This window comes from Actinoplanes sp. GCM10030250, assembly GCF_042666575.1.
Lineage (GTDB): Bacteria > Actinomycetota > Actinomycetes > Mycobacteriales > Micromonosporaceae > Actinoplanes.
The window spans coordinates 226,265-283,421 of record NZ_JBHTDO010000001.1 but is presented as its reverse complement, the minus strand read 5'-3'; the positions used below and the strand labels follow the sequence as shown (position 1 = coordinate 283,421).

At 69.9% G+C, this 57,157-nt stretch carries 48 protein-coding genes (2 of these 48 cut by a window edge); 16 read left to right on the top strand and 32 right to left on the bottom strand.

Annotated features, from left to right (window positions below):
- The 7 genes from ACFQV6_RS01315 to ACFQV6_RS01285 all read right to left on the bottom strand — a co-directional run.
- Window positions 1-738: the 5' portion of a lysine N(6)-hydroxylase/L-ornithine N(5)-oxygenase family protein gene (locus tag ACFQV6_RS01315; protein WP_378025402.1), read on the bottom strand. It extends 549 nt beyond the left edge of the window; only the first 738 of its 1,287 coding nucleotides appear in the window; its start codon is at window positions 736-738; the stop codon falls past the left edge of the window.
- A complete protein-coding gene (locus ACFQV6_RS01310) occupies window positions 738-2,207 on the bottom strand; it encodes a pyridoxal phosphate-dependent decarboxylase family protein (RefSeq protein WP_378025401.1) in 1,470 nt (489 codons plus the stop codon). Before ACFQV6_RS01310 ends, ACFQV6_RS01315 begins: the two co-directional genes overlap by 1 nt.
- Window positions 2,208-2,453: 246 nt before the next feature.
- Complete coding sequence (locus tag ACFQV6_RS01305; RefSeq protein ID WP_378025400.1) at window positions 2,454-4,145, bottom strand: beta-1,3-glucanase family protein; 1,692 nt, start codon at window positions 4,143-4,145, stop codon at window positions 2,454-2,456.
- A gap of 286 nt (window positions 4,146-4,431) precedes the next feature.
- The gene (locus ACFQV6_RS01300) at window positions 4,432-5,958 is read right to left on the bottom strand and encodes an alpha-N-arabinofuranosidase (RefSeq protein ID WP_378025399.1); all 1,527 of its coding nucleotides are present in this window, start codon (window positions 5,956-5,958) and stop codon (window positions 4,432-4,434) included.
- A gap of 16 nt (window positions 5,959-5,974) precedes the next feature.
- Window positions 5,975-6,835: a carbohydrate ABC transporter permease gene (locus ACFQV6_RS01295; RefSeq protein WP_378025398.1), complete on the bottom strand. Its 861-nt coding sequence runs from the start codon at window positions 6,833-6,835 to the stop codon at window positions 5,975-5,977.
- Complete coding sequence (locus tag ACFQV6_RS01290) at window positions 6,832-7,782, bottom strand: carbohydrate ABC transporter permease (RefSeq protein ID WP_378025397.1); 951 nt, start codon at window positions 7,780-7,782, stop codon at window positions 6,832-6,834. Before ACFQV6_RS01290 ends, ACFQV6_RS01295 begins: the two co-directional genes overlap by 4 nt.
- Window positions 7,782-9,083 carry an ABC transporter substrate-binding protein gene (locus tag ACFQV6_RS01285; RefSeq protein ID WP_378025396.1) on the bottom strand — a complete coding sequence of 434 codons (1,302 nt, stop codon included), beginning with the start codon at window positions 9,081-9,083 and terminating at the stop codon, window positions 7,782-7,784. Before ACFQV6_RS01285 ends, ACFQV6_RS01290 begins: the two co-directional genes overlap by 1 nt.
- 299 nt (window positions 9,084-9,382) lie before the next feature.
- Between ACFQV6_RS01285 and ACFQV6_RS01280 the strand changes: the two genes are divergently transcribed.
- Window positions 9,383-10,414: a LacI family DNA-binding transcriptional regulator gene (locus ACFQV6_RS01280; RefSeq protein ID WP_378025395.1), complete on the top strand. Its 1,032-nt coding sequence runs from the start codon at window positions 9,383-9,385 to the stop codon at window positions 10,412-10,414.
- 66 nt (window positions 10,415-10,480) lie between these two features.
- On the opposite strand, the gene ACFQV6_RS01275 is transcribed toward ACFQV6_RS01280, so the two are convergent.
- From ACFQV6_RS01275 to ACFQV6_RS01260, 4 genes are read right to left on the bottom strand one after another with little or no spacing between them, the layout of a single operon-like run.
- The gene (locus tag ACFQV6_RS01275; protein WP_378025394.1) at window positions 10,481-11,872 is read right to left on the bottom strand and encodes an OFA family MFS transporter; all 1,392 of its coding nucleotides are present in this window, start codon (window positions 11,870-11,872) and stop codon (window positions 10,481-10,483) included.
- Window positions 11,873-11,907: 35 nt separating this feature from the next.
- On the bottom strand, window positions 11,908-12,855 hold the full coding sequence (ligD, locus tag ACFQV6_RS01270; RefSeq protein ID WP_378025393.1) for a non-homologous end-joining DNA ligase: 948 nt from the start codon (window positions 12,853-12,855) through the stop codon (window positions 11,908-11,910).
- A 9-nt stretch (window positions 12,856-12,864) separates the two neighbouring features.
- Entirely contained in the window at window positions 12,865-14,598 is a 1,734-nt protein-coding gene (locus ACFQV6_RS01265) for an acyl-CoA dehydrogenase (protein WP_378025392.1), read from the bottom strand.
- A 47-nt stretch (window positions 14,599-14,645) separates the two neighbouring features.
- The gene (locus ACFQV6_RS01260) at window positions 14,646-16,436 is read right to left on the bottom strand and encodes a diguanylate cyclase domain-containing protein (RefSeq protein ID WP_378025391.1); all 1,791 of its coding nucleotides are present in this window, start codon (window positions 16,434-16,436) and stop codon (window positions 14,646-14,648) included.
- Between the two features lie 193 nt (window positions 16,437-16,629).
- Here ACFQV6_RS01260 and ACFQV6_RS01255 point away from each other — a divergent pair, with 193 nt between their 5' ends.
- Complete coding sequence (locus tag ACFQV6_RS01255) at window positions 16,630-18,399, top strand: alpha/beta hydrolase (protein ID WP_378025390.1); 1,770 nt, start codon at window positions 16,630-16,632, stop codon at window positions 18,397-18,399.
- Here ACFQV6_RS01255 and ACFQV6_RS01250 read toward each other — a convergent pair whose 3' ends face one another.
- Entirely contained in the window at window positions 18,400-19,896 is a 1,497-nt protein-coding gene (locus tag ACFQV6_RS01250; RefSeq protein WP_378025389.1) for a protein kinase, read from the bottom strand.
- Window positions 19,897-20,052: 156 nt separating this feature from the next.
- On the opposite strand from ACFQV6_RS01250, the gene ACFQV6_RS01245 reads away from it, so the two are divergent.
- A complete protein-coding gene (locus ACFQV6_RS01245) occupies window positions 20,053-20,610 on the top strand; it encodes a sigma-70 family RNA polymerase sigma factor (protein ID WP_378025388.1) in 558 nt (185 codons plus the stop codon).
- Window positions 20,607-21,302: an anti-sigma factor family protein gene (locus ACFQV6_RS01240; RefSeq protein ID WP_378025387.1), complete on the top strand. Its 696-nt coding sequence runs from the start codon at window positions 20,607-20,609 to the stop codon at window positions 21,300-21,302. The genes ACFQV6_RS01245 and ACFQV6_RS01240 overlap by 4 nt, the downstream gene beginning before the upstream one ends.
- Here the strand turns inward: ACFQV6_RS01240 and ACFQV6_RS01235 are convergent.
- Window positions 21,299-21,892, bottom strand: a complete 594-nt coding sequence (locus ACFQV6_RS01235; protein WP_378025386.1) for an antibiotic biosynthesis monooxygenase — start codon at window positions 21,890-21,892, stop codon at window positions 21,299-21,301. The two genes, ACFQV6_RS01240 and ACFQV6_RS01235, sit on opposite strands and share 4 nt — an antisense overlap.
- Before the next feature lie 86 nt (window positions 21,893-21,978).
- Here ACFQV6_RS01235 and ACFQV6_RS01230 point away from each other — a divergent pair, with 86 nt between their 5' ends.
- The gene (locus ACFQV6_RS01230) at window positions 21,979-23,019 is read left to right on the top strand and encodes a WD40/YVTN/BNR-like repeat-containing protein (RefSeq protein ID WP_378025385.1); all 1,041 of its coding nucleotides are present in this window, start codon (window positions 21,979-21,981) and stop codon (window positions 23,017-23,019) included.
- Between the two features lie 293 nt (window positions 23,020-23,312).
- Here the strand turns inward: ACFQV6_RS01230 and ACFQV6_RS01225 are convergent, their stop codons facing one another.
- A complete protein-coding gene (locus tag ACFQV6_RS01225) occupies window positions 23,313-23,951 on the bottom strand; it encodes a response regulator (protein WP_378025384.1) in 639 nt (212 codons plus the stop codon).
- The gene (locus ACFQV6_RS01220) at window positions 23,903-25,183 is read right to left on the bottom strand and encodes a sensor histidine kinase (protein WP_378025383.1); all 1,281 of its coding nucleotides are present in this window, start codon (window positions 25,181-25,183) and stop codon (window positions 23,903-23,905) included. The genes ACFQV6_RS01225 and ACFQV6_RS01220 overlap by 49 nt, the downstream gene beginning before the upstream one ends.
- A gap of 109 nt (window positions 25,184-25,292) precedes the next feature.
- Between ACFQV6_RS01220 and ACFQV6_RS01215 the strand changes: the two genes are divergently transcribed.
- From ACFQV6_RS01215 to ACFQV6_RS01190, 6 genes are all read left to right on the top strand, one after another.
- Window positions 25,293-26,294, top strand: a complete 1,002-nt coding sequence (locus tag ACFQV6_RS01215; RefSeq protein WP_378025382.1) for a fatty acid desaturase family protein — start codon at window positions 25,293-25,295, stop codon at window positions 26,292-26,294.
- Window positions 26,295-26,590: 296 nt separating this feature from the next.
- Window positions 26,591-27,490 (top strand): CDP-alcohol phosphatidyltransferase family protein, encoded by a 900-nt coding sequence (locus ACFQV6_RS01210; RefSeq protein WP_378025381.1) that lies wholly within the window; start codon window positions 26,591-26,593, stop codon window positions 27,488-27,490.
- Window positions 27,491-27,665: 175 nt separating this feature from the next.
- Entirely contained in the window at window positions 27,666-29,282 is a 1,617-nt protein-coding gene (locus tag ACFQV6_RS01205; protein ID WP_378025380.1) for an ArnT family glycosyltransferase, read from the top strand.
- Between the two features lie 40 nt (window positions 29,283-29,322).
- Window positions 29,323-30,957, top strand: coding sequence for a GMC oxidoreductase (locus ACFQV6_RS01200; protein ID WP_378025379.1), 1,635 nt, complete (start codon window positions 29,323-29,325; stop codon window positions 30,955-30,957).
- Window positions 30,954-31,781 (top strand): helix-turn-helix domain-containing protein, encoded by an 828-nt coding sequence (locus ACFQV6_RS01195; protein WP_378025378.1) that lies wholly within the window; start codon window positions 30,954-30,956, stop codon window positions 31,779-31,781. The genes ACFQV6_RS01200 and ACFQV6_RS01195 overlap by 4 nt, the downstream gene beginning before the upstream one ends.
- Before the next feature lie 9 nt (window positions 31,782-31,790).
- On the top strand, window positions 31,791-32,516 hold the full coding sequence (locus ACFQV6_RS01190; RefSeq protein ID WP_378025377.1) for an SDR family NAD(P)-dependent oxidoreductase: 726 nt from the start codon (window positions 31,791-31,793) through the stop codon (window positions 32,514-32,516).
- 71 nt (window positions 32,517-32,587) lie between these two features.
- Here the strand turns inward: ACFQV6_RS01190 and ACFQV6_RS01185 are convergent, their stop codons facing one another.
- Window positions 32,588-34,054 (bottom strand): deoxyguanosinetriphosphate triphosphohydrolase family protein, encoded by a 1,467-nt coding sequence (locus ACFQV6_RS01185; RefSeq protein WP_378025376.1) that lies wholly within the window; start codon window positions 34,052-34,054, stop codon window positions 32,588-32,590.
- Window positions 34,055-34,064: 10 nt separating this feature from the next.
- Window positions 34,065-34,583 carry a hypothetical protein gene (locus ACFQV6_RS01180; protein WP_378025762.1) on the bottom strand — a complete coding sequence of 173 codons (519 nt, stop codon included), beginning with the start codon at window positions 34,581-34,583 and terminating at the stop codon, window positions 34,065-34,067.
- 149 nt (window positions 34,584-34,732) lie between these two features.
- On the opposite strand from ACFQV6_RS01180, the gene ACFQV6_RS01175 reads away from it, so the two are divergent.
- Complete coding sequence (locus ACFQV6_RS01175; RefSeq protein ID WP_378025375.1) at window positions 34,733-35,836, top strand: MBL fold metallo-hydrolase; 1,104 nt, start codon at window positions 34,733-34,735, stop codon at window positions 35,834-35,836.
- Between the two features lies 1 nt (window position 35,837).
- Here the strand turns inward: ACFQV6_RS01175 and ACFQV6_RS01170 are convergent, their stop codons facing one another.
- The 14 genes from ACFQV6_RS01170 to ACFQV6_RS01105 form a co-directional block, all read right to left on the bottom strand.
- Complete coding sequence (locus ACFQV6_RS01170; protein WP_378025374.1) at window positions 35,838-36,749, bottom strand: diacylglycerol/lipid kinase family protein; 912 nt, start codon at window positions 36,747-36,749, stop codon at window positions 35,838-35,840.
- Between the two features lie 139 nt (window positions 36,750-36,888).
- Window positions 36,889-37,086, bottom strand: a complete 198-nt coding sequence (locus tag ACFQV6_RS01165; RefSeq protein ID WP_378025373.1) for a hypothetical protein — start codon at window positions 37,084-37,086, stop codon at window positions 36,889-36,891.
- Between the two features lie 27 nt (window positions 37,087-37,113).
- A complete protein-coding gene (locus ACFQV6_RS01160) occupies window positions 37,114-37,680 on the bottom strand; it encodes a GAF domain-containing protein (protein ID WP_378025372.1) in 567 nt (188 codons plus the stop codon).
- A gap of 97 nt (window positions 37,681-37,777) precedes the next feature.
- On the bottom strand, window positions 37,778-39,052 hold the full coding sequence (locus ACFQV6_RS01155) for a hemolysin family protein (RefSeq protein ID WP_378025371.1): 1,275 nt from the start codon (window positions 39,050-39,052) through the stop codon (window positions 37,778-37,780).
- A gap of 80 nt (window positions 39,053-39,132) precedes the next feature.
- Window positions 39,133-40,041 (bottom strand): DNA-3-methyladenine glycosylase family protein, encoded by a 909-nt coding sequence (locus tag ACFQV6_RS01150; protein ID WP_378025370.1) that lies wholly within the window; start codon window positions 40,039-40,041, stop codon window positions 39,133-39,135.
- Window positions 40,042-40,382: 341 nt separating this feature from the next.
- Window positions 40,383-41,708: a Pecanex-like protein 1 gene (locus tag ACFQV6_RS01145; protein WP_378025369.1), complete on the bottom strand. Its 1,326-nt coding sequence runs from the start codon at window positions 41,706-41,708 to the stop codon at window positions 40,383-40,385.
- Between the two features lie 37 nt (window positions 41,709-41,745).
- Window positions 41,746-42,522, bottom strand: a complete 777-nt coding sequence (locus ACFQV6_RS01140) for a DUF4142 domain-containing protein (RefSeq protein WP_378025368.1) — start codon at window positions 42,520-42,522, stop codon at window positions 41,746-41,748.
- A gap of 56 nt (window positions 42,523-42,578) precedes the next feature.
- Window positions 42,579-43,313 (bottom strand): hypothetical protein, encoded by a 735-nt coding sequence (locus ACFQV6_RS01135; RefSeq protein WP_378025367.1) that lies wholly within the window; start codon window positions 43,311-43,313, stop codon window positions 42,579-42,581.
- A 193-nt stretch (window positions 43,314-43,506) separates the two neighbouring features.
- Window positions 43,507-44,289 (bottom strand): anti-sigma factor family protein, encoded by a 783-nt coding sequence (locus ACFQV6_RS01130; protein ID WP_378025366.1) that lies wholly within the window; start codon window positions 44,287-44,289, stop codon window positions 43,507-43,509.
- Window positions 44,286-44,966: a sigma-70 family RNA polymerase sigma factor gene (locus tag ACFQV6_RS01125; RefSeq protein WP_378025365.1), complete on the bottom strand. Its 681-nt coding sequence runs from the start codon at window positions 44,964-44,966 to the stop codon at window positions 44,286-44,288. Before ACFQV6_RS01125 ends, ACFQV6_RS01130 begins: the two co-directional genes overlap by 4 nt.
- A 556-nt stretch (window positions 44,967-45,522) precedes the next feature.
- Window positions 45,523-46,491: a hypothetical protein gene (locus tag ACFQV6_RS01120; RefSeq protein ID WP_378025364.1), complete on the bottom strand. Its 969-nt coding sequence runs from the start codon at window positions 46,489-46,491 to the stop codon at window positions 45,523-45,525.
- The gene (locus ACFQV6_RS01115; RefSeq protein ID WP_378025363.1) at window positions 46,488-49,046 is read right to left on the bottom strand and encodes an AAA family ATPase; all 2,559 of its coding nucleotides are present in this window, start codon (window positions 49,044-49,046) and stop codon (window positions 46,488-46,490) included. Before ACFQV6_RS01115 ends, ACFQV6_RS01120 begins: the two co-directional genes overlap by 4 nt.
- Window positions 49,043-50,194 (bottom strand): exonuclease SbcCD subunit D, encoded by a 1,152-nt coding sequence (locus tag ACFQV6_RS01110; protein WP_378025362.1) that lies wholly within the window; start codon window positions 50,192-50,194, stop codon window positions 49,043-49,045. The genes ACFQV6_RS01115 and ACFQV6_RS01110 overlap by 4 nt, the downstream gene beginning before the upstream one ends.
- 28 nt (window positions 50,195-50,222) lie before the next feature.
- Window positions 50,223-52,007 (bottom strand): ATP-binding protein, encoded by a 1,785-nt coding sequence (locus tag ACFQV6_RS01105; RefSeq protein ID WP_378025361.1) that lies wholly within the window; start codon window positions 52,005-52,007, stop codon window positions 50,223-50,225.
- Between the two features lie 305 nt (window positions 52,008-52,312).
- Between ACFQV6_RS01105 and ACFQV6_RS01100 the strand changes: the two genes are divergently transcribed.
- The 3 genes from ACFQV6_RS01100 (at window position 52,313) to ACFQV6_RS01090 (ending at window position 55,096) form a co-directional block, all read left to right on the top strand.
- Window positions 52,313-53,041: a pyrimidine reductase family protein gene (locus ACFQV6_RS01100; protein ID WP_378025761.1), complete on the top strand. Its 729-nt coding sequence runs from the start codon at window positions 52,313-52,315 to the stop codon at window positions 53,039-53,041.
- A 124-nt stretch (window positions 53,042-53,165) separates the two neighbouring features.
- Complete coding sequence (locus ACFQV6_RS01095; protein ID WP_378025360.1) at window positions 53,166-53,864, top strand: amino acid-binding protein; 699 nt, start codon at window positions 53,166-53,168, stop codon at window positions 53,862-53,864.
- A gap of 185 nt (window positions 53,865-54,049) precedes the next feature.
- The gene (locus ACFQV6_RS01090; protein ID WP_378025359.1) at window positions 54,050-55,096 is read left to right on the top strand and encodes a GNAT family N-acetyltransferase; all 1,047 of its coding nucleotides are present in this window, start codon (window positions 54,050-54,052) and stop codon (window positions 55,094-55,096) included.
- 350 nt (window positions 55,097-55,446) lie between these two features.
- Here ACFQV6_RS01090 and bioB read toward each other — a convergent pair whose 3' ends face one another.
- Window positions 55,447-56,442 (bottom strand): biotin synthase BioB, encoded by a 996-nt coding sequence (bioB, locus tag ACFQV6_RS01085; RefSeq protein ID WP_378025358.1) that lies wholly within the window; start codon window positions 56,440-56,442, stop codon window positions 55,447-55,449.
- A gap of 84 nt (window positions 56,443-56,526) precedes the next feature.
- Here bioB and ACFQV6_RS01080 point away from each other — a divergent pair, with 84 nt between their 5' ends.
- On the top strand, window positions 56,527-57,157 hold the 5' portion of the coding sequence (locus ACFQV6_RS01080) for an 8-amino-7-oxononanoate synthase (protein WP_378025357.1). It continues 503 nt past the right edge of the window; only the first 631 of its 1,134 coding nucleotides appear in the window; the start codon lies at window positions 56,527-56,529; its stop codon lies off the right edge, out of view.

Sequence of the window (57,157 nt, the reverse complement as noted above, 5' to 3'; positions counted from 1 at the left end):
GTCACGCACCTCCATCGGCAGCCCGTGGTGGTAGCGGATGTACTCCGGCGACGTCATCTCCAGGGTCAGCTTCGTGTACTCCATCGGGAAGTACCGCGGCGACCTGGTGATCCAGCTCAGGTGGTAGCCGTACGCGTCGATCTCGTTGAGCAGGTCGAGGTAGATCTCGGCGGCACTCTGGCCGCTGCCGATCACCGTGATCGAGTCGAGCCGCTGGAGTTTGCCCTTGGTGTGCAGGTAGTCCGCGCTGTGCACGAACTCGCCCTGGTCCACCACCGCCGGGACGCGCGGCGCGGTGCCGATGCCGAGCACCAGCTTGCGCGCCCGGTACGTCTCGTTCGCGGTGTGCACCAGATAGGCCTCACCGTCGTGCGTGACGGTGTCGACCCTGGTGTTCCAGCGGATCGACGACAGCTGACCGGCCACCCACTTGCAGTACTCGTTGTACTCGGCCCGCAGCGGGTAGAAGCTCTCCCGGATGTAGAACGGGTAGAGCCGGCCCACCTGCTTGAGGTAGTTGAGGAACGAGAACCGGTTCGTCGGGTCGGCCATCGTGACCAGGTCCGCCATGAAAGGGACCTGGATGGTCACGCCCTCGATCATCAGGCCGGGGTGCCAGTTGAACTCCGCGCGCTGCTCCAGGAAGACGCCGTCCACGTCGGGCAGGTCCGCGGTCAGGGCGGCCAGACCGAGGTTGAACGGTCCGACACCGATCGCTACGAAGTCGTGCGTACGCATCAGGCCATCACCGCCGCGGCCTCGTGCTCGCCCATCAGGTCTCGCCCCACCTCGCGGATCAGGTCGAGGACGTCCCGCACGTTGCCCATCGTGGTGTTGGGGTTGAGCAGCGTGAACTTCAGCCAGTAGTGGCCGCCGATCGTGGTGCCGGCGACGATCGCCTGGCCGCCGTAGAAGAGCCGCTGCCGCAGCTTCGGCATCAGGTCGTCGCACTCGGCGACGCTCATGCCGTCCGGGCGGAAGCGGAAGAGCACGGTGCTCAGCGTCGGTGCGGCCACCGCCTCGAAGTCCGTCTCACCGCCGATGTACTGGTACGCCTCCTGCGCCCGGTCCACCACGGCGTCGAACATCTCGCCGATCTGGTCCGAGCCGATCGTGCGCAGCGTCATCCAGAGTTTGAGCGCGTCGAACCGGCGGGTGGTCTGCAAACTCTTGTCGACCTGGTTCGGCACGGTCGCCGTACGCGGGTTCAGGTAGTCGGCGTGCACCGCGATCCGGCGCATCGTCTCGCCGCGGCGGACCACGATCGCGCTGCAGCTGACCGGCTGGAAGAAGCTCTTGTGGAAGTCGACGGTGACCGAGTCGGCCCGCTCGATGCCGTCCAGCAGGTGCCGGCGGCGCTGGGAGACGAGCAGACCACAGCCGTAGGCCGCGTCGACGTGGAACCAGACGCCCTGCTCGGCACAGATCGCGCCGATGGCGTCGACCGGGTCGATGCGGCCGAGGTCGGTGGTGCCGGCGGTGGCGACGACGGCCATCGGGATGCCGCCGTCACGGCGTACGCCCTCGATGGCGGCGGACAGGGCCACCGGATCCATCCGGCCGGTGCCGTCGGTGGCGACGCCGACCACGGCGTCCGCCGCCATGCCGAGGATTCCGGCCGACTTGCTGACGCTGAAGTGGCTGTCGGTGGTGGCGAGGATCCGCAGGCGGGGGATCGTGGTGTCGCGGTCTTCCACCCTGTCGGCCAGGGTTTCTTCGCGGGCCAGGAGTAGGCCGTGGAGGTTGGATTGGGTGCCGCCGCTGGTGAAGATGCCGTCCGCGCCGAGGCCGAACCCGATCCGGCCGGCGGTCCAGTCGATCAGCCGGCGCTCGATGAGCGTGCCGGTGGCGCTCTGGTCCCAGGTGTCGACGGAGGAGTTGACGGCGGAGATCAGGACCTCGGCGCTCAGGGCCGGGATGGCGACCGGGCAGTTCAGGTGCGCCACGTAGGTCGGCTCGTGGAACCAGACGGCGTTGTCCAGATAGAGCCGGGCGACCTCGTGCAACGCGGCACCGGTGTCACCGAGCGGGCGATCCAGGTCGACGGCGTCGACCTGGGCCTGCAACTCGGCGACTCCCGCGCCGGAGTACGGCTGCCGCACCGCTTTCACCCGGTCGGCCAGCAGCGCCGACGCGTGCCACACACCGGACGTGTAACTGTCCAGCGTGGACCCGGAGAACAGATGCGGGGACGCGAACCCCTCCAACGTGGCCTCCACTAATAAGGTAAACCTAACCTAACTGAGGGGAGGCTAACTGGCCGGACATGAGAAGGAAACTCGACCATGGGGTGTCGGCCGGGGATGAACTCGCCTTCACCTCCGGCGCACTGGCCACCACCAGCGCATCGGCGCTCGCAAGATTGTTCCGGGCGGCGGGCGTGATTCATCCCATAATGCGGAAATGGAGCCCACCGTCTAGAACAGTGGGCTCCATCGATTCCTGGCGGTGGATCAGAACGGGGTCAGAACGATCCCGGCGGCGCGCGGGTCGCCGTCGTGCACCAGCGACTCCTGGTTCTGCACGTCGTCGAAGGCGAACGCGTACGCCTTGCCGTCGATCATGTTCTTGTGGATCTCCCGGGCGTAGATGTTGGTGCGTTCGCCCTGGTAGAAGTCGTTTGCCGTACCGCTCGGCTGGGTGTCGAGGCGGCCCAGCGTGGTGCGCTGCAGTGCCGCGCACAGGGTCCTGGCGATCGGGCCGACCACCTGGTCGTTCGGAGCGCCGAGGGCACCGTCGCAACCCCAGACGTTCGCTGTCGAGGGCTTGGTGAACGAGGCCACCGTACGGCCAGAGGTGTCGGTGAAACTCATGACGTCGCCCGAGGTCCGGCCCAGGTATTTCACATTGGGCTGATCGGTGAAGGGGGTGACGGTCAAGGTCTTCGAGGCGTACGCGCCCCAGGCACTCGTGATGTACGGGTCCAGGTAGGTCGGGCTCATCAGGCCGGCGTCGGCGGCCTTGCCGGGCGCGAGCACCCGCAGGACCGTACCGTCGGCGGCGGTCACCACGCTCTTCGCGAAGTCCGGGCTCGCCTTGATCGCGTTGATCACCTTCTGGCGGCCGTTCGCCACCGGCTCACCGGTCCTGCTGGTGTTCCCGTTGCCGCCGGTGACGCTGACGATGTGCGGTACCGCGAACATGTCCACCTGCGAGCTGTTGAGCCAGAGGCCCGAGCCGTTGAGGGTGAACTCGCTCCAGTCGAAGAGGATGTCGTGGTTCGGGTCGCCGGATGCCCACGGTGCCGGCTGCACCAGGCCGTCGTTGGTGAGCCGGAAGTCGAGCTTGCGGCCGAACGAGAAGTAGATCCGGCCGGAGATGTTCTTGGGAACCTTGAAGGTGGTCGCCGAGCCGTTGGCCGGGCCGGAGATCGCGACGTCCGGGGCGGGCACCGGGACGGTCCCGCCACCCGACCAAGCGGTGAACCCGCCGGCCCCGTTCACGTACCCCAGCTTGCCGGTGTTGAGATTGACCCCCAGCACGTAGATGTGGACGGCCTCGTTGCGCCCGCTGCGGTTCGTGAGGGTGACCGGCAGCAGGTCGGAGGCCGGCGGGACGGTCGCGGCGGGCGTGGTGGCGGCCGGAGTGGTCGCGGCGGGCTTCGTGGTGGCCGGTGCCGTGGTGGGTGCGCCCGTCGACGGCGCCACGGTGACCGGGCGCGTCGTCGGCGGCACGGTCGTCGGCGCGGTGGTGGCCGGTACGGTCACACCGCCGTCACAGGGCGCGCCGTTCAGCTTGCAGTTGACCGGCTGTCCACCCGAACCGACGAAACCGAACGTCACCTTCCCGCCCACCGGAATCGCGCCGTTCCAGGCACGGTTCGTAAATGTCCGATGGCTTCCCGAGGCGGCCATGTCGGTATCCCAGAAACTGCCGATCGCCGCGCCGGCGGGCAGGTCGAACTCCACCTTCCACGAGGTGATCGCGGATGCTCCGGTGTTGCTGATCGTCACCTCGTCCTGCCAGCCGCTGCCCCAGTCGGAGACTGTACGCAGGGAGGCAGTGGGTGCGGCGGCCGAGGCGGGTAGGGCGATCCAGGCGGTGCCCAGTGCCGCGACAGTGGCCACGGACGCGAGTATCAGACTTCTTTTGCGGCGCATGGGGGTGCGACCCTTCGAACAAGATCGGACAGGGATGCACGCCATTATTCGCAGCCGATCGCCCGATCCGCCCCTTCTTTAAACCTCCTTTAAGGTCCAATTCCCGGCCCTCCCCCGATAACACTTTTCCCCTCCCAAACCCCAGCTGGCACTGAGCGGCCCCAAAACGCCCCCCGCACCCCCCTCACCGCCAGCTGGCACTGAGCGGCCCCAAAACGCCCCGCGCACCCCCCTCACAGCCAGCTGGCACTGAGCGGTGCCGAAACGCCCCGCGCACCCCCCTCAGTGCCAGCTGGCTGTGAGGGGTGGCGAAACGGGCCGGGAGGCCCGCTCAGGGGCGGGTTAGGCGGAGGGCGGTCCAGGAGATGCGGGGGAGGGTGAGGGTGGCGGTGTTGGCGGCGAGGGTGACGGCACCCGTCGGGACGTCGGCGGTGGGGCGCAGGGTGACCCGGTCGGGGTCGTCCCTGGTGTTGGCGGCGCGGACGTCGTCGTCGGTCAGCGTCCAGGACTCGGCGATCACCAGCGGGCCGGGGAAGCCGCTCAGGTCGACGCTGAACTCGACCGGCTGCTCCTGGTCCCGGTTGACGGCGAAGACGACGACCTCGCCGGTGGAGGCGTCGTGGGTGGCGACGGCGTCGACCAGGGCGGCGGCGCCGTACTTCGCTGTCTCGTAGGTGGGGCTGTCGATCCGCAGGTCCAGGACGTCGCCCTTGGCCAGCGCGGCGGTCCGGGCGAACGGGTGGAAGATGGTCTGCCGCCACGCCGGGCCGCCCGGTTCGGTCATGATCGGCGCGATCACGTTGACCAGCTGGGCCTGGCAGGCCGCCGTCACCCGGTCGCTGTGCCGGAGCAGGGAGATCAGCAGGCTGCCGACGACCACCGCGTCGGCGACGTTGTACTGGTCCTCGATGACGCGCGGGGCGACCGCCCACTCCTCGGGCAGCGGCTGCTTCTGGAAACGCGACAGGTACCAGACGTTCCACTCGTCGAACGACAGATTGATCTTCTTCTTGCTCTTCAGCCGGGCGCCGACCGCGTCCGCGGTGGCCACGATGCTGTTCACGAAGTGGTCCATGTCGACGGCACTGGCCAGGAACGAGCCGAGGTCACCGTCGAACTCCTCGTAGTACGCGTGACAGGAGACGTAGTCCACCTCCTCGTACGCGTGCTCGAGCACCGTCGACTCCCACGCTCCGAAGGTCGGCATCGTCGAGCTGGAGCTGCCGCAGGCGACCAGTTCGAGATCCGGTTCGGCCGAGCGCAGAGCTCGCGCTGTGGAAGCGGCCAGTAGCCCGTACTCCTCAGGTGTCTTGTGCCCGGTCTGCCAGGGCCCGTCCAGCTCGTTGCCGAGGCACCAGATCTTGATCCCGTAGGGTTTCTCGGCGCCGTTGGCGCGCCGCAGCTCGGAGAGATGCGTGCCCTCCGGATGGTTGACGTACTCGTGGACGTCGAGCGCTTCCTGCACTCCGCGGGTGCCGAGGTTGACCGCGTACATGATCTCGATGTCGGCCTTCTCCGCCCACCTGGCGAATTCGTCGATGCCGACCTCGTTCGTCTCGATGCTGCGCCAGGCCAGGTCACGCCGGCGGGGCCGCTGCCCGGCCGGGCCGATGCCGTCCTCCCAGCGGTAGCCGGAGACGAAGTTCCCGCCGGGGTAGCGCACCATCGTGACGCCCAGTTCCCGGGCGAGGGCCAGCACGTCGGTGCGGAATCCGTCCTCGTCGGCGAGCGGGTGGGACGGCTCGTAGATTCCGGTGTAGACGCAGCGGCCCATGTGCTCGACGAACGAGCCGAAGGTGCGGCGGCTCACCGGAGCCACGACGTGGGCAGGGTTGAGTGCGACACGTGCACGAAGCATGTTGTTCCTTAGGAAGTCACTTGACGGCGCCGATGGTCAGGCCACCGCGCCAGTACCGCTGCAACATCAGGAAGGCGATGATCAGGGGCACGATGGCCACCAGGGACCCGGCCACGATCACGTTGAACAGCGCCGCGCCGCCGTTGCCGATGGTCGCGGACATGTACCAGGTCCGCAGGCCGACGGTGAGCGGGAAGAGCTGGTTGTCGCTGAGCATCACCAGCGGCAGGAAGAAGTTGTTCCAGGACGCGACCATGGTGAACAGCAGCACCGTGACCAGGGCGGGGCGCATCGCGGGCAGCGCAACGCTGCGGAAGACCCGGAACTCGCCGGCACCGTCGATCCGGGCCGCCTCGAGCATCTCGTCGGGCACCGAGTCGTGCGTGTAGACCCGTAGCAGGTAGACGCCGAACGGGTTCAGCAGCGACGGCAGGATCACCGCCCAGATCGAGTCGACCAGGTCCAGCTGCGACATCAGCAGGTAGGTCGGCAGCACCAGGGCCGTGGCCGGCACCATGATCAGGCCGAGGAGCAGCCCGAAGAGCGCGGTCCGGCCGGGAAAGCGCAGCTTGGCGAACGCGTATCCGGCGAGCGCGGACACGAGCGTCGCACCGACACCGCTCACCACCGCGTACAGCGCGGAGTTGCGCAGCCAGGTGAGGTAGATGCCGTCCTCCTGGCTGAACACCAGCTTGAGGTTGTCGATCAGGTGGACGTCGGCGAACCACAGCGGGTTCGAGCCGAACAGGCCGTCGTTGTCCTTGGTCGCGGCGACGAGCAGCCACCAGAACGGCAGCAGAAAGTAGATGGCCATCAGGCCCATCAGCAGGTGGGCGGCGACGCTGCCGGTCCTGGATTCCCGTGTCGTGGAGGTCATCGCAGCGCGCTCCGCTTCCTGGTGGCGAAGAGGAAGATGTACGACCCGACGAAGACCACCGCGCCGAGCAGGAACGAGATCGCGGCCGAGTAGTTGTACTGCTGGAACGCGAAGGCCTGGTTGTAGGCGTACAGGTTCGGCGTGTAGTGGGCGGTGATCGCACCCGGGTTGAGCGGCTGCAGGATCAGCGGTTCGGTGAAGAACTGCAGGGTGCCCATGATGGTGAACAGCGTCGCCAGCACGAGCGCCGAGGCGATCATCGGCGTCTTGATCCGCAGGGCGATCTGCACACCACCGGCGCCGTCGATCTTCGCGGACTCGTAGACCTCCCGGGGCACGCCCTGCAGGGCGGCGTACAGGACGATCATGTTGTATCCGGCCCACTGCCAGGTGACGATGTTGCCGAGCGAGCTCAGCACCATGCTGCTGGAGAGGAAGTCGACGCCGAGGCCGCGGAACGGGCCGGTGTTCTCGCTGTAGAGGAAGCCCCACATCAGCGTGCCGATCACGACCGGCACCGCGTACGGGACGAAGGCGGCCAGCCGGAAGGCGCGGGAGAAGCGGGACGTCGCGTTGTCGATCAGCAGCGCCGCCAGCAGCGCGATCCCGATCATCACCGGCGTCTGTACCAGCCCGAACACCAGCACCCGGACGACACCCTCGCGGACCAGCGGGTCGTTGAACGCCTGCTGGTAGTTGTCCAGGAAGGCGAAGACCTCACCCTCGATGAGGGTGGACCGGTAGAGGCTGAGCTTGAACGAGTAGCCCAGCGGCAGCAGCAGGAACGCGACGAGCAGCACCACGAACGGCAGGACGAAGAGCCATCCGATCGCGGCCTGCCGGGCGTTCGCCAGCCGCCGGCCGCCGGCTGCGGGAGCCGGCGATGGGGGCGGGGGCCCCGCGGCCGCCGGAGCGGCGGCCGCGGAGGAGGAACGGACCTCGGTCATTACTGAACCTTGAAGCCCTGCTGCGTGGCGTACGTGGAGATGTTCTGCTGCATCGTGTCCAGCGCCGCCGTCCAGGAGGTCTTCTTCTCCACGGCCTGGCCGAGCACCGTGGTCAGCTGGTTGAAGTTGTAGTTGTTGAACGGGCTCCAGGCGAACTCGGTGATCCCGTTGTACGCCGGGACGAAGACCTCGTTGACCTTCTGGCCGCCGAAGAACTCGTATTCCTTCTTCGTGAACGCGTCCGACTCGAGGATCGGGGTGGCGGTCGGGAAGAGGTACGCCTTGTCGATGCCGATCTTCCAGGCCTCGGTGTTCTTCGCGCCGAAGATCTCCATGGCCACCTTGGCGGCGATGTCCGGGTACTTGGCCTGGTCGGTCACCGCGAACGACGAGCCGCCCCAGTCACCCTGCGCGTTGCCACCGGCGGTCCACTGCGGCAGCGGCGCGGCCTTCCACTTGCCGGCCGTCGCCTTGGCGATGCTCTGCAGGTAACCCGGGCCCCAGCCGGCGGCCAGGTAGGTCGCGTACTTGCCGGAGCCGAGACCGTTGTAGAAGTCGGTGGTGCCGTACGCCTTGGTGTCGACGAGACCGCCGTTGACCATGCCCTCCCAGTACGTCATGACCTGCTTGGCCTCGGCACTGTTGACGTTCACGCCGACGTTCGCCGGGTTGCTCACGTCGTACGTGTAGGGCTTGGCCCCGGCCTGCCACATCAGACCGGTCATGAACCCACCGTCGTTCGCACCGAAGTCGGTGATGAAGTTCTTGCCGCCGGAGGCCGCCTTCAGCTTCTCGGCCTGCTGCTTGTACTCGTCCCAGGTCTTCGGCACGGTCAGGCTGTACTGCTTGAAGATGTCCTCGCGGTAGAGCATCGCCATGGGACCGGCGTCGACCGGGATGGCGTAGACCGAGTCACCGGCGCTGACCTGCTTCCAGGCCCAGTCGACGTAGTCGCCCTTGACGTCGTTGGCACCGTGCTTGCCGAGGTCGACGAGATGCTTGGTGAGCTGGAAGGTGGGGATCTCCTGGAACTCGAGCATCGCCACGTCGGGCGCGCCCTTGCCGGCCTTGAGCGCGGTCTGGAGCTTGGTGTACTGGTCCTGGCCGGCGCCGGCGTTCGTCCACTCGATCTTGATGTCGGAGTGGGTCTTGTTGAACAGGTCGACGACACCCTGGAACTCCGGGTACCACGCCCAGAGCTTGATGGTGACCGGGCCGGTGGGCTTCTCGGCGGGCTCGTCGCCGGAGTCGCTGCTACAGGCCACCAGCGTCACCGCGGTGAAAGCAGCGACCGCCGTCACGACTGATCGCCGGAGGCCTCGCTTTAGACTAAAGTTCCTGACGTTCACTGGGTCCTCACAGGGTTAAGCGCTCGAGTATCCGGTTTATGTCGGGTATGGCCGGCCTGCGGTGCTGGCACACCAAGGGCCGGCCGTCACGCTCACAAAATCGTGTCCCACCTGCGTGTATAGCCGCACGCCGACGGGTGTTGCTACGATTTTGCAGCGCTGCAAAGACAGCATGCACGGACGTCCAATCGACGGCAAGGGGTAACCTGCCGGAAACTTGGCGCTCGCGGGAAGCCGCAAAGGGGGGCACATTGCGTCGGGAGGTCACTCTGCGTGACGTGGCGGAGCTGGCTGGAGTTTCCAGCCGTACCGTCTCCAACGTGGTGAACGGCTACGCCAACGTCACCGAGCGGACCAGGGTCCGCGTCCAGCGTGCGGTCGAGGAACTGGGCTACCGGCCCAACGTGCTCGCCCGCAACCTGGCACAGGGACGATCCGGGCAGATCGCGCTGGTGGTTCCGTACCTGGACACGCCCTATTTCTCGGAGCTGTTGCAGAGCGTCATCCGCGCCGCGCGCGTCAGCGGCTACAACGTGCTGATCGACCAGACCGACGGCGACCCGGAGCACGAGCGCGCTTTCATCGCGCACGGCTCACGCCGGCTGCTGTTCGACGGCGTCATCTTCAGCCCGCTCGGCCTCGACCAGCAGGCCCTCACCGACCGCGACACCTCGCTGCCGCTCGTCATCCTCGGCGAACGCGCCAGCGACGGCTCCTTCGACCACATCGGCATCGACGACGTGGCGGCCTCCCGCCTGGCCACCGAACACCTGCTCGACCTCGGCCGCCAGCGGGTGGCAGCGATCGGCGACCAGCCCTACGCCACCGGCGAGGCGGCACAGCGGCGCACCCGCGGCTTCCGGCAGGCACACGAGGCGCGCGGCCTGGCCGTCCGGGAAGACCTCATCATCGGTACGCCGCGGTTCAACCGCATCGACGGCGCTCAGGCGATGGCGCACCTGCTCGATCTGGAGAACCCGCCGGACGCCGTCTTCTGCTACAGCGACCTGGTCGCGCTCGGCGCCATCCACACGATCGTCTCCCGCGGCCTGCGGGTGCCGGAGGACGTCGCGGTGATCGGTTACGACGACATCGAGGACGGCCGGTTCTCCAACCCCACGGTCACGACCATCTCCCCGGACAAGGAGATGATCGCGACCACCGCCGTGGAGCGCCTGCTGCTGCGCATCCGCAGCTCGACGCCCCCACCCGGCCTGGAGCTGCGCGCCCCATATCAGCTGATTGCGCGGGAAAGCACTATTGGAAGAGCTTTGCCGCAGTGATCACCGTTTGGACGATGCCGTAGCCGAGCATCAGGGTGACCAGGGCCCAGGACAGAACCAACCGCATCATGCCGCCACCTCCTCCTCCTTCTCGGCGGGCTCGTGATAGCGCTCGGGCACGGCCCGGATCATCAGGTTCGCGACGAAACCGACGGCCAGGACGCCGACCATGGTGAACAGCGCCGGCCGGTAGGCGTCCGCGGTCAGCGTGCCCGGTTTGCCCTGCGCGTCGAGGAAACCGTTGATGATGAGCGGACCGGCCACCCCGGCGGCGGACCAGGCGGTCAGCAACCGGCCGTGGATCGCACCCACCTGATAGGTGCCGAACAGGTCACGCAGGTAGGCCGGCACGGTCGCGAAGCCGCCGCCGTAGAACGACAGGATCAGGCCGGCCAGCAGCACGAACAGGGCGGTTGCGGTCTGGCCGACGAGAGCCAGCAGCGCGTACAGGATCATGCCGCCACCGAGGTAGAGCATGTAGATCGGCTTGCGTCCGATCAGGTCGGAGGTGGACGACCAGGCGAACCGGCCGCCCATGTTGAACAGCGACAGTACGCCGACGAAGCCGGCCGCCGCGGCCACCGCGACGCTCGAGGTCCCGTTCTCCCGGAAGAAGTCCTGGATCATCGGGCTGGCCTGCTCGAGGATGCCGATCCCGGCGGTGACGTTGCAGAACAGCACGATCCAGAGCAGCCAGAACGCGCGCGTCCGGATGGCGCTGGAGGCTGACACGTTCGCCGTGGTCACCAGCGGCTTGGCCTTCACCGACGCGGGGTCCCAGCCGTCCGGCTGCCAGCCCTCACGCGGCACCCTGATGTTCACCACGCCGAACATCATGATGACGAAGTAGCTGACGCCCAGGGTCACGAACAGGAAGGTCAGCGCGCTTCCGCTCGCGACCGAGGTGGCCACGTTCGGGTCGTAGCCACTGTCGTAGAACGACATCAGCTGCCGGGACAGCGGGCCGGCGACCAGCGCTCCCCCGCCGAACCCCATGATGGCCAGGCCGGTGGCGAGGCCGGGCCGGTCCGGGAACCATTTGATCAGGGTGGAGACCGGTGAGATGTAGCCGATGCCCAGGCCGATCCCGCCGAGAACGCCGTACCCGAGGTAGAGCAGCCAGAGCTGGCTCGTCGCGATGCCGAGGGCGGCGACCAGGAAGCCGGACGCCCAGAAGCAGGCCGAGACGAACATGGCTTTGCGTGGCCCGTTCGCCTCCACCCAGGTGCCACCGACGGCGGCGGAGAGGCCGAGCATGACGATCGCGATGCTGAAGACCACTCCGATCGCGGTCTGGCTGGCGTCGAAGTGCTGGACCAGGGAGTTCTTGTAGACACTTGTGGCGTACGCCTGGCCGATGCACAGGTGCACAGATAGCGCGGCGGGCGGGATGAGCCATCGGCTGTATCCCGCCGGTGCGACCGTGTGTTCACGGTCGAGGGCGGAGAGCAGGGCCATTGTGCGGCCATACCCATCGGTTGATCTAGATAAACCTATTCCTCCGGCGCGGCCAGGCCGGCCTTCTCGTCGCGGTCCGCCCACTCCAGCAGGGTCTCCAGGGAGAACGCCCGGTCGTCGATGGTGGCGTGCAGGTCACCGAGTTCGGCGAAACGGGCCGGCACGGTCCGGATGGTGAAGTCGCGCGGGTCGACGTCGGGGATCTCGTCCCAGTTCACCGGGGTGGAGACGGTCGCCGTGGGCACGCCGCGCACCGAGTAGGCGCTGGCGATCGTGTGGTCGCGGGCGTTCTGGTTGTAGTCGATGAACAGCGAGCTCGGGTCGCGGTCCCGGCGCCACCAGGTGGTGGTGACGTCGTCGGGTGCGCGCCGCTCCACCTCGCGGGCGAAGGCGAGCGCGGCACGCCGTACGTCAGAAAAGCCCCACGCCGGCTCGATCCGCACGTAGATGTGCAGGCCCTTGCCGCCGGAGGTCTTCGGGAAGCCGGTCATGCCCAGCTCGCCGAGGACCTCGTGGGCGACGCCCGCCACTCGCCGGACGGTGTCGAACGGGCAGTCGGGCATCGGGTCCAGGTCGATCCGCCACTCGTCGGGTTTCTCGGTGTCGGCGCGGCGCGAGTTCCACGGGTGGAACTCCACCGTGGACATCTGCACCGCCCAGATCACGTCGGCGGGCTTGGTCACGCAGAGCTCGTCGGCGTGTCTGTTGTACCGCGGGAACGTGACCCGGACCGTCTCCAGCCAGGGCGGTGCGCCGTTCGGCACCCGTTTCTGGTGCACCTTCTCCCCGGCCAGGCCGTCCGGGAAGCGGTGCAGCATGCAGGGCCGTTCGCGCAGCGCACGGACGATCCCGTCGCTCACCGCCAAGTAGTACTCGACCAGGTCGAGCTTGGTGGCGCCGAGCTCCGGGAAGTAGATCCGGTCCGGGTTGGAGACCCGGACGTCGTGATCGCCGACTTCGATGACGGTGGCTTTACCGGCCATGGTCAGAACCTATCCCAGCCAGGCGTCGTCCATGTCCCTTAGCAGGGTGTCGCCCGAATCGAGCAGATCCAGCATCGGGCCGATCCGGGGCAGCTCGTGGGTGACGAAGTACCGGGCGGCGAGCCGCTTACCGTCGTAGAAGTCGCCCTCCTTGCCCGCCGCGGCGTTCAGCTGCTCCAGCCAGATCCAGGCGATCACCAGGTGGCCGGCGGCGTCCAGGTACGCGGTGGCGTTGGCCAGGGCGGCCGACGGGTCGCCGGAGGCCCAGAGCTTTCCCGTGGTGGCGGCCAGCCGGTCGCAGGCGGCCAGCACCGGACCGCCGAGGTCGGCCGGCGCCTCGGCGGCGGTGGCCCGGATCCGGTCGAGCAACAGGGCCAGACCGGCGCCACCCTTCATGGTGACCTTGCGGCCGAGCAGGTCGAGGGCCTGGATGCCGTCGGTGCCCTCGTGGATCGAGTTGAGCCGGTTGTCGCGGTAGAACTGCTCGACCGGGTACTCGCGGGTGTAGCCGTACCCGCCGTGCACCTGGATGGCGTGGTCGTCGGCGAGCCGGCACCACTGCGCCGGCCAGGCCTTGACGATCGGGGTGAGCACGTCCAGCAGCAGGTCGTTCTCCTCGGACCGCTCGTCGAGCAGCTTCGCAGCGAAGAGCACCAGGGCCAGACCACCTTCGACGTACGCCTTGGAGGCGAGCAGCATCCGGCGTACATCAGGGTGTTCGACGATGGCGACAGGCGGAGCCGACGGGTCCTTGTCAGCGAGGGGACGGCCCTGTGCCCGCTCGCGGGCGTAGGCGAGGGCGTGCAGGTAACCGGTGTAACCGAGGGCGACCGCGCCGGCGCCGACACCGATCCGCGCCTCGTTCATCATGTGGAACATGTACGCCAGCCCGCGCCCCTCCTCCCCGACCAGGTAACCGGTCGCGTCGTCGAACGCCAGCACCGCGTTGGTCGTACCCCGATAGCCCATCTTGTGGTTGAGACCGGCCAGGCTGACACCGTTGCGCTCGCCGACCGTCCCGTCCGGGTGCACGTGCCGCTTGGGGACGATGAACAGCGACAGCCCTTTGACCCCGGCCGGTGCGCCCGCCACCCGGGCCAGCACCAGGTGCACGATGTTCTCGCTCAGCTCGTGGTCGCCGCCGGAGATCCACATCTTGCTGCCGCTGACCCGGTAACTCCCGTCGCCCGCCGGGACGGCCCTGGTGAGCACGTCGCTCAGCGCGGAACCGGCCTGCGGCTCGGAGAGGCACATGGTGCCGGTGAACCGGCCCTCGATCATCGGCTCGACATACGTCCTGATCTGCTCCTCGGTGCCGTGCGCCAGCAGCAGGTGCGCGTTTCCCGAGGTGAGCATCGCGTACGCGGAGGTGGCGGTGTTGGCGGCCTGGAACCACAGGAAGCAGGCCCGGCCGACCACGAGCGGGAGCTGCGACCCGCCGTACTTCTCGTCCAGGGTCGCGGCGAGCAGCCCGGACTCGGCGAAGACCCGCAGCGCCCGGGACACCTCCGGGATGATCTCCACGCGCTCGCCGTCGAAGGTCGGCTCGTGGAGGTCGTTCTTGCGGTTGTGCGGGGCGAAATCACGTTCGGCGATCTGCTGGGAGACGTCGAGGAACGCGTCGAACGTCTCCCGGGAGTGCTCGGCGAACCGCTCGCGCCCGGTCAGCGACTCGACGTCGAGCCATTCGTAGAGCAGGAACGCGAGATCACGCCGGGAGAGCACCTTGGACACCGCGGTCACCACCGTTTCTGGGAGGACTAACTCACTGCACTCAGTGTGCACTAAGTTTAGGCCTCCGCGCGGTGCCTGCCGACCCAGCTCATGTCGATCCCGGTGCCACGGCTGCCGCCGGTGTGCTTTATCGCATACATGGCGTGGTCCGCGGCGCGCAGGGCGGCGTCCGGGTCCTCGGCCGCGGGGGCCACGTGCACGCCGATACTCGCGCCGATCAGAATTTCCTGCCCACCGATGCGGAACGGCAGCTCCAGAACGTACCGCAGGCGGCCGCTCATGCTCTCCGCGTCCTCGGGGGTCACGCCGGGCATCAGCATCACGAACTCGTCGCCGCCGACCCGGGACAGCACGTCGCCGGAGCGGACGCAGGCGCTGAGCCGGTCGGCCACCTGCCGGAGCAGCTCGTCACCCACCTCGTGGCCGAACGCGTCGTTCACCGGCTTGAACCCGTCCAGGTCGACGAAGAGCACCGCCACCGGGGCGTTGCGCAGCGTCGAGCCGAGCGCGTCCTGCATCCGCCGCCGGTTCGGCAGGCCGGTCAGCGGGTCGTGCTGGGCCTCGTGCTCCAGCCGCTCCTGGAAGGCCCGGTTCTCCGAGACGTCCCGGGCGTTGATCACCAGGCCGGCCAGTGCCGGGTTGTGCATCTGGTTGGAGGCGGTGAAATCGAACCACCGGTAGTCGCCATCGGCGGAGCGGACCCGGCACTGCAGCCGGATCACGCCGGACGGGTCGGAGAGCAGCACGGTGAAGCGTTCCCTCATCTCCGGCTGGTCCTCGGGGTGCACCACGTCGAAGACGCTGTGCCCGGCGAGCGCGCCGGTCTTGAAACCGAGCACACTGTGCGCACTCGGGCTGCTGAACACGATCCGGCCGCGGCCGTCGAGCACCGAGACCAGGTCCGGGGCGTGCTGGAAGAGGGCCTGGAAGCGCTCGTCGGCGCGGCGCCGGGTGACCTGGGTGCGGTAACCGAGCACCGAGATGCCTGCCACACCGATCAGCAGCATGGCGAGCAGCGTCAGGTTGAGGGTCTGGCTGCGGTCGTGCACCACACCGTCGAACGACGACTTGGTCTGCGTACGGACGTACGACCAGCCGCTTGGCAGCCCGCCGTACACGATCGCGATCATGGGGGTCTTGCCGGACGTGTACTCGACGAAGTGCACACCGCTCTGGCTCAGCGTGGGCTTGACCGCCGGGTCGACGTCCGTGCCGATCATCGCGGCCTCGCTGGCGGCGCCGACCGTACCGGTGCTGTCCACGACGGTGGTCCGGTGCGCCTCGGAGTAGAGCCGGGCGAGGTAGCTCTGCAACGACGTCTTGGCGACCTGGTTGAGGCCGATCAGAACACCGGCCGGCGACCCGTTCACCATGATCGGTACGGCCACCGCGGTCACGGCGACACCCTCCACGACCATCACGTCGGAGAAGCCCGGCTTGCCCGCGGCGAGCAGGGCCCGCATCGGTGCCCAGGCCGGGTCGTCCGCCTTCGGCAGTCCGGCCTGCCGGCTCGAGGTCAGGATCCTGCCGCTCATGTCAGCGGTCAGCATCCCGTACTGGAACGTGGCGCTCTTCGCGGCGGCTACCTCGAGCATGGCCCGATCCTTCTCGGAGCCGGCGGCGAGGTTCAGGGCGTGCTCGGCCAGGATCTCGGCGAGCTCAGCCGCCGAGTTCAACTGCAACTGCCCCGTCAGGGTGCCGTTGTTGGTGCCGAGCGCACTGCTGTCCGATCGGTGCACCGCATCCGCGGCACGTAGTGCCGACCGGTTCACCAGGAACCCGACGACCCCGGCGGCGGCCAGCAACAACACGCTGACCACCACGGCAATCCAGTTGCGCAACCGCATCGTAATCCTCCTCACCGCATGTCATCGGCAGCCGGAGGCCTCGCTGAAACAAAAGGACTTAGGGGACCGCACTGAGATGAACCGGGGGTTCGGCCGAGCAAAACCCCGGGAAAAGGGGGCGGCGCACCACGCCATCGAACCCCGATGATGGAGGAGCAGTTCGCGGGTCCGACGTCGATGAACGGAGAGCCGCATGCGCAGACAGGTGGTGGCGTCGCCGCCGGGATGGCTCGCGCCGCTCCGCGCCAGGGTTCCGGCGCCGCGGCGATCCCTCGAACAGTCCTCCCCCGCCGAGCAGTCCCCCGGTACCGAGACCCCACCGTCAGTGCTTCCCCCGGCGGTCATCGGCCGTCCGCGAATCATCAGGTCGCCGTTCAGCATCACCGGCGCGGCCTTCGCCGCGCTCTTCTACTGCCTCTCCTTCACCCCGTCGCTGCTGCCGCGCGCCTGGTTCCTCCAGGGCGTGGTCGCCGGCATCACCGCCGCGATGGGATATGCGCTGGGCACCGGGATCGGAGCGCTGATCCGGCTGCGCCGCCCGTTCGGCGACCGGACCGTCCGGGTCGCCTGGCGGATTCTGATCGCCGTCGTGCCCCTGCTGGTGGTGGTCTTCCTCTGGCTCGGCAGCCGGTGGCAGCGCGAGGTGCGCGTGCGCCTGAGCATGGAACCGGCCCAGGAGTACGACGTCGCCCGTACCGTCGGCGCCAGCCTGCTCACCTTCGGGCTGCTGCTGCTGATCGCCCGCACGCTGCTGCTCGCCACGTATGCGTGCGCCTGGCTGTTCCGCCGGATCGTCTCGGACCGCGCCGCCTACTGCGCGGGAACCGTGGTGGTGGCCCTACTCACCTACGGCGCCTTGGACAGCCTGCTGGTCGCGCAGATCTTCACGATGGCCGACCGGTCCGCGGCAGTGATCAACAACGGGACCGGCAACGGTGTCCTCGTTCCCACCTCCGTCCTGCGGTCCGGCGGCCCGCAGTCCCTGGTCGCCTGGGACTCGCTGGGCCGGCAGGGCCGCTCGTTCGTGGCCGGCGCACCGAGCCGGGAGGAGCTGAGCGCCTTCGCCGGGCGCCCGGCCGCCGAGCCCATCCGGCTGTACGCGGGTCTCACCTCGGCGACCACGCTGACCGACCGGGCCGCGCTCGTGGTCCGGGAGATGGACCGGACCGGAGCGTTCGACCGCGCGGTGATCGCCGTGATCACCCCCACCGGTACCGGCTGGGTGGACGCCAAGGTGACCAGGTCCCTGGAGTACATGTACGCCGGCGACACCGCCCTGATCTCCATGCAGTACTCCTACCTGCCCAGCTGGGCGGCGTTCCTCGGCGACCGGTCCGAGGTGGTCGGCGCGGCCGACGCACTGATCACCGCGGTACAGCAGCGGTGGGCGGCCATGCCCGAGCGGTCGCGGCCCAAGCTGCTGCTCTTCGGCGAGAGCCTGGGTACGTACGGGCTGGAGAAGGTCTTCGGCACCGCGGACCGGATGGTGACCGGCTCGGACGGGGTGCTGATGCTCGGGCCGACCTTCGCCAACCCGATCCACCGCGAGCTCACCGACGCGCGCGCCGAGGGCAGCCCGGTCTGGGCACCGCACTATCCGGCACTGCCCGTGGCGTTCGCGGAGAACGCCGCCTCCCTGCGGGACCCGGGCGGCACCCGGCCGAAGGCGGTCTACCTGCAGAACGCGACCGATCCGATCGTCTGGTGGAGCTGGGACCTGCTCTGGAAGAAACCGTCGTGGCTGATCGGCGAGCGCGGGCCGGACGTGACACCCGACATGCACTGGTACCCGGGCATCACGTTCTGGCAGACCACCTGTGACCTGGTCTTCGCCAACCAGGTTCCGACCGGGCACGGGCACGTCTACAAGTCGGAGACGGCGGACGGCTGGGCGGCGATCGCCCCGCCGCCGGGCTGGACCGCCTTCGACACCCAGCGTCTGCGTGCCCTGCTGGACGGCTGATCAGAAGCCGGTTCCGGTGGCGACGTCCACCGGAACCGCGGGGACGGTGTCGACACCGCGGACGGCCGTCCGGTTGGCGAGGTTGAGGCTGGGTGCCGGCGCCGGGACACCGTCGGTGGTGAGGACCCCCACCTGGGTGCCGTCCGGCAGGACGATCCAGCCGCCCTTGATCTCCGCGTTGCGCAGGCGGGCGGCCGCGCGGTAGAGCCCGGACGGTGCGGTGACCCGCGGCAGGGTGAAGCCGACCCTCCGCTCGCCGTGGCTGACCGTACCGGTGATCTTCTGCCGGTCGAGGGTGCCGGTGAGCGAGGCACCGTCGCGGCCGGTGAGCGACACCTGGTCACCGGTCACCGGGCCCTTCAGCCACGCCTCGATCTGGTTGCCGTCGCAGAGGTACGCGATCGCGCGGCCGTCCCGCACGGCCAGCGAGAGCGTCCCGGCGTCCTCGGGCAGGTGGGCGGCGTAGGTGGCTCGGACGGGGGCGGCAGCGGCGACCTTCTGCCGCTCCACGGTCGGCCCGGGGCCGGCCGAGGCCTCCGGGGCCGAGCCGAATGCGACGGCTGCGGACGGTGCGGCGCCCGGCGAGCCGGAGTCATCGCCGGCTCCCGGCCAGGCGACGAATCCGATCAGCACGGCCGCCGCGGCGACACCCGCCGCGCCGGCGATCAGAGCGGTCCGCCGCCGGTCCGGGCCGTTCCGCGTCTGCGGGCTTTCCGGGGGCGGCCAGGCGGGTGACGGCTCGATCGGCATGGCGGCCGAGACCACGGCCGCCCGGATCCGGGCGGCCACGTTGCCCGCCGACGGGCGTTCCCAGGGGTGCGTCGCGAGGCAGTCCCGGACCAGATCGCGGACCTGGTGTGGAACCCGCTGGAGGCCGGAGCGGCCGGGCTCGGGCCGGGTGCCGGAGGTCATCTCGGCGAGCATCAGGCCGAAGGCGTACACGTCGGCGGCGGTTGTCGGCGGGTCACCGGCCGCCAGTTCCGGCGCCGCGTAGGCGGAGCTGTCCGGCTCGTCCGGCAACGCGGCCATCCCGAAGTCACAGACCTTCACCCGCAGCGGGTAGGCGCCGCCGACGAGCAGCACGTTCTCCGGCTTCAGGTCGAGGTGGACGAGTCCCCTGGCGTGCGCGGCGGTCAGCACGTCGGCCACCTGCACCGCGACCACGGCGGCGTCGTCGAGCGGCAGCGTCCCGCCCTCGCCCGCCATGAAGGCGCGCAGGCTCGGGCCGTCGACGAAGTCCACGATCAGCGCCACCTGGTCGTACTCGACGACCAGGTCGTGCATCCGGACGATCCCGTCGTGCGGCAGGTGCTGCAGGGACCCGCCGATCCGGGTGAGCAGCTCGCGGACCCGGGCGTTGCGGGCCAGGTCCGGCCGCAGGAGCTTGGCGGCGATGGGTGGGGCGCCGGGCACGGTCGCCCGGCGGACGAGCGTGCACGCGCCCCGCCCGATCTCCTCCCACAACTGGTAGCGGCCGATCCGATCGCCGTCGCTCATCGACCGCTCCTCCCGAAGTCCCAGCCTTAATCCTGTATCGCCGGATAAAGCCTGATAGCCGGGTATTCGACGGAACCTGTCCGAGTGACCCCACCTCTTTCGGGTGAACCCGCCCGATCACCCGGCGGCCGCTCCGTTAAGGGTCAGGGAGGGTTGATGCGCACGACCGGCCAGGACAGCACCAGCGACGAGTTCCTGATCCGCCGGCTCTACACCGAGCACGGCGGGGCACTGCTCGCGTTCGCGACCCGGCTGATGGGTGATCGCGCCCTCGGGGAGGACGTCGTGCAGGAGACGCTGATCCGCGCGTGGCGCAATCCGGGCGCGCTCACCGACGACAAGGGATCGGTACGGGGTTACCTTTTCACCATCACCCGCAACGTCGCCATCGACCGCCACCGGGCCCGCCGCGCCCGTCCCGCCGAGGTGGCCGAGACGATCAGCAGCACGCCCATGGAGCGCGACCACGCCGACTCGGTGATCGACTCGATGGTGCTGCTCGGCGCGATGGCGTCGCTCTCCTCGGAGCACCGTGACGTGCTGCGGTCGCTCTACCTCGAGGGCCGCAGCGTCGACGAGACCGCCGCCGAGCTGGGAGTACCCACCGGCACCGTCAAATCCCGCTGCTTCTACGCGCTCCGGCGATTACGGGAGGTCATCAGCGAGCCGACACCGGCGGGGCCGTGGATGGTCGTGGCGAGGGGAACGGGATGAGCGAACACGACAGTGAACTGCTCGGGGCGTACCTTCTCGGTGTCCTCGACCAGAGTAAGCAGGACACCGTGCGCGACCACCTCGGGGGTTGCGCGGGCTGCCGCGGCGAGATCGACGCCCTGCGCGAGATGGAGGCCGCCCTGGGCGGCATTCCACCGGAGGCCCTGATCGAAGGCCCGCCCACCGACGGTGAGCTGCTACTTCAAAGAACAATTCGTCAGGTACGCGGTGAGCGCACCAAAGTTCGCCGGCAGCGGCGCACCGTTCAGGCGGCCGCCGCGGTGGTGACCGGAGCGGCGGTGCTGGGCGGCGGCATGCTCGGCGGAAGCGCCCTGGTCGACGACGTCGCGGCCCCTCAGCCCGCACCGACGGCCACGACGGCGCCCGGCACCCGGACCGCCACCGGAAGCGACTTCGCGACCGGGGCGACCATGGCCGTCGCCGTCCAGCCCGCCGACGGCTGGGTGCGGGTCCGGGCCACCGTCGGCGGTGTGAAAGCCGGCGAGCAGTGCCGGCTGCTCGTCGTCGCGAAGAACGGCACCCGGCGGGAGGCGGGCACCTGGCGGGTGTCGGCTCAGGCGGAGAAGGCCGGCACGACCATCGACGGTGCTGCGCTGATCGCGCCGCCGGACGTCGCCAAGGTGCAGGTCGAGACCCTCGGGGGTCAGAAGCTGATCGAGGTGGGCGTCTAGCTCTCCCGGGGCCGGCGCCTCAGCCAGGGCTGGAGGGCCTTGGTGATGCGCGGCAGGACGAGGTAGGTCATCACCGGGGTGAGCGCGAGGGTGCTGATCAGCGTGCGCAGCACCACGTTCAGGCCGGTCAGGTGCGGCATCAGCAGCACCGCGGCGACCAGGCTGACCGGGAAGAACCCGAGCCAGATGGTGACCGCCTGCTTCCAGCGCGGCGGCGCCGGCGGCGCTGCCGGTGCGGTGCCGGCGGGCTCGTCGGGCCGTTGCTCCCGCGGCGGGTCGAACCAGCCCTCGATGCCGGAACGCCGTTCCTCGCGGGTGTGCTCGACGAAACCCTCGGCCGAGGAGAGCCACCACTGGCGCTGCGACGACTCCTCCCAGTTGCGCAGGGACTCGGCGTCGGCGAAGCGGTAGAGCATGTGCCACTCGGAGGATCCCTCCTCGGGGCGGACCCAGCCGGTGCCCAGGAAACCGGGGAAGTCCTCGGCGAGCGACGTGCCCGCGCGGACCCAGGCAGCCATCTCCGCCGTCCGGCCGGGATCAGCGCGGCGCGTGATCGCGACGGTCACGGGGAGGGCGGCCAAGGTCTGCATGTCTCACATTGTGGTAACTCCAGGTTGCAGCTCCAAGACCCAGTGCCGTACCCCACACCGCCGTTGGCCGGTAAGTTACCTGGACTATGACGCTGCAACGAAAGTTGTCTATATCAGCACTCGCTCTCGTCATGGTCGCCGGCACCGGCTTCACCCCGGGCCGCGGGCCGTCCTGGCAGCTCAAGGACACCGGGGTGACCGCCGGTTTCCGCGGGCTCGCGCCGGTCAGCGCCAAGGTCGCCTGGGTCGCCGGCTCGGCCGGCACCGTGCTGCGCACCGTCGACGGCGGCCGGACCTGGGCCTCGGTCGGCCCGCCGGGGGCTGCCGCACTCCAGTTCCGGGACATCGAGGCCACCGACGCGCGGCACGCCACAGCCCTGACCATCGGGTACGGCGAAGAGTCCCGGATCTACGCGACCTCGGACGGCGGCCGCTCCTGGACCGAGACGTTCCGGAACGACGACCCGACCGCCTTCTACGACTGCCTGACCTTCTCCGACCGGCGGCACGGCCTGGCCCTGGCGGACCCGGTCGGCGGCAAGTTCCGGATCCTCGCCACCGACGACGGCGGGCGCTCCTGGCAGGTCCGGCCGACCACCGGGATGCCGGACGCCCTGCCCGGCGAGTTCGCCTTCGCGGCGAGCGGCACCTGCCTGGTGTCGGCCGGCCGGCACGCCTGGTTCGCCACCGGCGGCGACGCCACCGCGCGGGTCTTCCACTCCCGCGACGGCGGCCGGAACTGGACCGTGATCGACTCCCCGCTGCCCAGCGGCCCGACCAAGGGCATCTACTCGCTGGCCTTCCGCGACACACGGCACGGCCTCGCGGTCGGCGGCGACTACGACGCTCCGGCACCGGCACCGGACGGCTCAGCGGTCACCCGGGACGGCGGCCGCACCTGGACGATCTCCAAGCGCGTACCCGGCGAGTACCGCTCCGGCGCGGCGTGGACCGGCCGCGGGCACACGGCGCTGGCGGTCGGCCCGACCGGCAGCGACATCTCCTACGACGGGGGCGTCACCTGGCGGCGCTTCGACACCGGCAGCTTCGACGCCGTCGCCTGCGCCAACGGCGCCTGCTGGGCCTCCGGCACCGCCGGCCGGGTAGCCCGCCTCTCCTGGCACTGACCCGTCCACCTCACCCGACCCCGCCGTCCCCGCCGTCCCCGCGATCTTGTGGAGTTGCTCGGACACGGTCAACCCGCACTCCACAAGATCGCGCTCGGGGCGGCGGTCGGCCTCCGCCCCGGCCACCCCGCGGGCCTCCCCGCTGGCCTCCCCGCGGGCCTCCCCGCGGGCCTCCCCGCGGGCCTCCCCGCGGGCCTCCCCGCGGGCCTCCCCGCGATCTTGTGGAGTTGTCCGAACACGGTCAACCCGCACTCCACAAGATCGCGGCGGGGGTGGGCGGGTGGGGGGTCGCGTCAGCCGTTGAGGTAGGTGAGGACGGCCAGAACCCGGCGGTTGTCGTCGTCCGAGGGCGGCAGCGCCAACTTAGTAAAGATGCTGTTGATGTGCTTGCTCACCGCCTTCTCCCCGATGAACAACTTCCCGGCGATCGCCCCGTTCGACCGGCCCTCCGCCATCAACCCGATCACGTCCTGCTCCCGGGCCGTCAGCGCGGCCAGCGGCGACTGATTGCGCGCCAGCAGTTGCGAGACCACCTCCGGATCCATCACCGTGCCGCCACGGGCCACCCGCCGAACCGCGTCGACGAACTGCGCCACATGCGACACCCGGTCCTTCAGCAGGTACCCGACACCGCCGTTGCGGTCCGTCAGCAGCTCCCGGGCATAGAGCGGCTCCACGTGCTGGGACAGCACCAGCACCGGCAGGCCGGGCACCACCACCCGGGCCGAGATAGCCGCCTGGAGGCCCTCGTCGGTGAAGGTGGGCGGGAGCCGTACGTCCACCACCGCCACGTCCGGCCGATGCTCCACCAGTGCCGGCAGCAGCGACGGTCCGTTGTCGACGGCCGCCACCACCTGGAAGTCGTACGCCTCCAGCAGCCGGGTCAAACCGTCCCGGAGGAGGGCGAGGTCTTCGGCGAGGACAACGCGCACGGCAGCTCCATGGTCACGACAGTCGGTCCGCCCGGCGGGCTGGACAGGCTCATCGTGCCATCGAAGGCGGCGAGACGGCGTTCAATGCCTCGCAGCCCGGTGCCACCGGCCGGATCCGCCCCGCCGAGACCGTCGTCGCTGACCCGCATGACCAGGGTTTCTCCGCTGTGCCAGAGCTCCACCTGGGCCGCCTTGGCGAAGCTGTGGCGTGTCGCGTTGGCGAGCACCTCGGCGACCGCGAAGTAGGCCGCCGACTCGACCGGGGTGTCGAGCCGCCCGGGGATGGCCGCGCCCACGCTCGTCGGGATCGGCAGGGCCATCGCCAGCGCCCGGACCGCCCCTTCCAGTCCGCGTTCGGCGAGCACCGGCGGGTGGATGCCGCGGACCAGGTGCCGCAGTTCGACGAGTGCCGCCGAGCTGGTCTCCCGCGCTTCGGCGAGCAGCTTGCGGGCGCGTACCGGATCATCGGCGACCATCTCCTCGGCCAGGCCGATGGTCATGCCGAGCGAGACCAGCCGGGCCTGGGCGCCGTCGTGCAGGTCCCGTTCGATCCGGCGGAGCTCGGCGGCCTGGGCGTCGACGGTGTCGGCCCGGGTGACGGTGAGCTGGCTGACCCGCAGGAGCAGGTCCGCGTTGCGGGTCGGCCCGAGGAACAGCCGGGCGAAGTGCGCGTCCACCAGCCGCAGGTAGGGCGCCGCGGCGATACCGATGGCGAGGAAGAGCGCGCCCTGGGGCAGGGACAGGAAGCCCTCACCGAGGGTCTCGATCGGCCAGATCATGCCGTAGCCGTAGTTGCCCGTGCCGAGCCAGATCCAGAGCGGGAGCAGGACGATGCCCTCCACGCCGTAGAGCGGCACCGCCAGCGACAGCACGCCCAGCACCACGCCCGCCACCATGCCGGGGAGCAGCCAGGCCAGGTCACGCCACGTCGCCGGGTCGGTGATGATCCACCGGTACCGGCGGAGCGGGCCACCCTTGGCGGGCCGGGGCCGGTACGGCCGGGCCATCTCCACCCCGTAGGACGCGCCGAGCCGGCGGGCAACCTGCGCCCGCCACCGGATCGCCGCGGTGACCAGGGGCAGCAGCACGAGACCGATGCCGAGGACCGGGGTCAGCACGAGCGACACCACGAAGAGCACGAACAACGGGATGTTCACCAGGGAGAGGGCGATGGCGAGTATCCCGCCGGCCACGGCTCGGATGCCGTCCCGGATCCAGTCACGCGAGTCCATGACCTCATCCTGACCCCGGCGAGCCACTGTGTCGGTAGTGCCAGCCCTACTCCCGCGTAGGGGAGCTAACACTCCTGACCACCGGCCGAATTTGATGTTGCCTGTACATATGACGACAACAGCGGAGACCCGAACCGCCGGAAGCGACTTCGCCGAACTGAACCGCCGGATCAACGCGGCCGGCCTGCTACGGCGGCGGCCCGCCTACTACGCGCTGCGCCTCAGCCTGGTGAGCCTCGCCCTGATCGGCGGCTGGACCGCGTTCTTTCTGATCGGGGCCTCCTGGTGGACGCTGGCCGTGGCCGTGTTCCTGGCCGTGGTCTTCGCCCAGGTCGGGCTCGTGGCGCACGACCTCGCGCACCGGCAGGTGTTCCGGACCAACAAGCCCAGCGCCCGGGCCGGGCTGATCGCCGGCAACCTGGCGATCGGGATGTCCTACGGCTACTGGATGGACAAGCACACCAAGCATCACGCCAACCCGAACCATGACGATCTGGACCCGGACGTCGGCCCGGGTGCCCTGGTCTGGAGCACGGAGGCAGCGCGCGGCAAGGGCTTCCTCGCCAAGCACCAGGCCTGGTTCTTCTTCCCGCTGCTCACTCTTCTGGGGATGTCCCTGAAGAAGGACAGCGTGCGCGCGCTGAGGAACGGCACCGTCAAGCGGCGCGGCCTCGAGGCCGCGTTTCTGGGCACGCATTTTGTCGGGTACGCGGCCGCGCTGCTTCTTGTTCTGACACCGCTCCAGGCTCTGGCGTTCTTCGTCGTGCACCAGGCGCTGTTCGGCCTCTACCTCGGCATGACGTTCGCCCCGAACCACAAGGGCATGCCGCACCCGGACGGCACCGAGGACTTCCTGCGCAAGCAGGTGCTGACCTCACGGAACGTTCGCGGCGGGTGGTTCGTCGACACCGCGCTCGGCGGACTGAACTACCAGATCGAGCACCACCTGTTCCCGGCCATGCCGAGCCCGAACCTGCCCAAGGCCCAGCCGGTGGTGCAGCGCTACTGCGAGGAGATCGGTGTCGCGTACGAGATGACCAGTCTGACCGACTCGTACCGGCAGGCGCTGCGTCATCTGCACGAGGTCGGGGCGGAACTTCGGGAGGGCTAGACCGAGCTAAAGCACAAAACGGCTAAATTCGTGTTACCCAGCGAGCCCTGGGCGCCCGGACGGGATAGAGTCCCCCAACGCGAAACAGTGAGCCGTCCCCACGGCGGCTCACCCGGGGCGCCCATTCGGGGGAAGGCGTCCGTCCGGTGACGGTCGATGGTGACATCGATCCCACCGGGCGTATCCGCCGTTGACCTGCTCAAAGCAGTGCACCATCAGTGTTACCGCAGGTAATAGCTGAGGTGAACGGCGGGGTACTTATCGTTTTCCTAGGATTAAGGTTTAGAGTGCCGCGCGTGAAGGTGACCTTGCAGGAGATCCGGGAGCGGACCTACAAGCCGGTTGACGCGTGGTGGACCGTGCTTCTGGTCGACCCGCTGGCAGCCCGGCTGGTCCGCTTGGTAGCGCCCTACCGGTGGATCACGCCGAATGTTTTGACCCTTGTCGCGACGATATTCGGCACGGCCGCGGCGGTCTGCTTCGCCGTCGGTGACAGGTGGTACCTGGTTGCCGGAGCCCTGCTCTTCCACCTCAGCTTCGTCGTCGACTGCATGGACGGCAAGATCGCCCGGCTGAACGGGACGGGAACGATCTTCGGCCAGTGGCTGGACTTCGTCCTCGACCGGGTTCGGGTCTTCTTCATCGCCCTGGCGCTCTTCGGCGGGCAGTACGTGCAGACCGGCGAGGACGCGTACCTCTGGCTGATGTCGGTCGCCGTCTTCCTGGATCTGTTCCGCTACCTGAACAGCAGCCAGATGGCGAAGGTCCGCCGCGGTATGCGCGACCAGCTGCTGGCGCTGCGCCCACCGAGCGCTGTCGAGCCGGAGGCGGCCGCCGACGCCGCCGAGCCGTCCGACGAGATGGGCGACACCGGCCCCGTGAAGCCGGTCGCCAACCCCTCGCTCAAGCGCCGGGTGGGCGGTTACCTGCGCGAGCGGCGAATCCGTACGCACCTGTTCAGCGGCATCGAGTACGAGATGTTCGTCTTCATCGTCGCGCCGCTGACCGGCCTGATCTTCCCGATCACGATCCTCTCCGGTGCGGCGCTGCTCGCCTTCGAGTCGTTCCTGATCTACAAGCTGTACCGGGCCTGCAAGGCGCACCCCGCCAAGCTGGCGGCGGCCGAGAAGGAGTTCGAGGCGTACCAGGCGGAGACCCCGGCTGTCCCGGCCGCGCCTCTCACTCACGCCATCTGACACCACGCACGTCGAGAAGCGCCCCCGGCGGATTCGCCGGGGGCGCTTCTTCGTCCCGGCCCCGCGAACGCGTCACACGGCATCAGAACGTGTCACGCCGTCATCGGGACGCCACCGTGAGTCTGGTGGCGATCCGCGCCGTCGCCGCCCGAGGGACACCGGCTAAATTTGCCCGATGCCACGACGACGTCTGCTCTACCTGCTCGCCGTCGTCGCCATGCTGGGGCAGATGGCGTTCGCCATGGTCACCACGGCGATGCAGCAGTCGCCGACGATCGACGAGCCGGTCTACGTGGGCACCGCCGAGGTCTACCGGCAGCAGCACAGCCTGCGCTACAACCCGGAGCACCCGCCGCTCGGCAAGCTGATCATGGCAGCCGGTACGGCGTTCGCCGATCCCACGCTGGATCCCGCCTATCCCGGCAACCAGACCCGGCTGGGCCGCCACCTGCTCTACGAGAGCGGCAACAACCCGTTCCAGCTGATGTTCCTGGCCCGTTTGCCGATCATCCTGCTCACGTGCGTGTTCGGGCTGGTCGTGCTGGCCTTCGCCCGGGACCTCGCCGGCCCGGCGGGCGGCCTGATAGCCCTCGGCCTGTACGCGTTCTCCCCCGACGTGATCGCGCACGGCTCCCTGGCGACCCTGGACGTCCCGGCCGCCGGCATGCTGCTGACCGCCGTCTGGCTGATCTGGCGCGCCCGCGCACGACCACTGCTCCATCTGCCGCTGGCCGGGCTGGCTCTGGGCGCGGCACTATCCATTCGGATGAGCGTGCTTCCGGCCGTACCGCTGCTTGTTCTTCTTGCTGCCTGGGCCCTGTGGCATGCGCAACGTTCCCGCCCGGAGCAAGCCCTGCCGGTGCGGACTGCGCTGTTGCGCAGCGCCGGTGCCGCGATCGGTGTGGGGCTGATCGCCGTGGCCGTGGTGTGGCTCTCCTACCTGGCGGTGGATCCGCGGCTGCGGTGGACGACGCCGCCCGGCCTGCCGGAGATCCAGGGGCTGAAGGGCCTGGCGGTCGATCTGATGCCGTTCCCGCAGGCGTACCGCGACGGGATGCTCGTCCAGTTCAAGTTCGAGAACAAGCTGTACAACGGGTTCCTGTTCGGTGAGGCCTACAAGGGTTCGCCCTGGTACTACCTGCCGGCCGCGCTGCTGATCAAGACACCGCTCGCGATGATCGGGCTCTGGGTGGCCGGCGCGATCACGATGCTGGTGATCCCCCGGCTGCGGGCGGCGGCGGTCCACCTGCTGCCGATCTCGGCGCTCCTGACGCTCGTCGCGATGACCGGCAGCCGCAACTTCGGCACCCGGTACGTGATCTTCCTGCCGCTCTTCCTCGCGGTGGCGGCGGGGACCGTGGCGCTGATCCGCTTCCGGTACTCGCGGATCGTGGCCGCCGTCCTCGTCCTCACGGTGGCGGCCGGCTCGCTGCTGACCTTTCCCTATTACCTGCCCTATTCGAACATCGCGTTCGGCGGAACCTCCAACACGCACAACAACCTGCACGACGCCAACGTCGACTGGGGACAGGATCTGGCCAGGCTCGGGCAGCACCTGAAGACGCGCTATCCGGGTGAGCCGGTCTGGCTGGTCTACAAGGGCGCCGGCGTACCGGCGTATTACGGCATCGATGCCAAGGATCCCTACAAAGTGCCCGAGGATCAGGTACGCGGCCTGCTGGTCATCTCGGATTCCCGGGTGGCCCTCGCCAGTCTCCGGCTGAAACGGCTGATCGACTCCAGCACCAGGATCGACCAGGTCGGATACTCGATCTCCATCTATCGTCGTTGACCTCTTGAAGGTTACCGGCCGGTAATGCTTAGGTGATGCGATGACGCATTACGACATCGTGATCGTGGGCAGCGGCTTCGGTGGCAGCGTCAGCGCCCTGCGGCTGGCGGAGAAGGGCTACCGGGTCGGCGTGCTCGAGGCCGGCCGCCGATTCACCCCCGAGACCCTGCCCAAGACCTCGTGGGACCTGCGCAACTTCCTCTGGGCGCCGAAGCTGGGCATGCGCGGCATCCAGCGGATCACCCTGCTCAAGGACATCATGGTGCTCTCCGCGGCCGGGGTCGGTGGCGGCTCGCTCGTCTACGCGAACACGCTCTACGTTCCGCCGGCACCGTTCTTCGCCGACCCGCACTGGTCGCAGATCACGGACTGGTCGTCGGAGCTGACACCCTTCTACGACCAGGCGTCGCGGATGCTCGGCGTCACCGAGCAACCGTCGATGACACCGCCGGACGTCATCTTCAAGCAGGTCGCGGAGGACATGGGCGTCGGGCACACGTTCCGGCGTACGCCAGTGGGTGTCTTCTTCGGCGAGCCCGGCAAGACCGTGCCCGACCCGTACTTCGGCGGCGCGGGACCCGACCGGACCGGCTGCGTCGAGTGCGGCAACTGCATGATCGGCTGCAAGGTCGGCGCGAAGAACCGGCTCGACGTGAACTACCTCTACCTGGCCGAGCGGGCCGGTGCGGTGGTGCACCCGGACACCGAGGTCACGTCACTGCACCCGGCCGGCGGCGGCTGGCGGATCAGCACCGGCAACGGCCTGTTCACCGCGGACCAGGTCATCCTGTCGGCCGGAGCGCTCGGCACACAGCGGCTGCTGCACGCCATGCGGGACACCGGCGTGCTGCCCCACCTCTCCGACCGGATCGGGCGGCTCACCCGGACGAACTCCGAGGCCCTGGTTGGCGCGGCGACCAAGGAGGTGCCGGAGCAGCCGTTCTCGACCGGCATCGCGATCACGTCGTCGTTCCATCCCGATCCGCACACCCACATCGAACCCGTCCGCTACGGTCCCGGCAGCAACTCGATGGGGCTGCTGACCACGCTGCTCGTCGACGGCGGCGGGCGGATACCCCGGCCGTTGCGGTTCCTCGCCCAGGCGCTGCGCCACCCCGTGGTGCTGGCGCAGTCGCTCTCGGTGCGCCGATGGAGCGAGCGGACCATCATCGCGCTGGTCATGCAGACCGTGGATAACTCTCTGACGGTCCGGCGGACCCGGCGGGGACGGCTCACCACCTCACCCGGCCACGGTACGGCGAACCCCACCTGGATCCCGGTCGGCCACGAGGCGGTCCGCCGGATCGCCGACAAGATCGGCGGTTATCCGGGCGGGACGGTCGGCGACGTGTTCGACATCCCGATGACCGCACACATCCTCGGCGGAGCGACGATCGGCGCGACAGCCGCTGAGGGGGTGGTGGACGGTTACCACCGGGTCTTCGGATACCCCGGGCTGCACGTGGTCGACGGCTCGGCGGTCCCGGCGAACCTCGGGGTCAACCCGTCGCTGACGATCACCGCGATGGCGGAGCGGGCCATGGCGCTCTGGCCGAACAGGGGCGACGAGGACCGGCGGCCGGCGCTCGGCGAGAACTATCAGCGGGTCGAGCCGATCGCGCCACGCTCCCCCGCGGTACCGGCACACGCCCCGGCGGCCCTGCGCCTCCGATGATCCACTCGCTGCCGGTCGTGCCGGCCGCGGTGCCCTGCGAGACGGTTGTCCGCCGCCCGCATCCCCGGCTGCGCGAGCATGTCCTGTCCTACAGCGGTTTCCGCACCACCGCGCCGATCGCCCACCGGATGCTGCCGTGCAACCTCCCCGTGCTGATCATCGACATCACCGGGGCGGGCCGGGTGGTGACCGGCGCCTCCGGCACCGCGGCGATCGAGCGGGACACCCTCTGGGGGCACGGCGTCACGATCGGACTCACCCCGGCGGGCGTACCCGCACTGCTCGGCCTACCGATGCGGGAACTCACCTCGGCACCGGTCCCCCTCGGCCCGGACAGCACCCGGCTGGCCGAACGCCTCGCCGCGATCCCGCACTGGGCGGGCCGGTTCAGCCTCCTGGAGGACTGGCTGACCACCCGCCTGAACCCGGACGTCACCGAGGATCCGCTGCTCATGGCGGCGTGGTGGCGGTTGCAGCGCCGGAACGCACCGACCGTGGCGGCGGTCGCGGCGTCGCTGGGCGTGGGCCGGCGCCGGCTGGAGACCGGCTTCCAGCGCCGGATCGGCCTGCCGCCGGGCACTGTCGCCCGCATCGCCCGCTTTCAGCGAGCCGTGAGCATGGTCGCGGTGGGTGCGGCGCTTCCGCTGGTCGCAACAGAGTCGGGGTACGCAGATCAGCCGCACTTCACCCGGGACATGCGATCCATGGCCGGCGTTACCCCGACGGAGCTCCGCCGAACCATCACCGCGGCCCTCCCGTCCCCCGGTGGGCTCTCTGGCGCGGGTGCGCAAACGTTCAAGACTCGGCGGGAGGAGCGGCTCTAGCGTCGCCTCATGACGCTCACGCTCACCGGAAAGACGGCCCTCGTGACCGGCGGCTCCCGGGGCATCGGCCGCGCCATCGTCCAGCGGCTGGCCGCCGACGGCGCCCGGGTGGTCTTCACCTACCGCTGCAGCAAGGCGGCCGCCGAAGAGCTGGCCGCCTCTCTCCCCGACGCCGTGGCAGTCCGCTGCGATCAGGCCGACCTGGAAACCCTCCCGGCCATCTTCGATCCGGTCCGTGGCGGCCTCGACATTCTCGTCAACAACGCCGCGATCACCACCTCGTCCCCTATCGCCGATCTCTCCGCCGCCGACTTCGACCGGATGATGACGATCAACGCGAAGTTCCCCCTGCTGGCCGTGCGCGAGGCGATCCCCCTGCTCCGCGACGGCGGCCGGATCGTCAACCTCTCCTCGCTGAACACCGTCGTACCCGCACCCGGGCTCGCCCTCTACTGTGCGAGCAAGGCCGCCCTCGAACAGTTCACGAAGGTGGCCGCCCGCGAACTGGGCTCCCGTGGCATAACCGTGAACACGGTCTCCCCGGGTGCCACCGACACGGACATGCTCCGCGGCTCCAACCCGCCCGAGGCCCTCGAACAGAGCGCCGCTTTCACCGCTCTCCAGCGCCTCGGACAGCCTGCCGATGTCGCCGCGGTGGTCGCTTTCCTGGCCGGCCCCGACTCCGCCTGGCTGACCGGCCAGAACCTTCGTGCCACCGGAGGTCTCCTGCTCTGATCCCCCGCGATCTTGGACACTTGAGCCGGTCCTGGGCGGCTTGGATGTCCACGATCGCGGAAAGGCTGAAGCTAGAGGACGAACGCGTCGGTCCAGAGCTGGCGGGAGCGGCCCGACAGCGCCTCCATCAACCCGACAGCCTGACTGTCCGTCAGACCCGCCACGAAGTCGATCACCGCGCGCCCTCGCGCCTTGGTGATCCGGCCGGGGGTGCCGGCGGGCAGCTCGGCCTCGGCGAGCTCCACCAGGTCGCGCAGACGACGGGGCAGGCGCAGGGCCTCGTCGGGGTCCGTGAGCCACGCCAGCAGCGCCTCCACCAGAGACGCCAGCAGCCGCGCCTGACCACGCTGGTGGAGGGCGAGATCCGGCCGCTCCAGAACGAAGCGGTTCTGGACGAACTTGAGGATCTGCACCTCGTGCCACTGAGTGCGGGACAGCTGGGCGTGACCGCTGCGGATCGCCGGCTGGCCGATCATCTCGATCGACTCGACCAGGCGCCTGGTCCAGTTCGCGGAGAACGCGGCGACCCGGGCCTCGGCCTCCAGCGAACCGTCGAACGGGCGGGCCAGCAACCCGTCCACCAGTTCGGCCCGGACCAGTTCGACGGCGTCCGCGAACGCCTCGTCGTCGGCGATCCAGTCCTCCTTGCGCCGCAACTGCCGGCGCAGCGACTCGATGGCGCCGCCGGCCCGGCTCAGGTCGGTGTCGGAGCGCCAGCGCTGCCAGGCCATCAGCTCGGAGGCGACACCGCCCTGCTGGAGTACGCCGACCCGGTGCACGTCCTCGAGGTCGTGGATGGCGTAGGCGATGTCGTCCGCCGCGTCCATCACCGAGGCCTCGACGGTCTGCTGCCAGTCCGCGACCCGCCCGGCGAACGGCGCGCGGGCCGCGCGCATGTCGCCCACCTCGGTGGAGTAGGCGCCGAACTTGAGCGAACCGCCGTCCGGATCGTCGGGCACAGCGGCGGCGCCCCGGGGTGCCGGGTCCATGAACCGCGGGTGCGGGTCGGGATGGTTGCGCCGGGTCCACGGATATTTGAGGATCGCCGCCCGGGTGGCGTTGGTCAGGTTGAGCCCTATCGTCGCCTGACCGCGGATCTCCGTGCTGGTCACGATCCGGTAGGACTGGGCATTGCCCTCGAACCCGTCCCGCAGGCCGAGCCGGTCGCGGGCCAGCCGGTCCAGCACCCGCTCACCGAGGTGCCCGAACGGCGGGTGCCCGAGGTCGTGGGCGAGTGCCGCCGCCTCCACCACGTCCGGGTCGCAGCCGCCCAGCTTCTCCGCCAGGTCGGGCTGGGCACGCTCGAGCCGCTCGGCGATGGCCCGGCCCACCTGGGCGACCTTGAGGCTGTGGGTGAGCCGGTTGTGCACCAGCAGGCCGGCGCCACCCGGGCTGATCACCTGGGTGACGCCGGCCAGCCTGGCCAGGAACGGTGAGCTGACGATCCGGTCGCGGTCGACCCGGAAGGGGCTGGCCGCGAGGTCGCCGGGCGCGACCAGGCTGTCGCCGAAGAGGCGCTGGGCACGGGGATCGTCCATGCCCGGCAGGTTACCGGGACTGCAGAGCGTCCAGAGCGACGGCCATCGCCACGACCAGGCGCCGGTCCAGGTTCGGGTCGTGGATCGTCACGTGGAAGGAGTCCCGCAGGCCCCACTTGCGGACCACCGAGAACGCCGGACGGCCGGCGACGGTGAAGTCGAAGTGGTACGGCAGCCAGGACAGGGAGTCCACGAACCGGCGCAGCACGGCAACCCAGACGTTGCGCTCCTGACCGGTCATCTCGCCGTATCCGGGCTGCTCCAGCACCCAGGTGGAGCGCAGCAGCGAGGCGGCGAACTGCTTGCGGAACAGGCCGATCTGGTGTCCCGAGGCGTCTGTCACGTCATAGGTCGCGCCGAGGTCGATCACCTGCCGGGCCTTGAAGCCGAGCAGTGGCGTCTGCTTGGTGTCGTCGGTGTAGAGGGTCACCTGTTCCTTGAACGCCATCCGCTTCTGCTGGGCGAAGGCCAGGATGCCGGCCTCCTCGCCGTTCGGACCGGAGGCGTGGACCTCGTACTGGTTGACCATGAGACGGATGCGCTGGCGCACGATGAGATGGTGCTGCGCCTGAAGGGTGTCGAGCGTCACTGCGGAAGTCTGTCATACCCGTCACTTACTGAGGGGAGGCTGAGGGGCGCGCTGGCAACGGAGGGCTTTCGCCGGTCAGACTGGACGGCATGGCGAAGCGAGCACGTACCCGTACAGTGATGGCTCTGGCGCTTGGCGCCGCGGCGGTCTGGGCCGTTCGCGACCTGCCCGCGCAGCTCGGCGCGAAGGCGCGCGGCGCCCGCAAGGCCCGGATCGAGGCCTCGCCTCAGTTCGCCGAGGGCAAGTTCCGCAACTCCGTCCCGTCCACCCAGCTCGCGGTGGCCTCCATGCCCCGGATGGCCGTCGCCGCCGCGACCGGCCGCGAGGCCCGCCGCCCGCACCTGCCGGTCCCGGTGGTCACACCGGTGCCCGGCGCCGACCCGCAGGGCCTGCACGTCACCTGGTACGGGCACTCCTCCGCCCTGATCGAGATCGAGGGCCGCCGGGTGCTGCTCGACCCGGTCTGGAGCGACCGCTGCTCGCCGTCACGGCTCAGCGGCCCGCGCCGGCTGCACGAGCCGCCGATGCCGCTGCGTGAGCTGCCGCCCATCGACGCCGTGGTGATCTCCCACGACCACTACGACCACCTGGACATGGTCACCGTTCAGAACCTGGTGGATCTTCAGGCCGCCCCGTTCCTGGTCCCGCTGGGGGTGGGTGCCCACCTGGAGCGCTGGGGCGTCCCGGCGACCCGCATCATCGAACTCGACTGGAACGAGAAGGCCGAGGTCGCCGGCATCACGTTCGTGGCGACCCCGGCCCGGCACTTCTCCGGCCGTGGCTTCAACCGGGACGAGACCCTCTGGGCCAGTTGGGTGATCAACGGACCGACCCGGAAGGCGTTCTACTCGGGCGACACCGGTTACTTCCCCGGCTTCGCCGAGATCGGCGAGGAGTTCGGGCCGTTCGACGTCACCCTGGTGCAGATCGGGGCGTACGGGGACGCGTGGCCGGACATCCACATGTTCCCGGAGGACGGGGTGGCCGTGCACGCCGACGTCCGCGGCGGCCTGATGATCCCGGTGCACTGGGCGACGTTCAACCTGGCTCTGCACGACTGGGCGGAGCCGGCCGACCGCACCTGGAGCGAGGCGAAGGCCCGCGGCGTCAAGCTGGCCATCCCGCGGCCCGGCGAGCGGGTGGACGTCGACAACCCGCCCGCCGTGGACGGCTGGTGGCAGCAGATCGCCTGATCTAGGCGGGTTCTGAGTCGGCGGGCACGCAGATCTGGACGGCGCCCGGCACGACCTCGGCCGAGAACTTCTTGGTCTTCGTCCGGGCGCCGCCGTCCAGCTCGTACTCGAGCTTCGACTCCAGCTTGACGTCGATCCGGCGCGCCCGGGTGGTCCGGACGAACGGCGAGCTGTCGGACCGGCCCACCGCCATCGTGCCGAGCGCGCGGGCCCACTGGAGGGCACCCTGCGCGGTGGCCACGCCGACGTCCAGCCAGCCATCGTCGGGCGCGGCGTCGTCGAAGGCGTGGATGCCACCGGTGATCCGGCCGACGTTGCCGATCAGGACGCAGCTCGCCTCGTCGTCGAACCACGGCTGCCCGTCAATCTTGATCTTGGCGCGCGGTGTCTCGCCGTTGACGTGCCGGATGCCGGTCCAGACGTACGCGAGCTTGCCCAGCCGGTCCTTCAGGTCACCGTCGGCGTCTTTGATCATCGCCCCGTCGAAGCCGATGCCGGCCATCACCGCGAAGTGCTCGCCGGCGAGCCTGCCCAGGTCGAAGCGGCGGCGCTCGCCGGAGAAGGCGATCTCGACGGCCCGCTCCATGTCGGCGGGGATGCCGAGGTTGGTGGCGAACAGGTTCCCGGTACCGGCGGGCATGATGGCCACCGGGATCTTGCTGCCGCCCTTCTCGCGGGCGAGCACGTCGAGGGAGCGCTGGACCATGCCGTCACCGCCCCACACGACCAGCAGGTCGACGCCGGCCTTCACGGCCTTACGGACCTGAGCGGGGGCTTTACGGCTCTTCGGGACCTCGTACCAGAGCAGCTTCTCGACCTCGTGGCCGGTGATCCGGCGCCGGAGTTCGTCGAGGCCGCCACCGAGGTTCTTCCGCTGGTGGGCAACGACGGCGATCGTGCGGGGGGTACGCATGTCGCCGCCGTTACCCCGTCCCGGAAATTTCCAATCAATGAACTTTTTTCAACGTGGCGAGGCCTGCGGCTCCCGGCGGTGATCAACGGCCCGGCACCATCGGGCTCGATGCCCGGTTGAAAAAGTTTCAGTCGGCCGATCAGCGGAAGCCGAACCGGCTGCGCTTCTTGCGGCCGAACATGCTCTGTGCGGTGTCGGCGCCCTGGCGCAGCAGGCGGGTGGCCCGGTTCGCCCCGCGCTTGCGCTCGATGCGGTCGCTGAGCTTGCGGGCACCGGCGGCGCCGAGCGGGACGAGGACGGCGGTCAGAATCATCTTGCGTGCAAGGTTCCAGATCATGACTACCTGAATACCCACTTTTGGCGATCAGCTCACCGTGTCGCGCATCCGTTGTTCGGAGGCGGCGCTGCGGATCACCATGAGGCGCAGCTCCAGCTCGTCGGAGACGATCGACGCCAGGTGCTCGAGGGCCTTCAGCTGGCGGGGGTTGGCGTCGCGGGGGCGGTTGTCGATGACGTTCACCGTGCCGAGGCGGTATCCGTCGTGGGTGCGGATCGGTGCGGCGGCGTAGAAGCGCAGGCCGAGGTCACCGCGGACCAGGGGGTGTTCGAGCGTGCGGGGGTCGACGGCGGCGTTGTTGATCACGTAGACGTCGTCCTGGGCGATCACCGAGGCACACAGGCCGGGCTCCTTGCCGACCTCCCGTACGCCGGAGAGTCCCTGACACGCCGCCAGCCAGACCCGGTCCTGCTCGACCAGGGACACGGTCGCGATCGGGGTGTCGAAGATGGCTCCGGCCACGAAGGCGATCCTGTCGTACGCGTCCTCGACTGGTTGATCCACCAGCCGGTAGCGGCGCACCGCCGCCAGCCGGGCCTGCTCCTGCGGGCCGACGTTGTCCAGATATTCGTAGGCGCTCGACGACGATGTCATGGATGCGAGCCTATGGGCTCACCGTCCACTTGCAACCCGTTCAAGCAGGCCGAAGCGCGGCCGGCGGGTCCGGAGCGGGCGGAAATCGCACAACCTGTCAGTCTTCGGCCGCCAGGGCACGCACCCGGACCTGGGTGATGGCGCGGCCGGTCACCTCGACCACCTCGGCGGTGAACTCGGGCAGCGTCACCGACTCCCCCGGCGCGGTCGGGATGTGGCCGAGCGCGGCGAGCACCATGCCGGCGATCGTCGTGTAGTCGCCGTCCTCCGGCGGATGACCGTGAAAGCCCACGTCGGGCAGGTCGTGGATGGGGAACGAGCCGGGCATCAGCAGGGCACCGTCCGCCTCGCGTACGGTCGCCGCGACGTCCCGGTCGGTCTCGTCGTAGATCTCACCGACGATCTCCTCGACCAGGTCCTCCATCGTGACGATGCCGTCGATGGCGCCGCGCTCGTCGACGACCAGGGCGAGCGGCTGGCGCTCGGTGCGCAGCTGCTTGAGCGCGTCCGACACCCGCAGCGTCTCCGGCAGGAACAGGCCCGGCCGGGCCACCTCGTCCACCGGCCCGGCGGCGCACACCAGGTCACGCAGGTGCACCACCCCGATCACGTCGTCGAGGCCGGCCGGCCCGACCACCGGGGCCCGTGAGTGCCCGCTCTCGATCAGCGTGTGCAGCGCCTGCGGTGCCGGTGTGCCGGTCAGCAGGCTGAGCACGTCGCGGCGGGGCACCAGGATCTCCCGCAGGATCCGGTCGGCGATCTCGAACGCGCCGGAGATGATCTCGCGCTGCTCGGCGGAGAAGTCCTGCTGTGCGGCCACCATGTCGCGGATCTCCTCGGTGGTGACCTCTTCGCGCTGGGCGGTGGGGTCGACGCCGGCGAGGCGTACGACGCCGTCGGTGACCTTGCCGAGCAGCCACACCGCCGGCCGCGACAGGGTGGAGAGCAGGTCCAGCGGGCGCGCCATGATCAGCGCCCACGCCTCGGCACGCTGCATCGCGATCCGTTTCGGTGCCAGCTCACCGAGGACCAGCGTGACGAACGTCAGCACCATCGTGAGCAGCACCGTGGAGACCGGCTGCGCCGCCTTGCCGAGGAAGCCGAGGTGCGCCTCCACCTGCTCGGAGAAGGACTTCGCGACCACCGCGGAGGCCAGGAAGCCGGCAAGTGTGATGCCGATCTGAATGGTGGCCAGGAACCGGTTCGAGTCTCGGGTCAGACCGGCCAGCACCCGGCCACCGCGGGACTCCCGCTCCAGGCGCTGCAGCTGGCTGTCCCGCAGCGAGATCACCGCCATCTCGCTGCCGGTGAAGACGGCATTGACCAGCGTCAGTACCAGCACAAGCAGGATCGGACCGACGATGCCATCCATTCGCACGCCCTCCGGACTAATCGATCATGCCGGACAACGGTAGCGATCAGGGAGAAGGTACGCGGGGCGCAGTGCCGATATCAGAACCGGGAGAAGGAGCGAACCGGCATCCGCGGGCCGAATTTCGGTGCGCCGATGCCGCCGAGGGCCAGCAGGTCGCACACCCGGCCGCGGTGTCCCTGGAACGGCGCGAGCAGCTCCAGCATCCGGTCGTCGGTTCCCCGCGCCTCGCCGGCCAGGGCCCACGCCACCGTGTTCGGGATGTGGAAGTCGCCGACGCTCACCGCGTCCGGGTCGCCGAACGCGTATCGCACGGTCTCGGCGGCGGTCCACGGGCCGATGCCGGGCAGCGCGGTCATCCTCGCTGTCGCCTCGGCCGCGTCCGCGCACCGTTCGAGGCGCTCGGCGACCAGGGCCGCCCGCAGCAGCGCCTGGGTGCGGCGCTGTTCGACGCCGAACGGATGGAAGGCCCAGTAGGGGGTGGCCGCGACGGCGGCCGGGTCGGGCGGGAGGACAAGATCCACCGGTCCGGGCGCCGGCTCACCGAAATGACGGCAGATCGCACGGTACGACCGGTGCGCTTCCTTGCCGGTGACCTTCTGCTCCAGGATCGCCCGCAGGAGACGGGGGAAGAGACTGCCGGTGGCCGGTAGGCGTACCCCGAAGAAGGTCTTGGCCAGACGCTCGACAAGCGGATTGCGCGCCGCCAAGCCGGCGAAATCGCTCAGATCGTCGCGGAGTCCGGCGATCGCGTCCGCGCGGTCGGTGATCCACCGGGCGCCCGGCCCATGACCGGTCGCGATCAGCTCACCGCCGGAGCGCGCCAGGTGCAGGGTGGCCGGCCCGTCCGGGGTCCGCGAGGCGAGCCAGAACTCACCGTCGCGCAGCAGGCCGCAGGGATCGTGCTTGGGTGCCAGCAGCGGCCGCACCGAGGCGGTGAACTGATACCGCTCCGGCGGAAGCAGCCGCCGCGGCACGGTGGTGGTCACCGGAGCAACTATGCCATCGACGGCCGGATAAACAAGCAGGCCGATGGCCCTGACCGTGCTCCGTGGTCAGGGCCATCGGGCGGTGAACGGACACCCGAGAATGGTCCGATCACCCGGTACGGAGCGGTCGCCCGGTGGTGGCCGGGCAGGCAGCCGCGTAACCGTCCGGCAGGGGGAAGGACGGCCGGCGATACCGAAGGGGGGTCCCGGACCGGGCTGGGAAGCCCGGTCCGGTCCGGTACCGACGATGCGGCAGTGCTCCGCGTCGTTGCTCTGTTCTTGCTGTTCCTACGCCTTGCTGTTCCTACGCCTTGCTGGTCTTGCTGCCCTGCTGGGTCGTTCTAGCGGACGCGGACTCGAATGGAGTCGAAGGCCGGCGTCTGGTTGGCGCGCTCCATCATCGGGATACGGTGCGAGCCGTCACCCGCCCACGAGGAGCACTGGAAGTTGCCGGCCTGCGGCAGGCCCGGCACCTGGATGGCGACGGTGTCCGCCTGAGCGCCACCGCGGCTGTCCTCGGTCGCGACGAAGAACGCCGGTACCGGCTCGGGAGCGGGTGCCTGGTTCTGGCTGTCCAGGATCCGGCAGGCGCTGTGGAAGTGACCACGCACCAGGCCGTTCTGCAGGACGCTGCTCTCCACGTAGTAACCGCCCTGGCCGGCCGCGAGGAAGCGGTCACGGATCAGGTTGCGGGTGCTGACCTGGATGGTGAACGGCTGGTTGACCCGCACGTTGCGCGGCGCGTTGGTGATCAGCAGCGTCGGGTTCTGGGCGGCGTTGCCGACCTCACCGAACTCGGTCGAGACGCACCGGTTACCGCGCTGGAAGCCGTCGTGCGCCTCCAGGTTGGAGGTGTCGCAGCTGTTGGTCAGGATGCCGAGGCCGGCACCGGGCGGCGGGGTGGTCTGGCCCGGGTCGGGCTGGTCGCCACCCTGGTCTCCGCCCTGGTCGCCACCGTTGTCACCACCCTGGTCGCCACCGTTGTCGCCCTGGTCGCCACCCTGGTCGCCACCGTTGTCGCCCTGGCCGCCGCCTTGGTCGCCACCCTGGTTGCCACCGTTGTCGCCGCCCTGGTCACCACCCTGGTTGCCACCGTTGTCGCCACCCTGCTCGCCACCGTTGTCGCCGCCCTGCTCGCCTTCGGCGGGAGCGGACTCACTCGGGTCGACAGCGGGCTCGGACGGGTCGGCAGCGGGCTGGGACGGGGCAGCGCCACCGTTGTTCCCGCCGTTGTTGCCGCCGTTGTTCCCGCCACCGTTGTTGTTGCCGCCGCCGTTGTTGCCGCCGTTGCCGCGGCCGGGGCGCCGCGCCTGGGTCGTCGCCTCGGAGCCGACGTTGTTGATCACCCAGTCGCGACAACGAGCCCGCACCTCGGCGGTGGTGGCGACGTCGCCGGCACCGTCGTCGGCGTGCTGGGTGACGCGACCGTTGTTCGTCGTCCAGGTACCCCGCCGGGTCTCCGTGGAGAGCCGGCTCTGGTTCGGCGCGGCCAGGTCGTCACAGGCGGCCAATGCCTTCTTGGTGGTGCGGTCGGTGCTGGCGTTCGAGACCTGGGTAACGGTCACGATGCCGCCGAAGGCCACCACGGTGGCCGCGACGGCGATGATGCGGCGCCGACCGCTGAACCACGTCGGGGAACTGGCGCGCCGGTACTTTGACCTTCGCATGGGTGACACCTTTCTTGGTCGCCTGGGCGAGTTTGTCCTACCGCGCGCGGAAGATGCGCATGGTCGTGGCGACCCCGACCACCAGGGCGGCGGCGAGGACGATGAGAATTACGGTGTTGCTAAGGCCAGGCACGCTGCCGCCCTCGGTCGCGGCAACGAGCATCTGGTTGTCTACGGGCACGGGGCCCTGGCCCGCGGCAGCCGCCGGAGCCGGCGCTGTGGGCAGCGCGGCGTAATCGACGATGCCGCTGCTCTCCAGCAGCGTCATGTGGGTCATGACGAACTGGTTGGTCTGCTGAGCCAGCTTGCGGACCGTGTCGTTGCGGGTGGTGGCACGGATCGTGCCGATCGCCGGGAAGATCTTGCCGTGCGCCGCACGGAGCCGGTCGATGAAGATCTGGTCGAACTGCGCCGGAGTCGGCGCGTTGCGCATCTCGCTGAGCCAGAACTGCTGGTCGCCGTTGGGCTGGTTCGGCAGGCTGATGCCGAGCCTCTTGGCGGCCGAGCGGGTCAGGCTGTCCAGCGAGACGTGCTGAGCGGCGATCGACTGGCCGACCTTGGCGACCGTCGTGTTCTCCGACTTCTCAACCGCCATGTTCCCGGCGGGAACCTCCCAGAGGCCGGCGAGCCGGACCTTGATGACGAAGTCCCGGTCAGCGGCCGTCAGCGTTCCGGTGCCCTTGTCGGTCAGACCGGTGTTGGGCGGTACGGGCACGGCGTCTTCGGCGCGTGCCACTCCGGCCGGCGTCAACAGGAACGCCAGGAACAGCGCCACAGTGGCGACCAGCCATCGGGGAATGTGCCGGGCCTTCATCTTGTCCAACCTCCAATGCCTTGCTCTGCCGCGGGGATGAGTCGCCGGGGTTCGGCTCAGTAGCTGTAGTCGCTGCCGGCGTCGTCGGCCTCGCCACCGGCGTCGCCGCCCTCGGCCTCCTCATCGGACGGCGGGGCGACCGGCTTCGAGATGGCCGGGAGACAGGTCAGGTTCTTGGTGCCGTCCGGGTTGATGACAAACCACTTGCCACCGACGTTCTGGCCCTTCCACTGACCGGGCTTCTTGTCGCCGATGTACTTGTAGAGCGGCCAGCCCTTGAGGGTCAGCTGCTTGGTGCCGTCCGCCCGGGTCACCGTGCCGACCAGTTCCGCCTTGACGCCCTTGATCTTCGGCTCACCGTCGTTGGTCAGCGCCGGCGGCCACAGCTCGGCGCACTGGCCGTTGCAGTTGCTCTTCGCCGGGTCGTCCTTGTCGTCGTCGAACCGGTAGAGCACGAAGCCGTCCTGGTCCTCGACGACCTTGCCCATCCGGGCGACCTTGGAGCCCGTCAGCGACGTGGTGGTGAGCTCGTCGCTGATCTCCGGGGTGTTCGCCTCGTCAGCGGGATCCGCCTCAGCGGTCGCCTCCGCGTCGGGCTCGGCGCCGGCGGTCGCTTCCGCGCCCGGCGTGGCTGCCACGTCGTTCGACGCCGGCTCAGCCGCATTGCCGTAGTCCGCCGCTTTGTATCCGGCCGGGGCACAGGCGGGCAGTGCGATCACCGCCGCCAGCGCTGCGCCGACGACCATCAACTTTCGCTTCTCCGGTACCACGGGGCCCTCCAGCTGATTCATGGCTCTGCTGTCTTTGCTCTCAGCCATTTCCGGCCAGTAGTACGGAGAGGGTCCGGAGTCGGTTGAACATTCGGGTCGATCAAATTGGAGAATTTTCTTTTGAACCATCCGCTCGGCCCGTACGTAAGAAGTGCCTCAGGCGCGCAAAAAGGCCCGGTCGCGTCGCGACCGGGCCCTTTTCGTGTTCGTACGGTTACGGAATGCGAACCAGGGTCTCCCCGGCGACGCCGTCCACGATCTCCTGAACCTGCACGTGCGCGATGTCCTTGCGCTCCGTCGAGGTGACACCCTGCAGCAGGAGCGGGTTCGGGTTGGCGGCGGTGCCCCAGCCCTTGTCCCCGATGGACCAGGTTGCCACCTGCTCCGACGTGCCGTCGGTACGGACGACGACCAGAGCGCACTTCTTCGGACCGGTCACGTTGGAGATGGCGAAGGAGATCTGGGTGCCCCAGTCCTTGCCCTCCAGCCCGACCGCCGCCGCCACGTTGGTACGCGGATCGGTGCCGTCGAACGTCTCACCCGGCAGCTTGGTGCCGCCGAGTCCGACGCCGTCGCTGTTGGGCAGCGGGTCGAGCCGGCTGCTGCTGCTCTGCGGGCTCTGCGCACCGTTCTGCGGCTGCGTCGCGTCCGGCCCGAGCCAGCGGCCGCCGGCGAAGAGCGCGCCGATCGACAGCATGGCGAAGACGACCACGGCGGCCGCCAGCGAGTAGAGCCGGCGGCTGTTGGCCCGGCTCCGCTCGACGCCGACCTCGCGAAGCATCGTGTTCAGGACGGCGCCGTCACGCTCCGACTGCTCGGCGGCGATCAGCGCTTCCGCGTCGACGGTCGAGAGGACATCCGCCACCTCGACGAACGACTCCAGCTCGTACGCACACTGGGCGCACTCGATGAGGTGGTCCTCGAACCTCGATGCGTCGTGGTCGTCGAGCACACCCAGTGCGTACGACGCGACGTCGAGGTGCTGTTCCTGTGTCATTCGGTCACCCCCCGCTGCTGAAGAGCGGTCCGCAGCGCGCGCAGGGCGTAGTAGACCCGCGACTTGGCCGTGCCGAGCGGCAGGTTGAGCGCCTCCGCGGCCTCGGGAACGGTGCGACCGCGGAAATACGTCTCGATGAGGATCTCCCGGTGCGAGTGGCTCAACTGGCGGAGTGCGTCCGACACCGTCATCGACTGGAGGACCTTGTCCGTCTCGTCGGACGTGGTCGGGAAGCTCTCCAGCTCCCGATCGTACGTCTCGGCGGGCCGGGCGTTGGCGCTCCGGTGCTCGTCGATGGCGATGCGGCGGGCGACGGTGACCAGCCACGGGCGCAGCGACTGCTGACCCTGTGCGCCGAGCCGGTGCGCGTTGCGCCAGGCCCGCAGCAGGGTCTCCTGCACGATGTCCTCCGCGCGCTGCCGGTCTCCGCCGGTCAGCCGCAGCACGAACATCAGCAGGGGTCCCGCGTGCTCCTCGTAGAGCAGCTTGACCAGTGTGTCCTCATGGCTCGGGGCGCTGCTGGAAGCGGCCTCGTGCCGCGGCGCCTGCCGCGGGATCACTGTTCCCTCGTCCCGGTGGTTCCCACCGTCGAGAGCCTGCCACCTGCCACCGGAGTGTTGCCGCGCCATTACACGCACCCTCTCCGGCGCGAGCCGATACTCGGCCACCGCATGCATCGATACCTCCGCCCGGACCTTTCCCCGTCGCCTGTAGTACGGCTGGGAAGGTCGGCCGGGATCAAAGCCGGCCCGAGATTTTCCGGGGTGGTCGGTCTCAACGGTCCTCCGCTGCGATCATGATCGTGAGGGCGTGGCGGCCGCCGATCACCCTCCGTATTGATCCACGCCGATTCCCACGCCTGGTAAGCCGGAATGATACTCAGTGAGAACCGACGCGAGACATGCCTCTGAGAATAATTTCCCCGGACGCGGGAGAGCGTGATCTCGTAGCGTGAACACGCGATTCCGCAGCGTTGTCCTAGCTGAGTATTGTGCGGTGAATAGTGGGGCCGCCGAACCGTTCGGGTGATGCTCGAATGCCGGTCGGACCCTTTCGGGCGTCACCCGTCCGGGAGCGCTCCCATTGTTGATCGCCCTGCTCGCGGCGGCTTAATGATCGTTTCGGTGGCACGCCGCCCGAGCCCGTCCGCCCACATTTCGGCACGGTTCCGCCCCTCGTCCCACCACGCGGGAGAGGGGATCAGGTCGTGGGCGCGGGTGCCAGCATGTGGGATCAGCGCGAGCGGGAGGTCGCCACGGCGAGCGCCCGGTGCAGCACTCGGGAGTCGCCGAGCATCCCCCGCAGGCGCCGCTCCAGCCCCGCGATCGGCACCAGATTCTGCGGCGCACGCGGATCCTTGTAGGACGAGGAGGCGAACCGGGGAACCGTCACCCCCGACAGCTCGGCCAGCTCGATCGCCTGCTCCGCGGTGAGGTCAGGAGAGCACTCGATCCGGACGATCCCGGACCACGGAGCGCCCGACGAGCCGGGCAATCGCAGGTACCACGACCAGCCGCCCCAGACCGTACCCAGGTGGAACACCGGGGTCCGCTGGCCCGGGCGCAACCGGGGCACGATCACCTCCTGGGCGGCCGGCAGGTAGTGCTTCTGCTGGGTCTTCACATAACCGATCGTGCGCGGCAACTGACGCCGGTTCCGCAGCGGCCCGTCGACGATCAGCAGGTCAGCGCCGTCCGAGCCGCCGTCCCGCGCCGCCGCCGAGATCTCGATCTCCAGCGCGGTGAGCGGGCCCTGCACCGCGGCCGGCAGCTTGCTCGCCTCACCGCCCCCGCTGATCCGGTGCACCTCGTAACGCACCGAGCCGGCCTGGACGTCGGTCGCCGTCGGGCTGGCCGTGAACAGGCCACGGGCGACCCGGGCACCGGCCAGCTCGGCCACACCGCGAGCCAGGTCGCAGCGGACCACCCCGGCGGCGTACGAGGCGGCCAGCCCGGCATACGTCGTTCCGTCCTCCTCGGCCGTCCAGAGGCCGGCGTCGTTGCGCCGCACCCCGTCGACCAGGAACACCACGTCGGGCTCCCGCACGGTCCGGGAGGCGTCGATCGGCGCCCACTCCGCCGCCGGCACCTCCACGTCCACGTCGACCTGGGCGCTGCTGGAGGACGCGGGCCCGTCCGAGGACGATCCCTCGAAGGACGATCCGTAGGACGGGTCCCACGCGTCGACGAACATCCTCGTCACAGGCCGGCCCTCTCGACGTACGCGGTACGAGCGTCCTTGTGCACCTCGAACCGGACCGGCACCCGCTCGGCGAGCGCCTGCACGTGGGTGACCAGGCCGACCATGCGATCCCCCCGGGCTGCCAGGTTCTCCAGCGTCGCGGCGACCACGTCGAGCGTCGCCGCGTCAAGCGTGCCGAAGCCCTCGTCCAGGACGATCGACTCCAGGCTGGCCGCGGTGGTGCTCATCCCGGCCAGCTGCTCGGAGAGGGCCAGCGCCAGCGCCAGCGACGCCTGGAACGTCTCACCGCCGGAGAGAGTGCGCACCCCGCGCCGCAGACCGGCGTCGTGATGGTCCAGGACGAAGAACTCGCCCTTCTCGTGGATCAACTCGTACTGGCCGCCGGTCAGCTCCCGCAGGATCCGGGAGGCACCGTCGACCAGCAGGTCGAGGGCCTCCTCCAGGAGCCAGCGCTCGAAGTTGTTGGCCCGCAGGTGCCCGGCGAGCGACTTCGCCACCCGGCTCTGCAGCAGCAGCGTGTCCCGCTGCTCGGCCGCGGCCAGCGCTTCCTGCCGTCGCTCGGCGAGCCGCTGCCACGCCGCCTCGGCTCGCTCGGCGGCGACCGCGGCGGCCCTGATCAGGCCGGACTCGGCGTCGGCCACCGACATGCCGCGCTCCGCCGCCCGTGAGGCCGAGACGCCCGCCGGGGAGAGGCCCGGCGCCGGGCCGCCGGGAGGGTCGAGCCCGGCCTCGACAAAAAGAGCAACGATCGAGGTGTACGCCTGGACTGTCGCCTCGTGCGCCGCGGACACCGCGGAATCCGCCTCCGCGCGGGCGGCCAGCCGGGTGCCGTGCTGACCGCGAGCCCACTCGACCATCGTGTGCCACGCACCGGCGAGGTCGTCCCGGTCGGCGGACGGCGGCTCGAACCGGGCCAGGCCGTCACGGACCGCGTCGAACTTCCGCCACGCCGTACGCTGCTGGTCCTCCGCGGAGCGGACTGCCGCCTGTGCCTTGCGCTGCGCGTCGCGGGCGGCGCGCACGGCGGCGGTCGCGCTCTCCAGCTTGCGCTGCCACTCGCCGAGATCCGCCAGCCGGGCCCGCACCGCCTCCACCGGCGGCAGCGCGGACACCGCGGCCCGCACCTCGGCGAGCCGGGAGAGATGATGCTCGTACTGCCCGCGCTTGCGCTCCAGGTCGCTCTCCAGGTTGCGGGCCACCGCGTCGCGCTCCCGCCAGCGGGCCGTGGCCGCCTCGGCCGACTCCTTGGCGACGTTGCCCGCCGCCTCGGCCAGCCGGACCGCCGACTCGCGCGGCACCTCCGGCACGACTGTCACCGGCTGCTCGCAGACCGGGCAGGCGTCACCGGCGACCAGGTGCCCGCGCAGGGCGGTGGCCCGGTCACGCTGCTGCGCGTCCCGGTAGTCCTGGCGGGCCTGCTCCAGCAGCTGCTGAGCGCCGGTGTGCTCGGACTGTGCCAGCTCGGCGGAGGCGAGCGCGTCCCGGTATTCGACCTCGGCGACCGAGACCTTGCCGGCGAACCACTCCTCCTGCTCGACCAGGCGGGACAGCTCGGTGTGCCGGTCCAGCATCACCCGCAGCGATCCCGCGTCGCCGGCCGCGGCCAGCTCGCCGCGGACCTTCTCCTCGGCCTCCTCGGACGCGTGCACCTCCTGCGCGGCCTGATCGGCCGCCGTGCGAGCCGCGGCGATCGCGCCGGTCGCCTCGTCCAGCCCGGCGGGGGTACGCACGGACGACAGCAATTCCAGTTCCGCGTCCACCGTGTCGCGCGCGCCGAGCGCGACGGTCTCCGCCTCCCGGGCGGTACGCAGGCCCGGCACCGCCTGCTCCACGGCCCGCGTCAGCTCCCGCATCCGCTCCAGCCGCTCGGCGGCCGCGGCGACCGCCTCCTCGGTGGCGTCGTCGAGCGCGCCGATCTGCTGCTCGATCACGCTGAGCTTGGCCTCCGCGGTCTTGCCCCGCTCGGCGGCCTTGACCTGCACCTCCTCGTAGACGTGCAGGCCGAGCAGGTTGACCAGGATCTGCTGCCGGGTGGCCGGCTTGGCGTGCAGGAAGTCCGCGAACTGACCCTGCGGCAGCACCACGCAGCTGGTGAACTGCTCGTACGGCAGGCCGACCGCGTCCAGCACGGCCCGGTCCATCTCGGCCGGGGTGCCGGCCAGCGCCTCACCCAGGTCGGCCAGGTCCATGCCGGTGTCGAGTTTCGTGACGTCGAACCCGGCCGGCATGAGCTGCAGCCCGGCACCGGAGGTCTTGACGTTGCCCCGGCCGTCGCGCCGGACCACCCGGGTGGCGACGTACCTGTCGCCCGCCGACTCGAAGCAGAGCCGCACCCGGGCCTCGGCCGCCGACGGGGCCAGCGCGTTGCCGATCCCGCGGGTGCCACCCCACCGGGGAACCGTGCCGTAGAGGGCGAAACAGATGGCGTCCAGCACTGTCGACTTGCCGGAACCGGTCGGGCCGACCAGGGCGAAGTAGTCGGCGTCGGTGAAGTCCACCGTGGTCGGCTCGCGGAACACCGTGAAACCCGCCATGTCGAGCCTGAGTGGCCTCATGAGTTGCTGCTCACCTCGTCGTACAGCTCGTCGAAGAGCTCGCGGACGCCGCCCTCGGCGTTACCGCGACTGTCCAGGTAGTCACCGAAGAGCTCGCGGGGTGAACGGCCGGCCCGCTGAGCCGAGCGCTCCCCCGTCTTGTCCGGCAGCATGTCCGGGTCGATGCGCACCTCCAGCGCGTTCGGCAGCATGTCCTGCACGTCCTCACGGAGGCCCGGCCGGGGCACCTCCCGGACCAGGACACGCAGCCAGGCATCCGGAAGGTTCACCGTGGCCAGCTGCTCGAGGGTGCCGCGGACGGTCCGCAGGGTGATCGCCGAGGTCACCGGCACGTCCCGGATCCGGGCGGCCTGGTCGGTGCCGACGTCGACGATCGCCACCGAGCAGACGTTCTCCTCCTCGCCGAAGTCGACGGCGAGCGGACTACCGCTGTACCGAGTGGGGCAGGGTGCGATCACCTGCTGGGAGCGGTGCAGGTGGCCGAGGGCGACGTAGTGCGCGTTCGGCGGGAAGACGGTGGCGGGAACCGCATAACCCATGATGGTGTGCGCCTCGCGCTCACCGCCGCCGGTGCTCGCCCCGACCATCGTCAGGTGGGCGGTGACCAGGTTGACCGCGCCCGGCTCGGCGAACGGCTCGCTGAGTTTGCCGACCAGCCGGGCCACCAGGTCGGCATATGTCTGGTTCGCCTCGGCGGCGGTCAGGTCATACATCTCGGCGGCCCGGATCGCATATCGCTGGGAGAGGAACGGCAGGCAGACCAGCCGCCAGCGCTCACCGCCCTCGGTCTCCCCCTCGATCAGCAAGTCGTTGAGGTTCTCCTTGAACGAGCCGCGCAGCTCGATGCCGGCCGCGTCAGCCCACGGGCGCAGCGCGTCCAGCGAGGCACCGTTGTCGTGGTTGCCGCCGATCGCCACCACCCGGGCACCGGTCTGCCGCAGCGCGGAGAGCGCCCGGGTGACCAGGCGCGTCGCCTCGGCGGTCGGTGCCGCGGTGTCGTAGAGGTCGCCGGCCACGATCACCAGGTCGGGGCGCTCGGCACGGGCGATCTCGACCACCTGGGCCAGGACCTTGATGTGTTCCTCGTGGCGGTTACGGCCCTTGAGGACCTTGCCGACGTGCCAGTCGGAGGTGTGCAGGATGCGCATCGCGAAACCTTAGATCAGCAAACTCGGATCAGAACGGGATGTCGTCGTCTGAGCCGCCGCCACTGCCCACCACGGCGAACGGGTCGGCTCCCTGGACTATCGAACGCAACGTTTCCGCGGGTGGCGGGCCGGACTCGGACTTTCGGGTGGCCCAGGCGGGGAACGGGAACTCGACGCAGAGCGGCACCGGGATGTCGGGCTGGTTGACGAACATCGTGCCCGGACGGGCCAGCAGCGCGCGCTGCCGCATGGCGGGTGGCAAGAACCCGTACTCCGGGCGGGAGGCCTCGGCCGGATCGAGCCGGCCGACCACCCGGACCGCCGAGTTGGTGACGATCCGGCGCTCCACCTCGCTCGCCGTCTGCTGGGCGCCGATCAGGATCACGCCCAGCGAACGGCCGCGCTCCGCGATGTCGAGCAGCACCTCCTTGATCGGGGAGGAGCCCTCCCTGGGTGCGTACTTGTTCAGCTCGTCGAGAACGACGAAGAGCAGCGGGCGGCCGGTGCCGGACTTCTCCTTCTCCTCGAACTCGCTCTTGAGCGTCACGCCGACCACGAACCGCTGAGCCCGGTCCGGCAGGTTGTGCAGGTCGACCACTGTCACCTGAGCGCTGTTCGCCGTTTTGATCTGGTGCGGGCGCCGCTGCGCCAGATCGCCCCGGATCAGCCGGGACAGGTCACGCTTGCTGGCGATCATCCGCCGCGCGAACGCGTTGACGGTGCCCATGTTCACAGCGCTGCCGGCCCAGGTGGACCGGGTCTCGTCGTCGGTCAGCTGCTCGACAACATGGTCAACAAGATCCTGGTACGACCCGATCCGGCGGCCGTCGATGCTGATACCGCCCTCGGCCGGCACGGCGTGCCGGTTGAGGTGGGCGGTGACCGAGTGGACCACCATCGTGTACTGCTGACGCTCGTCGTCGGCGTCGGCGAACACGTAGGGCAGGAGCTTGAGCTCGCAGAACTCGGCGAGGGTCCAGTAGAACGAGTCGACCCCGGTGAGCCGGCTGCTCACGTCCGGCGCGCCGGAGGAGTCGCCGGGGCGGGGCGGCGCGTAGACCCGGACATCCGGGAACGGCGCGGCGGGCAGTCCGAGATGCGCATACGCCGCGCGGGTGTTGTCGTCGAGTTTCGTGTTGGGGTGGTCGAGGAAGAGCAGGTCCTCGCCCTTCACGTTGAAGATCAGCGCGCGGGCGTTGGGGCCGTCGGCGCCCAGCTGCCCGGACCGGAACACCGAATAGAGCAGGAACGTCGCGAAGCTCGTCTTGGTGGCCACACCGGAGATGCCGGAGATGGAGACGTGCGCACCCCGCGTGCCGTCCAGGAAGTCGGCGTTGAGGAAGACCGGGACCCCGTCACGCCCGGTGCCCATCGGCACCCGGCGCTCCATCCGGTCGAAGTGCAGCGCCGCGTCGCGGGCCTCGCCGGTGGCCCGGTGCACGACAGCGCCCGGTGCGGGCGGCACATAGAGCTCCGGGTCGACCCGGGTGGTGGTGATCTCGGCCGCCTCCTGGACCATCGCCGGCAGCGTGCCGTCGGCGATGGCGAAGACATCCGAGTCGAACTGGGCGCCCTCGTGCCGTGCGCGCACCTGGGTCACCACCCCGGCGATGGTCACCGGCTCGCGATCCGGCAAGTCACGCTTGGTCACCACGACGTCGTCGAGTTGCAGGTAGTTGCCCGGGGTCACGGCCGTCCAGAACTGCAAAGGTGTGGCGTCCGCAGTGCCTAGCACCCGGCCGACGGGTTCAACCGGGGTTTCATTCTGTTTTCCGCCGCGGGGAAGCCCAGTTTCGTCAGACACGCCGATCATGTTGCACCAGGGGTACGACAGAAGACCCACGGCAAGGGCACTCTGTCGAGTTGTCCACAACTTATGGGGCTCATCCACAGAGTTATGCACAAGATCTTGATCACATCGAGGAGGCGCGCCCACCATCACCCCTCACCCATCAGGTTGGCCTACCGGGTGATCAAGCCTGGCGGCGGATAGGGTCGAACCATGATTTGCCAGGCGTGCCGGGAGACACGTCACGAGGAGTGCCGGGGCGGCTCCTGGTGCGACTGCCAGCACCGCGAGCCCGAGCCGACGCCGCCGGTCACCGGTCCGCCCGGTTCATGACCGAGGCGTACCCCTGGCCCGCGCCTCTCGTTGATCTCTATCCCCGTGCCGCCGGCCCGGTCCTGCGCGCCAACTTCATCGCCAGCGCGGACGGCGCGGTCTCCGTCGACGGCCTCTCCGCCGGTTTGCAGGGGCCCGGCGACAAGGAGATCTTCGAGTCGCTGCGGATGGTCTGCGACGGGCTGATCGTCGCCGCCGGTACCGTACGCGCCGAGAACTACGACGCCCTCCGCCTGACCCCGCAGGCACGCGCCTGGCGGCTGGCCAACGGGCTGCCCGAGTACCCGCTCATGGTGATCGTCTCGGCGTCCCTCGACCTGGACCCGGGGCAACTGATCTTCTCGGACGCCCCGATCCGCCCGATCGTGATCACGCACGGCCGCGCGCCGGGCGGCCGGCTCAGCGCCGCGCCGCTCGGCCGGCTGGGAGACCTCGCCGAGGTGGTGGCGTTCGGTGACGAGCGGGTCGACCTCGCCGCGGCGATCCGCTTCCTGCACTCGCGTGGCGCCACCCAGCTGCTCTGCGAGGGCGGGCCCACGCTGCTCGGATCGCTGATCACCGACGACCTGGTCGACGAGCTCTGCCTGACCGTCGCCCCGCTTCTGGTGGGTGGTCAGGCCGGCCGCATCGCCCAGGGCCCGCCGGCCCCACCGCGCCGCATGTCACTGCGGCACGCGATCACCCACGACGACATGCTCTTCCTGAGATACACCCGCTCGCCCTGAGGCCTGCCCGAACATTGCGCGAGCTTGACGGCGGGGACACAGCCGTGCAACGGGTCCGAAATGCCGGTCCGGCAGGCTGAGCGGCAGGACGGCGCTCCCGGCCGTCCGCGACGGGAGGAGCCACATGTTGCTGCGGGTACGAGTCACCCTGCCGGACCGTCCTGGCGCGCTGGGACAGGTCGCCCGGACCCTCGGGGTGGCCGGCGCCGACATCGTCCAGGTCGTGGTGCTGGAGCGGCTCGGCGGCCGGGCCGTCGACGACTTCACCGTCGTCTGGCCGGGTGCGTCCCGCGTGGAACGCCTCCTCGCCGGGCTGGCCGCCATACCGGGAGTTCAGGTGGACGGTGTGTGGCAGGCGATCGGAGCACCCGTCAACGGTGGCCACGACGCCGAGCTGCTCGCCCAGGTCGCGGCGAACCCGGCCGACGGCCTGGCCACACTTGTCGACGCGATGCCCGGCCTGCTGGCCGCCGACTGGGCCGCCGCCGCGATGGTGCCGGCCGACTGGGCCGCACGCAGCGGTGGCGAGTCGCAGGTGGTCTACGCCAGCTGGCGTGCCCCGTCGCCGCTGCGGCTGCCCGAGGTGACCCCGTTGCGGGCCCGGCCGCTCGTCGAGCCCGGCGGCGCACGGTACGCGGTCGCCCCGTTCGGCCGGGCCGGCCTGGTGCTGCTCGTCGCCCGTACCGACGAGGACGACCTGCCCGCCGCCGCCTTCCACGTGACGGAGGTGGACCGGGTCGCCCAACTCGTCCGGGCCGCCGCCGTGATCCTCGGTGACCGCCTCGACCAGGTCGCCGAGCCCGCCGCCGCCGACCTGGTGTGATCCCGCACCCGCAGGCCGCGCACCCGACCCCGCACCCGCCGACCGCGCATCCACTGATCGCGCACCCGCCGACCGCGCCTGTGATGCAGCCGACCCTGTGTCCTGACCAACAAAGCCCAGGTCAGGCAATATTCGGTTAACACTGACGGGGCACTCTTGAGGCAGAGCAGAAAGGAGTGCCCCGCATGGCGTTGTGGCGGATCAGGGCAACGGTCGACGACCGTCCCGGCTATCTCTCCGTGCTGACCGCGAGCCTCGCTCTCCGGTCGGTGAACATTCTCGCCGTCCAGGTGCACACCACCGAGGAAGGCGCCGTCGACGACTTCCTCGTCGACGCACCGGACACGATGGTCGAGACCGATCTGATGGCAGCCGTGCTCAAGGGCCGCGGCCGGGACGCCTTCGTGGCCCGGGCCGAGGCGCAGGGCCTGGCCGACCAGCCGACCCGGGCGCTGGCGCTGGCCGGCCGCCTGGTGCACGAGCCCGACTCGCTGGGCGACGTCCTCGAGAGCCTGCTCGACGCGACCGAGGTGCGCTGGCGCCCGCAGGGCAGCACCGACCTGCCCGGCTTCCACGGCGGCCGGATGGTCCTCACCGACCCGGCCGGCGGGTCGTATGAGGTGCTCCGAGCCCTGCCCGCCTTCACCCCCGCGGAGTATGCGAGGGCGCAGGCCCTGGTCGAGGTCGCCGGCACGGTGCAGCGGCAGCACCGCGAGCAGGTCGGCATGCTGCTGCCCGACGGCACCGAGCTGGTGCTGCGCCCCGCCGCCCAGGACGACGCGGCCGCCGTGGCGGAGATGCACGGCGACTGCTCGGCCGCGACACTGCACCACCGCTACCTCGGCGGTCCCGTGCCGGACGAGTCCCGCCTGCGCCGCATGCTGGAGCCCACCGGCGGGGTGACCCTGCTCGCGACAGCTCCCGGCGGCCGGGTGGTGGCCGTGGCGAGCCTGACCGCCGAGGGCGACCTCGGTGAGGCCACCGTCCTGGTGGAGGACGGCTGGCAGCGGCGCGGCCTGGGTACGGCCCTGCTGCGCCGCCTGCACACCTGGGCCGAACGCTCGGGGCTGGCCGCCGTGACCGCACACACCGGTGCCGACAACGTGGCGATGCTGCGCACCCTGCGCCGCCTCGGCGCGGACCGCTTCGAACGCGACGGCGCCCTGATCAGCGTCACCATCCCGGCGGCAGGCCGGCCGGTCGGCGACGAAACTCCCGCCACCTCCGGGTAGGCGAGGCTCCCGCCACTTCCGGGCAGCGGGTGAGAGGGGTGACGGCGGGTACCGGTTCGGGCCCGCCGTCACCCAGGGCCCGCCGTCACCCAGGGCCCGCCGTCACCCAGGGCCCGCCGTCACCCAGGGCCCGCCGCCACCCAGGGCCCGCCGCCACCCAGGGTCCCCGCCGATTCAGCCTCGGAGCACGCCGTGCTCCACACAGGTAGCCGTCCACCCCGCCGGGACGACCTGCACCTTCATCCGGCGGCGGCAGTGCGCGCAGAACCGTGGCGGTTCCAGCTCCCGGGCAGCCGCACACGCGGTGTGATCATTCTGCTGAAGATCAAGACCGCAGTGGTCGCAGTACATCAGAACGTCGACGACAGCGACTTGACCGGCATCTTGAGGTCGGCGAGCAGGTCCAGGTCGGCCGTGGCCGGGCGGCCCAGTGTGGTCAGGTAGTTGCCGACGATCACCGCGTTGATACCGCCGAGGAGCCCGTCCCGCGTACCCAAGTCACCCAACGTGATCTCTCGGCCGCCGGCGTACCGCAGGATCGTTTTCGGCATCGCCAGCCGGAAGGCGGCGATGGCCCGCAGTGCGTCCTTGCCCTCGACCACCGGGCGGTCACCCAGCGGCGTGCCCGGACGCGGGTTGAGGAAGTTCAGCGGGACCTCGTGCGGGTCGAGCTCGGCGAGCTGGGCGGCGAACTCGGCGCGCTGCTCGACGGTCTCGCCCAGCCCGAGGATGCCGCCGCAGCAGACCTCCATGCCGGAGTCGCGCACCATCGTCAGCGTGCTCCAGCGCTCTTCCCAGGAATGCGTGGTGACCACGTTCGGGAAGTAGGAGCGGCAGGTCTCGAGGTTGTGGTTGTAACGGTGGACACCCATCTCGACGAGCTCGTCGACCTGCTCCTGGGTGAGCATGCCGAGGCTCGCGGCGACCTGGATGTCGACCGCCTCTTTGATCGCCGCGACACCCTGGCGCATCTGCTCCATGAGCCGCTTGTCCGGCCCGCGGACCGCCGCGACGATGCAGAACTCGGACGCGCCGGTCGCCGCGGTCTGCCTCGCGGCCTCCACGAGAGAGGGAATGTCCAGCCAGACGGCGCGGACCGGTGAGGCGAAGAGCCCGGACTGGGAGCAGAAATGGCAGTCCTCGGGACATCCACCGGTCTTGAGGGAGACGATGCCCTCGACCTCGACCTCGGGACCGCACCACTTCATCCGCACATCGTGGGCGAGCTGCAACAATTCCGGGAGGTCCTCGTCGGGCAGGCGCAGGACCTCGAGGATGTCCGCCTCGTCCAGTCCGGCGCCCGTGTCGAGAACCCGGGTCCGGGCCCGGTCGAGGATCTTCGGCATGCCCGTACCCTACAGACCTCCCGGCCCGGGAAAACTGTCGGCGGTGGGTGATAGTTTCCCATTCTCGTGATCTATGGGGGTGTCTTGACCGGCTGGCTGGAGGCGCTCGATCGCCTGGCCCGAGAGCGGGCCAAGGCGGGGCTCACCCGTCAGCTGCGGCCCCGCGGGGCCACCGACACCATCATCGATCTGGCCGGCAACGACTACCTCGGCCTCTCCGCCCACCCACGCGTCGTCGCCGCCGCGCAAGAGGCAATCCTGATGTACGGGTTGGGCGCCACCGGATCCCGGCTGGTCCGCGGTTCGACCGCCGCGCACGCCGCTCTGGAGGACGCCCTGTCGGCCTGGCTCGGCACCGCGGGAGCCCTGGTCTTCTCCTCCGGCTATCTGGCGAACCTCGCCGTCGTCCGAGGTGTCGCCGCCGTCTGCGACCTGATCGTCTCCGACGCCTACAACCACGCCTCCCTGATCGACGGCTGCAGGATCTCCGGCGTCCCGGTGACCGTGGCGCCGCACAACGACCCCCGCGCGGTCGCCGCCATCCTCGACGCCCACCCCGGCCGGGCCGCCGTGGTGACCGAGTCGGTCTTCTCCGTCGACGGCGACCTCGCCCCGCTCGCCGAGCTGCACGAGGTCACCTCGGCCCGGGGCGCGCTCCTGATCGTCGACGACGCGCACGCTCTCGGCCTGCTCGGGCCGTGCGGCGCGGGCGGGG

Coding starts and splice junctions, on each gene's coding strand:
- ACFQV6_RS01295 (WP_378025398.1), bottom strand. CDS start 6,835: ATGACCTCCACGACACGGGAATCCAGGACCGGCAGCGTCGCCGCCCAC.
- ACFQV6_RS01175 (WP_378025375.1), top strand. CDS start 34,733: ATGGCGAAGCGAGCACGTACCCGTACAGTGATGGCTCTGGCGCTTGGC.
- ACFQV6_RS01240 (WP_378025387.1), top strand. CDS start 20,607: ATGAGCGAACACGACAGTGAACTGCTCGGGGCGTACCTTCTCGGTGTC.
- ACFQV6_RS01140 (WP_378025368.1), bottom strand. CDS start 42,522: ATGAAGGCCCGGCACATTCCCCGATGGCTGGTCGCCACTGTGGCGCTG.
- ACFQV6_RS01170 (WP_378025374.1), bottom strand. CDS start 36,749: ATGCGTACCCCCCGCACGATCGCCGTCGTTGCCCACCAGCGGAAGAAC.
- ACFQV6_RS01200 (WP_378025379.1), top strand. CDS start 29,323: ATGACGCATTACGACATCGTGATCGTGGGCAGCGGCTTCGGTGGCAGC.
- ACFQV6_RS01110 (WP_378025362.1), bottom strand. CDS start 50,194: ATGCGCATCCTGCACACCTCCGACTGGCACGTCGGCAAGGTCCTCAAG.
- ACFQV6_RS01165 (WP_378025373.1), bottom strand. CDS start 37,086: ATGATCTGGAACCTTGCACGCAAGATGATTCTGACCGCCGTCCTCGTC.
- ACFQV6_RS01230 (WP_378025385.1), top strand. CDS start 21,979: ATGACGCTGCAACGAAAGTTGTCTATATCAGCACTCGCTCTCGTCATG.
- ACFQV6_RS01235 (WP_378025386.1), bottom strand. CDS start 21,892: ATGCAGACCTTGGCCGCCCTCCCCGTGACCGTCGCGATCACGCGCCGC.
- ACFQV6_RS01275 (WP_378025394.1), bottom strand. CDS start 11,872: ATGGCCCTGCTCTCCGCCCTCGACCGTGAACACACGGTCGCACCGGCG.
- ACFQV6_RS01195 (WP_378025378.1), top strand. CDS start 30,954: ATGATCCACTCGCTGCCGGTCGTGCCGGCCGCGGTGCCCTGCGAGACG.
- ACFQV6_RS01160 (WP_378025372.1), bottom strand. CDS start 37,680: ATGACATCGTCGTCGAGCGCCTACGAATATCTGGACAACGTCGGCCCG.
- ACFQV6_RS01105 (WP_378025361.1), bottom strand. CDS start 52,007: ATGATCGGCGTGTCTGACGAAACTGGGCTTCCCCGCGGCGGAAAACAG.
- ACFQV6_RS01305 (WP_378025400.1), bottom strand. CDS start 4,145: ATGGCGTGCATCCCTGTCCGATCTTGTTCGAAGGGTCGCACCCCCATG.
- ACFQV6_RS01145 (WP_378025369.1), bottom strand. CDS start 41,708: ATGCGAAGGTCAAAGTACCGGCGCGCCAGTTCCCCGACGTGGTTCAGC.
- ACFQV6_RS01185 (WP_378025376.1), bottom strand. CDS start 34,054: ATGGACGATCCCCGTGCCCAGCGCCTCTTCGGCGACAGCCTGGTCGCG.
- ACFQV6_RS01260 (WP_378025391.1), bottom strand. CDS start 16,436: ATGCGGTTGCGCAACTGGATTGCCGTGGTGGTCAGCGTGTTGTTGCTG.
- ACFQV6_RS01130 (WP_378025366.1), bottom strand. CDS start 44,289: ATGACACAGGAACAGCACCTCGACGTCGCGTCGTACGCACTGGGTGTG.
- ACFQV6_RS01255 (WP_378025390.1), top strand. CDS start 16,630: ATGCGCAGACAGGTGGTGGCGTCGCCGCCGGGATGGCTCGCGCCGCTC.
- ACFQV6_RS01190 (WP_378025377.1), top strand. CDS start 31,791: ATGACGCTCACGCTCACCGGAAAGACGGCCCTCGTGACCGGCGGCTCC.
- ACFQV6_RS01290 (WP_378025397.1), bottom strand. CDS start 7,782: ATGACCGAGGTCCGTTCCTCCTCCGCGGCCGCCGCTCCGGCGGCCGCG.
- ligD (WP_378025393.1), bottom strand. CDS start 12,855: ATGGCCGGTAAAGCCACCGTCATCGAAGTCGGCGATCACGACGTCCGG.
- ACFQV6_RS01205 (WP_378025380.1), top strand. CDS start 27,666: ATGCCACGACGACGTCTGCTCTACCTGCTCGCCGTCGTCGCCATGCTG.
- ACFQV6_RS01300 (WP_378025399.1), bottom strand. CDS start 5,958: ATGCTTCGTGCACGTGTCGCACTCAACCCTGCCCACGTCGTGGCTCCG.
- ACFQV6_RS01095 (WP_378025360.1), top strand. CDS start 53,166: ATGTTGCTGCGGGTACGAGTCACCCTGCCGGACCGTCCTGGCGCGCTG.
- ACFQV6_RS01115 (WP_378025363.1), bottom strand. CDS start 49,046: ATGAGGCCACTCAGGCTCGACATGGCGGGTTTCACGGTGTTCCGCGAG.
- ACFQV6_RS01125 (WP_378025365.1), bottom strand. CDS start 44,966: ATGCATGCGGTGGCCGAGTATCGGCTCGCGCCGGAGAGGGTGCGTGTA.
- ACFQV6_RS01180 (WP_378025762.1), bottom strand. CDS start 34,583: ATGGTCAACCAGTACGAGGTCCACGCCTCCGGTCCGAACGGCGAGGAG.
- ACFQV6_RS01215 (WP_378025382.1), top strand. CDS start 25,293: ATGACGACAACAGCGGAGACCCGAACCGCCGGAAGCGACTTCGCCGAA.
- ACFQV6_RS01090 (WP_378025359.1), top strand. CDS start 54,050: ATGGCGTTGTGGCGGATCAGGGCAACGGTCGACGACCGTCCCGGCTAT.
- ACFQV6_RS01245 (WP_378025388.1), top strand. CDS start 20,053: ATGCGCACGACCGGCCAGGACAGCACCAGCGACGAGTTCCTGATCCGC.
- ACFQV6_RS01250 (WP_378025389.1), bottom strand. CDS start 19,896: ATGAGCGACGGCGATCGGATCGGCCGCTACCAGTTGTGGGAGGAGATC.
- bioB (WP_378025358.1), bottom strand. CDS start 56,442: ATGCCGAAGATCCTCGACCGGGCCCGGACCCGGGTTCTCGACACGGGC.
- ACFQV6_RS01220 (WP_378025383.1), bottom strand. CDS start 25,183: ATGGACTCGCGTGACTGGATCCGGGACGGCATCCGAGCCGTGGCCGGC.
- ACFQV6_RS01135 (WP_378025367.1), bottom strand. CDS start 43,313: ATGAATCAGCTGGAGGGCCCCGTGGTACCGGAGAAGCGAAAGTTGATG.
- ACFQV6_RS01155 (WP_378025371.1), bottom strand. CDS start 39,052: ATGGATGGCATCGTCGGTCCGATCCTGCTTGTGCTGGTACTGACGCTG.
- ACFQV6_RS01100 (WP_378025761.1), top strand. CDS start 52,313: ATGACCGAGGCGTACCCCTGGCCCGCGCCTCTCGTTGATCTCTATCCC.